44 protein-coding genes and 2 other annotated features (1 of these 46 only partly in view) are annotated in these 57,671 nt (G+C 31.2%); of the genes, 16 read left to right on the forward strand and 28 right to left on the reverse strand.

What is annotated here, in order from left to right; translation table 11 throughout:
* Positions 1-10: 10 nt before the first annotated feature.
* Together KPL55_RS08010 and KPL55_RS08015 are read right to left on the reverse strand one after the other, a co-directional pair.
* The gene (locus KPL55_RS08010) at positions 11-1,744 is read right to left on the reverse strand and encodes a PAS domain-containing sensor histidine kinase (protein WP_216306194.1); all 1,734 of its coding nucleotides are present in this window, start codon (positions 1,742-1,744) and stop codon (positions 11-13) included.
* A 204-nt stretch (positions 1,745-1,948) separates the two neighbouring features.
* Positions 1,949-3,334 carry a PTS transporter subunit EIIC gene (locus tag KPL55_RS08015; RefSeq protein ID WP_312887251.1) on the reverse strand — a complete coding sequence of 462 codons (1,386 nt, stop codon included), beginning with the start codon at positions 3,332-3,334 and terminating at the stop codon, positions 1,949-1,951.
* A gap of 268 nt (positions 3,335-3,602) precedes the next feature.
* On the opposite strand from KPL55_RS08015, the gene KPL55_RS08020 reads away from it, so the two are divergent.
* Positions 3,603-4,802 carry an enolase C-terminal domain-like protein gene (locus KPL55_RS08020; RefSeq protein ID WP_216306195.1) on the forward strand — a complete coding sequence of 400 codons (1,200 nt, stop codon included), beginning with the start codon at positions 3,603-3,605 and terminating at the stop codon, positions 4,800-4,802.
* Positions 4,803-4,834: 32 nt separating this feature from the next.
* On the opposite strand, the gene KPL55_RS08025 is transcribed toward KPL55_RS08020, so the two are convergent.
* Positions 4,835-5,548 (reverse strand): GntR family transcriptional regulator, encoded by a 714-nt coding sequence (locus KPL55_RS08025; RefSeq protein WP_216306196.1) that lies wholly within the window; start codon positions 5,546-5,548, stop codon positions 4,835-4,837.
* Between the two features lie 226 nt (positions 5,549-5,774).
* Between KPL55_RS08025 and KPL55_RS08030 the strand changes: the two genes are divergently transcribed.
* Complete coding sequence (locus KPL55_RS08030; protein ID WP_216306197.1) at positions 5,775-6,860, forward strand: diguanylate cyclase; 1,086 nt, start codon at positions 5,775-5,777, stop codon at positions 6,858-6,860.
* A gap of 238 nt (positions 6,861-7,098) precedes the next feature.
* On the opposite strand, the gene aspS is transcribed toward KPL55_RS08030, so the two are convergent.
* Complete coding sequence (gene aspS / locus KPL55_RS08035) at positions 7,099-8,385, reverse strand: aspartate--tRNA(Asn) ligase (protein WP_216306198.1); 1,287 nt, start codon at positions 8,383-8,385, stop codon at positions 7,099-7,101.
* A 52-nt stretch (positions 8,386-8,437) separates the two neighbouring features.
* Positions 8,438-8,663, reverse strand: a binding site (T-box leader).
* 244 nt (positions 8,664-8,907) lie between these two features.
* Here aspS and KPL55_RS08040 point away from each other — a divergent pair.
* From KPL55_RS08040 to KPL55_RS08055, 4 genes are read left to right on the forward strand one after another with little or no spacing between them, the layout of a single operon-like run.
* Positions 8,908-9,279 carry a GntR family transcriptional regulator gene (locus KPL55_RS08040; protein ID WP_216306199.1) on the forward strand — a complete coding sequence of 124 codons (372 nt, stop codon included), beginning with the start codon at positions 8,908-8,910 and terminating at the stop codon, positions 9,277-9,279.
* Between the two features lie 33 nt (positions 9,280-9,312).
* On the forward strand, positions 9,313-10,203 hold the full coding sequence (locus KPL55_RS08045) for an ABC transporter ATP-binding protein (protein WP_216306200.1): 891 nt from the start codon (positions 9,313-9,315) through the stop codon (positions 10,201-10,203).
* Entirely contained in the window at positions 10,196-11,245 is a 1,050-nt protein-coding gene (locus KPL55_RS08050) for an ABC transporter permease subunit (protein WP_216306201.1), read from the forward strand. Before KPL55_RS08045 ends, KPL55_RS08050 begins: the two co-directional genes overlap by 8 nt.
* A gap of 40 nt (positions 11,246-11,285) precedes the next feature.
* Positions 11,286-11,570, forward strand: coding sequence for a DUF5316 family protein (locus KPL55_RS08055; RefSeq protein WP_216306202.1), 285 nt, complete (start codon positions 11,286-11,288; stop codon positions 11,568-11,570).
* A gap of 70 nt (positions 11,571-11,640) precedes the next feature.
* Here the strand turns inward: KPL55_RS08055 and KPL55_RS08060 are convergent, their stop codons facing one another.
* Positions 11,641-11,823 carry a hypothetical protein gene (locus KPL55_RS08060; protein ID WP_216306203.1) on the reverse strand — a complete coding sequence of 61 codons (183 nt, stop codon included), beginning with the start codon at positions 11,821-11,823 and terminating at the stop codon, positions 11,641-11,643.
* A gap of 261 nt (positions 11,824-12,084) precedes the next feature.
* Between KPL55_RS08060 and KPL55_RS08065 the strand changes: the two genes are divergently transcribed.
* A complete protein-coding gene (locus KPL55_RS08065) occupies positions 12,085-12,582 on the forward strand; it encodes a cysteine hydrolase family protein (protein ID WP_216306204.1) in 498 nt (165 codons plus the stop codon).
* Positions 12,583-12,660: 78 nt separating this feature from the next.
* Here KPL55_RS08065 and KPL55_RS08070 read toward each other — a convergent pair whose 3' ends face one another.
* The 3 genes from KPL55_RS08070 to KPL55_RS08080 form a co-directional block, all read right to left on the reverse strand.
* Positions 12,661-13,407, reverse strand: coding sequence for a Fic family protein (locus KPL55_RS08070; protein ID WP_216306205.1), 747 nt, complete (start codon positions 13,405-13,407; stop codon positions 12,661-12,663).
* Positions 13,408-13,683: 276 nt separating this feature from the next.
* Entirely contained in the window at positions 13,684-15,546 is a 1,863-nt protein-coding gene (locus KPL55_RS08075) for a heavy metal translocating P-type ATPase (RefSeq protein WP_216306206.1), read from the reverse strand.
* An 8-nt stretch (positions 15,547-15,554) separates the two neighbouring features.
* Positions 15,555-15,830, reverse strand: a complete 276-nt coding sequence (locus KPL55_RS08080) for a metal-sensing transcriptional repressor (RefSeq protein ID WP_216306207.1) — start codon at positions 15,828-15,830, stop codon at positions 15,555-15,557.
* A 176-nt stretch (positions 15,831-16,006) separates the two neighbouring features.
* Between KPL55_RS08080 and KPL55_RS08085 the strand changes: the two genes are divergently transcribed.
* Together KPL55_RS08085 and KPL55_RS08090 are read left to right on the forward strand one after the other, a co-directional pair.
* Positions 16,007-16,171, forward strand: a complete 165-nt coding sequence (locus tag KPL55_RS08085) for a hypothetical protein (protein ID WP_216306208.1) — start codon at positions 16,007-16,009, stop codon at positions 16,169-16,171.
* Between the two features lie 316 nt (positions 16,172-16,487).
* Complete coding sequence (locus KPL55_RS08090; protein ID WP_216306209.1) at positions 16,488-19,193, forward strand: peptidoglycan D,D-transpeptidase FtsI family protein; 2,706 nt, start codon at positions 16,488-16,490, stop codon at positions 19,191-19,193.
* A gap of 20 nt (positions 19,194-19,213) precedes the next feature.
* Here KPL55_RS08090 and KPL55_RS08095 read toward each other — a convergent pair whose 3' ends face one another.
* From KPL55_RS08095 to addB, 6 genes are all read right to left on the reverse strand, one after another.
* A complete protein-coding gene (locus KPL55_RS08095; RefSeq protein WP_216306210.1) occupies positions 19,214-19,621 on the reverse strand; it encodes a DUF1801 domain-containing protein in 408 nt (135 codons plus the stop codon).
* Positions 19,622-19,667: 46 nt separating this feature from the next.
* Entirely contained in the window at positions 19,668-20,747 is a 1,080-nt protein-coding gene (locus tag KPL55_RS08100) for an alpha/beta fold hydrolase (protein ID WP_216306211.1), read from the reverse strand.
* A 29-nt stretch (positions 20,748-20,776) separates the two neighbouring features.
* Positions 20,777-24,376, reverse strand: a complete 3,600-nt coding sequence (locus KPL55_RS08105; protein WP_216306212.1) for an AAA family ATPase — start codon at positions 24,374-24,376, stop codon at positions 20,777-20,779.
* Positions 24,357-25,622, reverse strand: coding sequence for a metallophosphoesterase family protein (locus KPL55_RS08110; protein ID WP_216306213.1), 1,266 nt, complete (start codon positions 25,620-25,622; stop codon positions 24,357-24,359). Before KPL55_RS08110 ends, KPL55_RS08105 begins: the two co-directional genes overlap by 20 nt.
* Positions 25,623-25,926: 304 nt before the next feature.
* Positions 25,927-30,108, reverse strand: coding sequence for a helicase-exonuclease AddAB subunit AddA (addA, locus tag KPL55_RS08115; RefSeq protein WP_216306214.1), 4,182 nt, complete (start codon positions 30,106-30,108; stop codon positions 25,927-25,929).
* Positions 30,105-33,737: a helicase-exonuclease AddAB subunit AddB gene (addB, locus tag KPL55_RS08120; RefSeq protein WP_216306215.1), complete on the reverse strand. Its 3,633-nt coding sequence runs from the start codon at positions 33,735-33,737 to the stop codon at positions 30,105-30,107. Before addB ends, addA begins: the two co-directional genes overlap by 4 nt.
* 158 nt (positions 33,738-33,895) lie before the next feature.
* Between addB and KPL55_RS08125 the strand changes: the two genes are divergently transcribed.
* Positions 33,896-34,036 (forward strand): hypothetical protein, encoded by a 141-nt coding sequence (locus KPL55_RS08125; protein ID WP_216306216.1) that lies wholly within the window; start codon positions 33,896-33,898, stop codon positions 34,034-34,036.
* Positions 34,037-34,184: 148 nt separating this feature from the next.
* Here KPL55_RS08125 and KPL55_RS08130 read toward each other — a convergent pair whose 3' ends face one another.
* Positions 34,185-35,354 carry a GNAT family N-acetyltransferase gene (locus KPL55_RS08130; protein ID WP_216306217.1) on the reverse strand — a complete coding sequence of 390 codons (1,170 nt, stop codon included), beginning with the start codon at positions 35,352-35,354 and terminating at the stop codon, positions 34,185-34,187.
* A gap of 145 nt (positions 35,355-35,499) precedes the next feature.
* On the opposite strand from KPL55_RS08130, the gene KPL55_RS08135 reads away from it, so the two are divergent.
* Positions 35,500-35,769, forward strand: coding sequence for a late competence development ComFB family protein (locus tag KPL55_RS08135; protein ID WP_216306218.1), 270 nt, complete (start codon positions 35,500-35,502; stop codon positions 35,767-35,769).
* Between the two features lie 38 nt (positions 35,770-35,807).
* Here the strand turns inward: KPL55_RS08135 and KPL55_RS08140 are convergent, their stop codons facing one another.
* The 3 genes from KPL55_RS08140 to KPL55_RS08150 all read right to left on the reverse strand — a co-directional run bounded on the left by KPL55_RS08140 (position 35,808) and on the right by KPL55_RS08150 (position 39,650).
* Complete coding sequence (locus KPL55_RS08140) at positions 35,808-36,182, reverse strand: T9SS type B sorting domain-containing protein (protein ID WP_216306219.1); 375 nt, start codon at positions 36,180-36,182, stop codon at positions 35,808-35,810.
* A 198-nt stretch (positions 36,183-36,380) separates the two neighbouring features.
* Positions 36,381-38,105 (reverse strand): phospho-sugar mutase, encoded by a 1,725-nt coding sequence (locus KPL55_RS08145; protein WP_216306220.1) that lies wholly within the window; start codon positions 38,103-38,105, stop codon positions 36,381-36,383.
* A 585-nt stretch (positions 38,106-38,690) separates the two neighbouring features.
* Positions 38,691-39,650, reverse strand: coding sequence for a serine hydrolase (locus KPL55_RS08150; protein WP_216306221.1), 960 nt, complete (start codon positions 39,648-39,650; stop codon positions 38,691-38,693).
* 356 nt (positions 39,651-40,006) lie between these two features.
* On the opposite strand from KPL55_RS08150, the gene KPL55_RS08155 reads away from it, so the two are divergent.
* Positions 40,007-40,918 (forward strand): transposase, encoded by a 912-nt coding sequence (locus tag KPL55_RS08155; protein WP_216306222.1) that lies wholly within the window; start codon positions 40,007-40,009, stop codon positions 40,916-40,918.
* 257 nt (positions 40,919-41,175) lie between these two features.
* Here the strand turns inward: KPL55_RS08155 and KPL55_RS08160 are convergent, their stop codons facing one another.
* Both KPL55_RS08160 and KPL55_RS08165 read right to left on the reverse strand, forming a co-directional pair.
* Positions 41,176-42,543 carry a sensor histidine kinase gene (locus tag KPL55_RS08160; protein ID WP_216306223.1) on the reverse strand — a complete coding sequence of 456 codons (1,368 nt, stop codon included), beginning with the start codon at positions 42,541-42,543 and terminating at the stop codon, positions 41,176-41,178.
* A gap of 3 nt (positions 42,544-42,546) precedes the next feature.
* On the reverse strand, positions 42,547-43,227 hold the full coding sequence (locus KPL55_RS08165) for a response regulator transcription factor (RefSeq protein WP_216306224.1): 681 nt from the start codon (positions 43,225-43,227) through the stop codon (positions 42,547-42,549).
* Between the two features lie 138 nt (positions 43,228-43,365).
* Between KPL55_RS08165 and KPL55_RS08170 the strand changes: the two genes are divergently transcribed.
* Positions 43,366-43,557, forward strand: coding sequence for a DUF1450 domain-containing protein (locus KPL55_RS08170; RefSeq protein ID WP_216306225.1), 192 nt, complete (start codon positions 43,366-43,368; stop codon positions 43,555-43,557).
* 178 nt (positions 43,558-43,735) lie between these two features.
* On the opposite strand, the gene KPL55_RS08175 is transcribed toward KPL55_RS08170, so the two are convergent.
* Together KPL55_RS08175 and KPL55_RS08180 are read right to left on the reverse strand one after the other, a co-directional pair.
* Positions 43,736-44,785 carry a C40 family peptidase gene (locus KPL55_RS08175; protein WP_216306226.1) on the reverse strand — a complete coding sequence of 350 codons (1,050 nt, stop codon included), beginning with the start codon at positions 44,783-44,785 and terminating at the stop codon, positions 43,736-43,738.
* Positions 44,786-45,083: 298 nt separating this feature from the next.
* A complete protein-coding gene (locus KPL55_RS08180; RefSeq protein WP_216306227.1) occupies positions 45,084-47,207 on the reverse strand; it encodes a sensor domain-containing protein in 2,124 nt (707 codons plus the stop codon).
* Between the two features lie 253 nt (positions 47,208-47,460).
* Positions 47,461-47,681 (forward strand) — a binding site (T-box leader).
* Positions 47,682-47,788: 107 nt separating this feature from the next.
* On the opposite strand from KPL55_RS08180, the gene thrS reads away from it, so the two are divergent.
* A complete protein-coding gene (gene thrS / locus KPL55_RS08185) occupies positions 47,789-49,726 on the forward strand; it encodes a threonine--tRNA ligase (RefSeq protein WP_216306228.1) in 1,938 nt (645 codons plus the stop codon).
* Between the two features lie 177 nt (positions 49,727-49,903).
* Here thrS and KPL55_RS08190 read toward each other — a convergent pair whose 3' ends face one another.
* Positions 49,904-51,562: a glutamine--tRNA ligase/YqeY domain fusion protein gene (locus tag KPL55_RS08190; protein WP_216306229.1), complete on the reverse strand. Its 1,659-nt coding sequence runs from the start codon at positions 51,560-51,562 to the stop codon at positions 49,904-49,906.
* Between the two features lie 931 nt (positions 51,563-52,493).
* Here KPL55_RS08190 and KPL55_RS08195 point away from each other — a divergent pair.
* Entirely contained in the window at positions 52,494-52,778 is a 285-nt protein-coding gene (locus tag KPL55_RS08195; protein WP_216306230.1) for a CD3324 family protein, read from the forward strand.
* A gap of 44 nt (positions 52,779-52,822) precedes the next feature.
* Here KPL55_RS08195 and KPL55_RS08200 read toward each other — a convergent pair whose 3' ends face one another.
* The 3 genes from KPL55_RS08200 to KPL55_RS08210 all read right to left on the reverse strand — a co-directional run bounded on the left by KPL55_RS08200 (position 52,823) and on the right by KPL55_RS08210 (position 55,220).
* Positions 52,823-53,875: a Gfo/Idh/MocA family protein gene (locus KPL55_RS08200; RefSeq protein ID WP_216306231.1), complete on the reverse strand. Its 1,053-nt coding sequence runs from the start codon at positions 53,873-53,875 to the stop codon at positions 52,823-52,825.
* A gap of 84 nt (positions 53,876-53,959) precedes the next feature.
* Entirely contained in the window at positions 53,960-54,724 is a 765-nt protein-coding gene (locus KPL55_RS08205) for a DeoR/GlpR family DNA-binding transcription regulator (RefSeq protein ID WP_216306232.1), read from the reverse strand.
* A gap of 25 nt (positions 54,725-54,749) precedes the next feature.
* Positions 54,750-55,220: a heme-degrading domain-containing protein gene (locus tag KPL55_RS08210; RefSeq protein ID WP_216306233.1), complete on the reverse strand. Its 471-nt coding sequence runs from the start codon at positions 55,218-55,220 to the stop codon at positions 54,750-54,752.
* 421 nt (positions 55,221-55,641) lie between these two features.
* On the opposite strand from KPL55_RS08210, the gene KPL55_RS08215 reads away from it, so the two are divergent.
* On the forward strand, positions 55,642-55,905 hold the full coding sequence (locus KPL55_RS08215) for an HPr family phosphocarrier protein (protein WP_216306234.1): 264 nt from the start codon (positions 55,642-55,644) through the stop codon (positions 55,903-55,905).
* Positions 55,906-55,968: 63 nt separating this feature from the next.
* On the opposite strand, the gene KPL55_RS08220 is transcribed toward KPL55_RS08215, so the two are convergent.
* Together KPL55_RS08220 and KPL55_RS08225 are read right to left on the reverse strand one after the other, a co-directional pair.
* Entirely contained in the window at positions 55,969-57,183 is a 1,215-nt protein-coding gene (locus tag KPL55_RS08220) for an EAL and HDOD domain-containing protein (protein ID WP_216306235.1), read from the reverse strand.
* A 196-nt stretch (positions 57,184-57,379) separates the two neighbouring features.
* Positions 57,380-57,671, reverse strand: partial view of a metal ABC transporter substrate-binding protein gene (locus KPL55_RS08225; RefSeq protein ID WP_216306237.1) — the final stretch only. 623 nt of this gene lie beyond the right edge of the window; only the last 292 of its 915 coding nucleotides appear in the window; its start codon lies beyond the right edge, outside the window; it ends in the stop codon at positions 57,380-57,382.

Here is a 57,671-nt window from a genome sequence, read left to right on the forward strand (position 1 = left end):
GAGTATTAAATTACGAATAAACATCTGAAAGTTCCACTCGTATACTTTGATTTGTACTTGGCACTTTGCTACTATACATCATATTCTGACGTACTACTTTTCTTGAAGGAATCATAACTATAAACTTGCTTCCTATCCCAAATTCACTTTCAACGGATATTGTACCACCATGTAATTCTACTATCGACTTAACTAAACTTAAGCCAACACCTGTACCTTCTGCATTTCTTGATAGAGATTTATCTACTTGCCTAAATCTATCAAATATCATATCCAAGTTTTTTTCTTCAATTCCAATGCCATTATCGCTCACTGATATTTCAACAAATTCATTTTTCTCTTTAAAAGCTACAAGTATTTCATCACCTTTGTCTGAAAATTTTATCGCATTCGATATTAGATTTAATACTATTCTCTCTATCTTTTCTGTATCACAAGCAATAATTTTTTCTTCTACATCCGTATCAAAAATAATATTTAAACCTTTACTGTCAGTAAAATCAGTAACTGACATCACTATTTCTTCTACAACTTCCACTATATTGTTATTGGATAAGTTCAATTTAAAAAATCCTGCTTCAATTTTTGATAAATCTACTATGTTATTAATAATTTTAGATAATCTATATGAATTTTGATTGATTGATTCAATATATTTAATAATTGTATCCTTCTTCTCATCAAGTGATCCACTAGTGCAATACATATTAAATAACTGAGCTGTTGCACATATAACATTTAATGGTGTTTTAAGCTCATGAGATATGTTAACAAGGAATTCTCCCTGTAATTTCAATGCTTCTTCCATAACTATAGTAGACTTTATTTCAGGAGTAACATCTACTATTAAAATTAATATTTCTTGTATTTCTCCATTTTTTTCAAACATGGGTTCAAAAATAACATTCCAATATACCTCTTTTTCATTTACCCAATGCTTTTTTTTATTCAAATGCTTAGTTTTCTTTTCTTCTAACACCTCCCTAATACTCTGGTAATAATCACTTGTTTTAAATGTTATAAATAAATCTTCAACCTTTTTACCTTTTAGTTGCTCGATTGATTTAAAATTAGTATTCAATAATGTAATTATACCAAATGCCTTTTTATTAGTATCCTTTATCTTTAAGTCTGGACATGATAATCTAACAACTGGTAAATCAAAAGTATCTATGATTTTGTTCAAAATTTCATATCGGCTTCTTATAGATTTTTCATGTTTTAGGTATTCCGTCATGTCCTTGGCACAAATCACCCCTAAAATAAATTTACCTTCACTGTCATAAATAGGGGTTCCACTAATATCTACTTGTATTGTTTTATGAGGAGACTTTATTATCATTCTCATATTTTTAAAAGTTTCACCGCTCATAACTCTAATGGATGGATTATTTTCCAAGTCAATTTTTTCTCCATCAACATCATAATACTCAGATTCTTTACATCCATCACCTATCTTAACTATGTCATGAGACGATAAAAATATTTCTCTTGCTTTTTTATTAAATAATGTATATAGTCCTTTATCATCAAAAAAACAAATACCATCAGCTATATTTTCTACGATAACTTCTAATTCTTCTTTCTGCTCTTGAATCTTTCTAGATTGATCTATTGTTTCCTCAAGAATTACTCCTTCAGATAAATTTTCAATTACACCAACTAGCTGTGCATTTTTTTGCTCTAACTCTTGAATTCTCTTATTTTGTTTCTCTAATTTTTTTTCAAAAACCCCTTCTTCCATAGTAACCACCCTTCTGAACTTATATTGTTATTTATATATCAAGAACCACCTAAATCTCAATTTAATTGTAACACAAATGTAATTAAGTTACTTTAAAACAATCTAGTAAAATATTGTCAATAATAGTTAAACCCTCAACTAATTAGTCGAGGGTTTCTATTTACACTTTAACTACATCTTTATTTTAGAAATTATAAATTACTATTAGTTTAATTCTATCTCTGTTTCTATTTTTTTATTAACTAACACATAAGTAATAGCAAAAGAAACCGCAATGGCTATTATAATTCCTAAAACTACATATAAGAAGTATGGTCCAATATAGGCAGCAAGGCTAAATATGCTAGAAGTAATATATGCATATAAACGAACTCCGAAAGCTGCGATAAATGCTGAAGACACCGAACTTCCAATTGTGGCTGCAATAAAAGCTTTACGATGTTTTGCTAGCACTCCAAATAATGCTGGTTCCGTAATTCCTAAAAGTCCTGAAACCGCTGCTGATAATATAACTGATTTTTGTTGTTTATTTTCTGTTCTAACATATATTGCTAAAGTTGCACCAGTGATAGCCATATTTGCCATGAACATCATGGGCATCAACATATCAAATCCATTTTCAGAGAAATTCTGTAGTGCTATAGGAGTCATTGCATGATGCATTCCTGTAAATACTGCAATAGGTCTAATTGCTCCTACAACAACTCCCGCGAGTATTGGTGATATAGCAAATAAAGCACGAATAACAATAGCAAGTCCATTACCTAAATACGTTCCTGCAGGTCCAATTACGATTAGTGTAAGTGGAATAATGATAAACAATGTTAGAGTCGGAGTAAATACTGTTCTTAATACCTCTGGCATTATTTTATCTACCCATTTGTGAATGTAACTTAAAGCCCAAATTGCAATAATAATTGGAATAACAGATCCACTATAATTGATAACAGGAATTGGCATTCCTAGGAAAATAAATTTGCTTATTTCGCCTGCTTTTGCTGCACTAATAAGTGTTGGATACATCATTCCGCCAGCAACAGCAAGTGCCATATAAATATTAGTTTTAAAGATTTTAGCAGCAGATACTGCTAAGAAGAATGGTAGGAAATTAAATACACCACTAGCTATTAAATCTATGATAATTACTGTATCACTTGTAGCAGATATTACCTTTAGCGCAAGCAATCCTGATAAGACCCCTTTGATCATACCAGCCCCTGCAATTGCAGGAACTATTGGACCAAATACTCCAGAAACTATATCAAGAAGTTTGGATACTATCCCTTTTTTCTCCTGCTTGTTTTGCGTATTTTTCGGACTCTCATTAGTAATTCCTAGTTTGTTATTTAAAGCCTCGTAATAACTTTCTACATTTGTTCCTATTACTATTTGAAATTGGTTGTTTTGTGATTTAGTACCCATTACACCTTGAAGTTTTTCAATATTATCTTTTTGTATTTTTGAGTTATCATAAAGATCAAATCGAAGTCTAGTCATACAATGCCATGCATTCTTTATATTTTCTTTACCTCCAACATATTTTATGATTCCATCTATTGTATCTCTGTTTACTTTATCTACTTTGTTCACTTTTTTATCCCCCTCGTATTTATTAATTCAATTCTTCTTGGCTACATAATAGCATATTAAAAGCTAGATTGAAAACGGTTAAAAAAACCAATAATAAATACAAACGCTTATATATCAACGTTTATATGAATTTTCCTTAGAATTGGTATGGTAATTAACCTAATAGCTATCAATTACCAAACCAAATTGACCTACAGTATATTATGTGTTTAAATTTAACTAATAAAGACATTTGATCTAATTAAATTTATTAAAGGAGCTGTTCTTTTTGGAACCAACAATTATTACTAATATATCCACTTTTATTGTGAAACCTTCTCGCCACAATCTGGTTGTAGTCAAAATAGAAACTAACAAAAATGTTTATGGATACGGTTGTGCAACATTTCAACAACGTCCTCTAGCAGTTGAGAGTATAATTGAGAACTATTTAAAGCCTTTATTAATTAATAGAGATGCTAATAATATTGAAGATCTTTGGCAAATGATGATGGTTAATGCTTATTGGAGAAATGGTCCAGTTATAAATAATGCTGTTGCTGGTATTGACATGGCATTATGGGACATAAAAGCAAAACTTGCAAATATGCCTCTTTATCAGTTATTCGGTGGTAAATCAAAGGATGCTATTGCCGCATATATGCATGCTGATGGTCTAACCTTAGATGAATTATTTACCAATGTGGATGCGCTTATTGAAGAAGGTTATCTTCATATTCGCTGCCAATTAGGTTTATATGGTGGCAAAAATCAACAAATGTCTAAACCAGATAACTCTACTGACGGCGCATATTATAATCCTGATGTGTATATGAGGGATACTGTGAATATGTTTGCAAAACTTAGAGAGCGTTACGGATACGACATTCATTTTATTCATGATGTACATGAACGTCTATCTCCTAATCAAGCAATTTCTCTTGCAAAAGATTTGGAGCCTTACAAACCGTATTTCTTAGAAGATATTTTGCCACCAAATCAAAATGAATGGTTAGCACAACTTCGTTCTCAATGTACTACGCCAATTGCTACGGGCGAATTATTTAACAACCCTATGGAATGGCAAAACATTATTATCAATAGACAAGTTGATTTTATCCGTTGTCATGTATCTCAAATTGGAGGTATAACACCTGCCCTTAAACTAGGTGCTCTTTGTCAAAACTTTGGCATTGGTATAGCATGGCATGGTCCATCAGACATGACTCCTATTGGAGTTGCTGTTAATGTTCATTTAGATATGTTTCTCCACAATGCTAAAATCCAAGAAATTCAAGTTGCTGATGAAAAAATCAAAAAACTTTTTCCTAACTCTGTAGAAGTTAAAAGAGGATATATTTATCCAAGTGACTCTGTTGGTATAGGTGTTGAATTTGACGAAGAAGCGGCAAAATCTTATCCCGTTGAATATCGTCCTCATGAATGGACCCAATCTCGAGTGCCAAATGGATCTATTCATACTCCATAAAACAAAAACTCCAAGTTATATTGGAGTTTTTGTTAATTCCCTCGTCTATGTTGAAGATTCTTTTCATTAAATGGCGAAATATAAGACACCGAATAATCTAAAACTATCATTTCACTATATTCAAAAACCTTAGAACTTTCTAAAATCCCTCTATTAACTATTTTCATTGCAGATATTCCTTTTTTACAATTGAGTATTGCTGCATCCGCCTTTCCCAGAATTACAGAACTGTAAGTAGTTATAAAATGTGAAATTTTATATCCTTTTTCAAACACATAGCTATGTACTGAATTTTTAATATCCTCTTCACTTAAATCTTCGAAATAGCTGCAGGGTAAATTGGATACTTCAATTTGAATTTTACGGTAATCTACCATCCTAACCCTTTTAAATTCCCATACTTCTTCATTATCGCTTATATCAAATATTTCTTTTAATACATTATCAGGTATAATTCTTTTAAGATATATTAATTCCGATCTAATTTCCTTAAATTTATTTTCTGTTAATGAATTATAAATTAAAGGGCTTTTAGAATAATCGTCCTTTACAAATATACCTGAGCCTTGAATCGATTTAACTGTCCCTATTTTAATTAGTTTCTTTAAAGCTTCCCTAATTGTGTACCTTGAAACCTTATAATGCGTAGCTAATGATCTTTCCGTTGGCAATTTTCCCCCAGCCTTGTATTTATTCTGATATATTTTACTTAACAGATCTTCAGCAACAAAATCTTTCTTTTTCATATTTATGTTGACTCCTTTACTTGTCTGTAATTTTATTTTCCATAACCAAGTTAATAATATCTGATTTCTAGTTTATTAATTATATAATAAATGCCGCAATGAAATCAATGGCGTTATTTTACTTGTATATCTACACATATAAAGTGTAATATAATATTATGATAAAATGAAAATTAATCTAGATATATTACTAAATATTATAAAAAGACGCTGAGGGGGACTATTTTTGCTTAGAGATTTATTCATAAACATGTTGATTGAAATCAGTTTTATAAGCATAGTAAGTCAATTAATAAAAAAATACGAAATTGGTAGTTCATCTTCTACCAAAATAAAAGTTATAACTGGTATTATAACAGGAATACTCGGAATAACTATAATGTTGTTTGGTGTACAAGTTGATGATAATACTATACTAGATTTTAGGAATGTTGTTTTAGCTCTTGCAGCTATACATGGTGGAACAATAGCTGTAATTATTTGTGGACTTGTAATTGCATTGTTTCGGGTAGCTTATTTCGGTATTAGTTCCGCCTCCCTCTTGGGATTTAGTTTAGTTATAATTATTATAATTGGCTGCGCTGTAATAGCTAATTTTAAAATTAAAACTAGTCAAAAATGGATTTATTCAACTGTATATAACTTATTTTTTTCAAGCATAATTTTTACAATATTATTAAAAGACAAATTAAATATTATGAACTTTTTGCTGATCTATTGGAGTACTACTTGTTTAGTCACATGGGTTATAGCTCATTATTCAGATTATTGCCTTACAGCTAACTCACTACTTAGAAGATTACAAGTCGAATCTACAAAAGATTTTCTAACAGGCCTTAACAATGTTAGAAATTTTGATAATTTATATAACTATGCAATTAAAAATGCAATAGAAAAAAAAGAGAAGCTATCGCTATTAATGATTGATATTGATTTTTTCAAAAGAGTTAATGATACATATGGGCATGCAGAAGGAGATATCGTTTTATCTGAACTCGGAAAGATTTTAACTAAAAACAGTAGAAGTTTTGACATAGTATCTAGAAATGGCGGTGAAGAATTTACTGTATTATTACTAGACTGTGCTAATGAACATGCAATCCAAATTGCTGAGCGTATTCGCTGCGGTGTTGAAACTCATCCATTTATTTTATCTACTGGAACCCAAATAGATATCACTGTATCGATAGGAGTTGCTAGTTATCCAGAAATCACAAATGAAATAGAAAAACTCTTAGAGATATCTGATATAGGATTATACGCTGCAAAACATTCAGGTAGAAACAAGGTGTGTTCAGGTAAGGAGTGTTAGGGTTTATGCCTATAAATAATGAAGGGCATTTAGAATATCTCTTAAGTAATAATCCTACTGATAAAAACTATGTTATCTGTTGATGGTGCTAAAGGTTATTTGCAAGGTATAACTTATTTAACTACGCAGCATATGACTTCTGATATAAAGCTTATTAAGGCCTGATAGTTTTCACTCTAGCGCAACTTATAGGCTTTTAATACAAAAACTGTAGCTAAATTTTTAGCTACAGTTTTATTTATGGAGTTAATCTAGTTCTGTCTCTTGGAAATAATGATGCTTCTCTAACATTCTCAAGGCCTAGTAATTGTGCTGTAATTCTCTCAAGTCCTATTGCTAGCCCGCCATGCGGTGGCATTCCATATTTAAAAATGGAAGTGTAATTATGATAAACCTCAGGTGTTAACCCTTTGTATTTAATATTATCAATTAACATATTATAGTCATGAATTCTCTGACCGCCAGTTGTAATTTCTACACCTCTAAATAATAAGTCAAAGCTATGAGTTTCAGTTTCACCTAAAGGCATTGTGTACATTGGCCTTTTTTTCCTTGGATAATGAGTCAAGAAAATAAAGTCACAACCAAGTTTCTCTTTTGAATATTTACAAATTAATTTTTCAGCATCAGGATCTAAATCTCCATCTAAATCTGATTTATTATATTCCTTGCTCAATATTTCTAAAACATCACTGAATTTTATTCTTGGAATTTTTGTTATCTTAGGTAAATTTACGTTTAAGATCTCTAAATATTTTTTCCCCTCTTGAGCTATTTTGTTTATTATAAATATTATTAAATTTTCTTCCAAATCCATAATATCTTTTTCATCCTCAATAAAGCCCATTTCACAGTCCATGCTAATATACTCATTAAGATGCCTGCTAGTATTATGCTCTTCTGCCCTGTACACATGTGCTACCTCAAAAACCCTCTCAAAACCAGCCCCTACCATCATCTGTTTATAAAACTGAGGGCTCTGAGCTAAGTATGCTTTATTTTCAAAATACTTTAATTCAAAAACATCAGTACCACCCTCTGCACCTTCTGCTACAATTTTAGGTGTAAAAATCTCTGTGAAACCTTCCTTAGATAAAAACTCCCTAAACCCCTGTACAATAAGATTTTGTATTTTAAATATTGAACTTATTTTTTCATGACGCAGGCTCAGAACTCTATTATTTAACATGGTATCTAAGTTAACCTCTAAGGTCTCCTTATTTATTTCTATAGGTAATTCTTCATTTACACTACTAATTAATTCAAATTGCTGGATTCCAATCTCATAAGGATTTAAAACATTCTTAGACTCCTTTACTTCTCCAAAAATTGATATAACAGATTCTAACTTTATATTACTCATATCTATAACACTGTTTTCTGCAATGCATTGTACGAAACCAGTTCTATCCCTCATTATAATGAATGTTATATTTTTTAATTTTCTTACTCGATAAACCCAACCTTTAATCAAAATTTCTTCACCTATTAAATTGCCTAATTCGTTTATCAAAAATCTTTTCATACACAACCTCTCCTTTATTTTATACAAAAAAATATAAGCCTCAACTTCTTATTATAGAAGTGAAAGCTTTTTCCACGGTACCATTCTACTTTGACAAAGTTTATTAAACTACGCCATCTCAACTCCCTATAACGGAGGAATCCGATTTATCTTACTTTAATTTTCAGATAAACTTCTCAGAGATGTCTTTCAATATTACTTTTCTCATGGAGCTTCCACCCTTCTCCACTCGCTTTAGATACTCGGATAACATTTACTCTTCTCTTCACAGAATTTTATGAATATTAGTTTATTACATTATATTACTTATTATTTGTTAAATCAATAGGCAAATAAATACATTATATTCTAACACAATAGCGCAATAAACAAATTTTATTTTAAATTACAAATATTTCTTAATTTACACTTGACAATATAACTGCAAGGTATTATATTTATAGTGTACTACACGAAGTAGTGCACCTAGTACTGATAATGCAAATATGTAAATTTATTTATTTATTGAGAGAAGGTGAACCCTTGATTAATATTGATAGTAGGAGCAGCAAACCTATTTATGAACAGATTATTGAGAGAATAAAGGAAAATATAATAAAAGGAATATTAAAACCTGGAGATAAGCTGCCTTCTGTACGGGAACTTGCATCCGCTATAACAATCAACCCTAATACAATAAGCAAAGCATATAATGAGCTGGAGCGAATGAAAGCAATTGAAGTTATAAGAGGAAAAGGTACCTTTGTATCAGAAAATTTCAAACCTGTAATAAACGAAGAAAAACTGATGACAATCAAAGAACATATGAAGGAAATAATTATTGAAGCACATTATATAGGGGTTAATAAGGATAAGTTAATTGATATACTAAATGAAATTTATAGTGAATTTTAAGCTATTAGAAAGTAATAAGTTGGGGGTGTTAGCTTGATAGATATAAAAAATGTTAGCAAGAAGATAGACGATAATTATATTCTAAAAAATATAGATTTACATGTAAATAAGGGGAGCATATTTGGAATAATTGGTGAAAATGGTGCGGGCAAAACTACGCTTATAAAATGCCTAACAGGTATTTATAGAGTAACTGAAGGCAGCATATTTATTAATGGTGAAGACGTCTTTGATAATAATAAAATAAAGCAGAGGATAGGTTATGTGTCAGATGAAAACCAATATTTTTCATCTTTCAAAGTAAAGGAGCTCTTAAAATTTTATAAAAAAACTTACAGTAATTTTTCGCAAGAGAGATTTGATGAACTTAATATAAAATTTAAAATACCTATTAACCGTAGAATACGCGAACTTTCCAAGGGCATGAAGATGAGAACCTCTATCCTATTAAATCTGAGTTTAAAACCTGATATTTTAATACTTGATGAACCTACATCTGGTCTTGATCCTGTAATCAAAAAAGAAATAATGTCCATCATTGTAGATGAAGTCGCCTCGAGAGGTGTAACTGTATTTATTTCATCACACCATTTGGACCACATTGAGAGAATCTGTGATAATGTAGCGATAATTAAAAACGGTGAAATAAAACTTATAGACTCTATGGAAAACGCTAAAAATAGCATAAAAAAACTTCAGGTGGTATTCAAGGATAATGATATTTCTGTCGAGAATTTATCTTCCCTTGATGGAGTAATTAAAGTTGAATCTATAGGTAGAGTAAAGTATATAATTACTGAAAACTACTCAAAAGCTTTAGAAAAAAATCTTTATGACATGGGCGCTGAGTTTATAGAGATTGTAGATATGAGCCTTGAGGATATCTTTATATATTTCGCAAACCAGGAGGATAAAAATGAATAAAATTGTTAATAAAGCTCTTTTCTATAAGGAATGGATAAATGTAAAATGGGTAACATTTTTAACTATTATTGTGCTTTTTTATTTTAAAGTCCAGGGCGTCATGTCAGTATTAAATCAGAATAAGATAACAATGCGGCTTGAGGGTAAAGTATGGACCGATAGATGGTTCAATAATGGACTTTATAAAAATAATAGTTATTTTTTTGTAATGGTATTCGTTGTAGTAATATTAACTATAATTTTATTCTTAGGGGAAAAAACCAGTGAAACCCAAGGATTTATAGCTTCTTTGCCATTTACAAGAAAACAGATACTACTTAACAAATGGTTTGTGGGAGTTCTATGTTTACTAATAAGTTTTGTAGTAGCATTTATAGTTTTAAGTTTGGTTTATGTTATAAATTTTAACAACCTTGATGCAACATTAAATCCATATTCTGATATAGTTAAGTGGTTTTTAATAGATACCTTACAGTATATTTGCATTTTTACTTTTATGGTGCTTGCGCAATCATTTATGGGAAATAGTATAGTGGCAGGTATAGTAGGTGCAATAATACTTATTGTACCAGCATTTATAGCAACAGTAGTACAGGACGTAATTGTGAGAGGTAGTAATGTTAGTGGTAATATTTATATAATTTATGATAAAGTTTATAGCTGGTCATTGATTTATACATACAATTTAACTGATCAGAAATGGGTTAATACTGAGCCTAATAGTGGTAAGGAAATGTATAGAACTTTTTATTATACTAATTATAAATTAAAGTTATTAATACTTTTTATATTGACTTGCTTATTTTTGTACCTAGCTCATGTATCCTACAAAAAGAGAAACTTAGAATATAATTTAAGGCTGATAGTCTTTAAAAATCTAGAACCTGTCTTTAGTTGGGGTTTTGCAGTTTGTTTAGGACTTTTTGCTGGCTTTAGTTTTAAAACGGATTTAAGTGTATTTTTTATTTTAGTTATCGCTTTCACCATCTTAGGCTACTTTCTATCTAAACTATTGCTTAAGGTTTTATCATCTACAAAATAATGCTTTTAAAATTTAATTCTATATTAGGTGGGGATTAAAAGTGAAGAAAACAATTATATTAACTTTTATTGTAATGTGTTTTAGTGTTGTTTTAGGTAAATTATTTAACAATTGGATGTTAACCATTAAGATTTGTGGAAGCATAGGCTTAGTGTGTCTTGGTATAGCATTAATATCTAATGATACTTTCGCTCGTCGCGATAGGTTAAAATCAAATAATTCTATTTCTAATGAAGATAAGATTATAAGAAGGAAGATCTCTAATTTTGTTATGGTTCTAGGCTCGACTAATATTATTTTGGCTGTTGTTATGTTTCTATCTTAGAAGAGAGATATCCTAGTGGATCAGATAGCTCTATACAATATAAAGTAAACTCATATCCATTGATGTGTGTTTACTTTATTTGTTTATATATATTATACTCGCCAAGACTGTAACCGCAGAGTATTCCAAATACTCGCTGAAAGTGGAATGTCGAAGAATAGGCTCGATTTGCAATCTCGGTGTAATCAAGTTCATCTGTTAAATTATCCTCGATATAATCAATCGCATTTTGTAGACCTGTTATCCAATCCATTGTTTCATCTCCTTCCTGTATACGTTTATTATATGGCAAGCGAGTTTTTATTTCATGACTTTTTGTGCGGCGAAGTGTGAGATTATTTATTGAATAGATAACTTTTTAAGCTTAAGGACAGCATCATTAATTCCTTATACTTGAAAATAATGCTATAATTACTATATTAACAAAATATGTTTAGTAAGCAATCGTTTTTAGTTTTATTTTATTAGGGGGTAATAAAGACATTGCAGATAAATATGATAGGAGGAGAACATTATGTCAAAAGTAGCACTTTTAATAATAGACATGCAAAATAATTGTAAAGAATCCACGTCTTGCAAGGCATCATTTGAAAAAGCAGTAGAATACATTAATGAAATCAGTCAATATTTCCGCAAAAAAAATCATCCTGTCGTAATCATACAAGATATTGAAGGTGGTGGCCCCGAGACTGAGGGCTTTAAATACGTAGAAGAATTAGTAGTATCAGACAATGATTTCTTTGTACTTAAAACATATAGCAATGCCTTTTGGGAAACAGAGCTTGATAATATTTTAAAGAGTCAAGGTGTAGACTGTGTTGTTATTAGTGGATTTGCAGTAGAACATTGTGTCCTCTTTACTTACAACGGCGCTGTTGAAAGAGGTTATAATACTTTTTTGCTACAAAATGGCCTTGCTGGGTATAATGATGATGAAATTAAACGCATCCAGTTGTTAAGATCTGTTGTAAGCCATGAGGCCCTTGAGTATTTTTTAAAAGAAACTTTGTGAGATTTAATTTAGTGTTATGACTGATGGGGCATTCAATGAGTGACCCACCGTATAAGTTTTTGATCTTTTAAGTCTAATTTAATTCTTACTTAAATTTTTTAATGCCTCATTGCTTGAAATAATAATATCCTCTTTAGATTTTATATAACTCTGACATTTTTTTAAAATTCCAATGAGTTTATCATATTTTCCATTTATTTGAGATTCATATAGGGCATCCCTATATTCTTTATTGTATTTTTCATCAATAGCTATTAAATCGATATTATTTTCTAAACATTGCTTAAGCAAAAGAAACCTTCCAATTCTTCCATTACCGTCTTGGAATGGATGTATTTTTTCAAAATTACTATGAAAGTAAGATAATTCATTTAAACTAATACTTGTAGCCTTTTCAGTATTATAAATCTCAATAAGTTCTAATAATAAAGGTTCAACTTCACGAGGCTCTGCAAGTTTTATTTCATCTAATCCACTAAGCATATTCGGAATCTTTTTAAAGGTGCCTGAAAAGCCCTTTTTATCATCAGAAGTACCATTTTTTAATAATTTATGATATTCTCTAATTAATTGTAAAGATAGTGGTTCACCTAATGTTTCAATTATAAAATTAAAGACATCTAAAGAATTTCTAGTTTCAATTACATCATCCAAGGTATGGATGCCAGAAACTATATTTTTATCCGCCAACTGATTTAATGCATCTCTATTAAAAGTACTACCTTCTAGTTTATTAGAATGAAATAGAAATTCAATCCTTAAAGCGTAATAAAAAGAATTTGGTACTTCTTTTAATCCAAGTAAAAATGTTCTAGCTAACTTCATAATATTTCACCTATCTTTCTTCTTATTTAATGTCTTTCTATTATGCCCGTTTGCCTTCTAATCCACTCATCACTTGTATCTGCCAACTTTTGCAAATCATAGTTGGTAAGAATATGTTCTGGAATATAACCACCAACTCCAGGTATTACTGATTAAATAACATTATACCATGGCGAGTTATATAAATAGTAATTAATGGTATAATATATATTTACTTTAATTCAATTACTCTAGGGAGGCTATTAAGCTATTGCATAGTTATGCAGTGGTGAATTATTAACTTTTAAAATTCAACAATAACGCCGAGTTTATAATAACCGCAACAGATCCTACATTATGTACTAATGCCCCCGTGACTGGGTTTAATATTCCTGCCATTGCGAGTATTATGGCTATAAAATTGAGAAGCATAGAAAGAGCCAAATTTAGTTTAATTGTTTTCATAGTCTTTTGGGATAGATTTAATAAGTGAGGAATACATTTAATGTCATCACTAACAAGTGCAATGTCTGCTGCATCAACTGCAATATCGCTACCGATGCCCGCCATTGCAATACCTACATATGCTTTTTTAAGTGCTGGTGCATCATTAATTCCATCGCCGATCATGCAAACCATCCTGTTTTCATTTTGGTATTTTTCAATAACATTCATCTTATCTTCAGGTAAACATTGAGAGTGAAAATTTGATATACCAACACTTTTTGCAATATGAGAAGCTGCTAGTGGGTTATCTCCCGTTAATAATACGCTCTCTACATTAAGTGCTTTAAGTTTTTCAATCATATCATATGAGTCTTTACGCAATGTATCAGATAAAGCCACGAAACCGACCTCTTTATTGTTTATGGCAACATATATAATTGTACAACCATCATTTATATATGTTGATGCTTCCCCTAGCATATTTTGAGATATTTCTATGGAGTTTTCAATTAACAAAGAGGAATTTCCTGCAAAAATTATATCGCCATCAATAGTCGCTTTTACTCCACGGCCTGCAATCATTATGAAATCCTGTGGCTGCTCTAGAATTATGTGTGATTTTTTTCTAAAATTAGAAACAATAGCTTTACCTAGTGGATGCTCCGAGCGTAATTCTACTGAAGCTGTAAGTTCCAATAATTTTTCTGAAGTTATATTCTCTATATAACTTTTAAATGCTACAACATCGGGTTTACCATAAGTTAAAGTTCCAGTTTTATCAAATGCAATTATAGTCACCTCGGATAGCCGCTCTAGTGCATCTCCAGCGCGAACAAGAATACCAAACTTAGTTGCATTTCCGATACTAGCCATAATAGCAGTAGGTGTTGCAAGCACTAACGCACAGGGACAGAAAACAACAAGAATGGTAACACTTCGGATAATTTCTCCAGTTACAATCCATGTTCCAAATGCACTAGCCAGGGCAATTACAACAATCCATGTAGCCCATCTATCTGCAATACCAACGATTTTAGCTTTACTTGCATCAGCAGATTCTACAAGCCTAATCATTCTTTGAAGTGAACTGTTCTCCCCTACCTTAGTAACTTTCATATCAAAAGTTCCAAATTGATTTACTGTTCCGCTGTATACATCGTCGAAACCACCCTTATCAACAGGCATTGATTCTCCTGTCATAACTGATTGATCTATTGATGTCTGTCCAAGGGTTATAACACCATCAACAGCAACGGTTTCACCTGCAAGTACACGTAACATATCACCTATTTCAACATTTCGGGCAGGTACAATACTTTCTACTCCATTACGAACTACTCTTGCAGTACGAGGGGTAAGATGTACCAATTTTTCAATGCCGGCACGTGCCTTTGCAACGGTACGTTCTTCAAGTAATGCACCAAGTGTCATAATAAAAGCAACCTCGCCTGCAGCAAAGATTTCACCGATAAAAATAGATGCAACAAGTGCGATTGAGACCAAAATATCTGCTTTAATGTCAAATTCTTTTACAAGTCCAACAATTGCACCCTTAATAATAGGAATGCCACATAATATAATTGCGACCCACGCACTATCTATCTGAAAAATACTAATGTGCGATAAACTTGAAACTAATGATGCTGCAGATATTATTAAAAAAAGTATGATCAGTTTATCTTCATCTTTTAAAAATTCTATTATTTTTTTCATATTACCACCTAACTCATTCTTGAAAAATGCTCTACGGCTTTAGAAAATTCAGCAATTGTTTTGTCAGCGTCACCATGCTCTATACCATCACGAACACAATGTTGCAAATGACCCTCTAGAACTACTTGACCGACTTTATGTAATGCACTTTTCGCTGCATTAATCTGTATTAATAGATCTTCACAAGGAACATCCTTATTTACCATTTCAGAAATTGCCCTAAGTTGACCTTCAATTTTTTTGATTCTTGCTTGTACTTTTGGAATATCCATACATTGGCGCATATTTTTGACCTCCTATTAGCTTTATACCCCTAGGGGTATGGGTATATTCTATCCTATTAAAAGACTTTTGTCCATTTAAAAAATTCCGATAAAATTTTTAGTTATAATTTAACTTAAAGATAATTTAATTTTGTGGGCATAATATTTATATCTTCAGAAAGAAGGGATTAGATAAAATGATTATACCAATAGCTATATATATTTTTATAATTTCATTAATTGGATTAATACTGCTTTCTATATTTAGCAAGAAATTAAAGCCAAGTACAGTAACTTTAAGTGAATATGCACTAATGGTTACATCATCAATTGGAATTATTATGTTGTTTTTTATTCTATAAGAGTTTAATTATGGATTTATATAATAAAGGACTATTTTAAGCACAAAAAACTCCCCTTTACTGAAACAGATCTTTTTAAATCTGTTTCAGTAAAGGGGAACATACAATAGTTGTTATATTTTAAATTTTTGAACCAATACATTTAATTTCTCAGCTGTTATAGCTTGATTTTGAGAAGTATAATTGATATCTATTAATTATGTATAATTTATGTTAACTATATTAAATTACCAAATAAATGATTATTTAGGATAAATATGTTGAAATTTACACAACATTATATATATAATATAGACATAAAGGTTAAGGTGATGAAATGGGAAAAGAAAATAAATTTAATAGATATAATTCTCTACTTATAATTATGTTAGCTATATTTTCAGTAATAATTGCAAAGTTATATTATTTACAAGTATATAATGGAGATTTTTACAAGGCTAAGGCAACTATTGCTTCTAATACTCATAAGGTTACAGTCGAAGCACCAAGAGGTCTCATAACAGACAAAAACGGAATAAACCTTGCAAATGAAGTGCCAGGCTACAACCTTACATATACAGATACGACTATATCAAATAAACAATTATTTACAACATTACAAAAAGTATTTAAAATCTTGGATGAGAACAAAGAACTTGAGACAGATAGTTTCCCCTTGAAAATTAATCCATATAGATTTGAATTTACCTCAAGTGACCCTAAGTCAATACAAGTCCTATTGTTAAGATTTATAAAAGATAGAGGTCTTGAATCTACCATTTTGAAAACCAAATTTAAAAATAAAAAAGAAGCCGATTTAACTAAATCTGAAATTACCCGACTTAATAATGAACTCTTAAAATTTACACCAGAGCAAATATACAATGATCTTCTTAAAAATTATGGTGTAATTAAAGGCGTATCGAGTTTAAACATAGATGCCTCTCCAGCTGTAATAAGGAGATATTTAATTGTAAATGACAGTATTAAAATGAATTTTTTCACTCAATATAAAGCTATTAGTATAGCAACTAATTTAAAGAGAGATACTTCTCTTATAATCGAACAAAGTCTCTCGGACCTACCTGGATTTAAAGTAGATGCTCAGCCTATGAGGCAATATCCCTATGATCAGCTCGCTTCATCAGTTTTAGGTTACATAAGTAAAATAAGCCCTGCTGATAAAGATAAATATTCATCAAAAGGTTATGACACAAGTGTAGATTATGTTGGTACTTCTGGAATTGAAGCTGCAATGGAAAAGTATCTTAAAGGACATAATGGAGAAGAAGATGTACTTATCGATGATAAAGCTGGCTCAAGGAACGAATCCAACAACATAAAGTCAGTTCCTGGAAATAATGTTCAGCTTACAATAGATGCAAATTTGCAATATGCCACTGAAAACGCTTTAAACACTGTAATGAAGAAATTGCAAAAGCAACCTATTACAAAAAAAGTAAATTCATCAAATGCTACAAGAGGTGGAGCTGTTGTAGTAGATATCCATACTGGCAACATATTATCACTTGTTAGTCTGCCTGGATACAATCCAAATGATTTTTCTACATCACAAGGATTAACAGAGGCTCAATCAGAGAAATATTTTAATCCAGATTATGAAAAAATGGCTAAATCTCAAGGAAAACCACAAAGTCTAATTGATTTTATGTTCCCAATAAATAAAAACATAAAAGGAAATACCACAATTAGAAGGGATAAGTATGATTACTATCCAAAGCATTTATATAATTATGCAACTATGTCCCTTATTCCGCCAGGTTCTACTGCTAAACCACTGACTGCAATTGCAGGTCTAGAAACCGGAGTTATAAGTGCTTATTCTACTTATAATGATAAAGGTGGTTATGATATGACTGGCGAAAATGAACTGCACGGTAAATATTGGAACGCTTTTGTGACAGATGGAGCGCAAGGTGTTGTAAACGTAGTAAAGGCGCTACAAAAATCTAGTAACCCATTTTTTATGAATGTAGGTCAGAAATTAAGAGAAAAACATGGCGATGATATCTTAGCTAAATATGCATGGATGTTTGGACTAGGAGCTAATCCTAAAGCAGTTAACCCTGGTACTGGAATAGAAATAAATGAAAATTTTGGACAAGTATATAATATAGTATCACAAAAAAACTTATCCGCTTCTCAATATCTTTTTAATATTGAGGAAAATTTAACTAAGGGAGTTAGTTATAACAGATCAAAATTCCCCCCATTAGATCTGTATGATAGAGAGGGAGATAATCTTATTGTTTATAATGATAAAACTCTCTCTGAAATTAAAACCGAAATTAAAAATAAAATAAAAGACTCCGTAAAAACCGGAACTTTTTCAACTATTAACTATAAGGTTCTGTTTAAGCAGTTAATTGCCGCAGATCCCCTGTATAAAGGAAAAAAGTTTACAGCTGACAATCTTCAATCAGTTATAAATGAAGTTAACTACCAGGCAGTTGTGGATGGGCATAGCTCTTTAAGTCAACCAGCCAATATGTTTAATGCATCTATTGGGCAAGGAATGGACACTTTCACCCCTATTCAGATGGCAAATTTTATAGCAACTATTGCAAACGGTGGGACAAGATATAAGCTTAATTTGGTTGATAACGTAAAGGATTTTAATGGCAAGTTAATATCACAAACAAAACCTGAGGTTTTAAATAAAGTTGATATGAGTGCACAAACAAGATCTTTAGTTATGCAGGGTATGAACGAGGTTACAGGTACAGAAGGTACTGCTAAATCACTTGCTGATTTCCCTATCCCTACAGGTGGTAAAACTGGTACTGCACAATTTAATACTGAAACACAAACTAAGATTGATAGAGGAGATTATGCGTGGTATGTAGGCTACGCACCAGCTACCAATCCTGAAATTGCAATATCTGTAGCTATATTTGACGGTGGTTTTGGTAGTAGCGCGGCTGATGTCGCTACAGGTATGTACGAGAGTTATTTTAAAAACGATCCTCGGATGGCGAAATATAAAAATAAGTATGACATAAAATTAAAACGGGTTAATTAAATGTCATATATTTATTGAATTTAATATTCGAATGAATTACTAGCTTTTTCAATCCACAATCTAATTATCTTCTTTATGTTATCTTGATCTTTTTCTACTTGGCTAAGGGTTTGCAATTTTATAACGGCTCTTTTATCAGCTTGCCATTCAAGAAGGCCTGTTTCGTCAATAAAAAGCGGTCTTTTTGTATGTGTATCCTTACCTTTTGGACCTGTATGAAAAACGATTGTAACATATTCTTTAGAGTGAAAATTTAACGTGATTATGTCATTCCCATTTAATGAATAACTAGGTGCATTCCACTTTATTCCCTCAAGAAGATTATCTCCTGTTTGTTTTATGATTTCCCTTACTAATTGAATTATTTCAATTTGAGGGTGATTCATATTTAATACAAACTCATCAACACTTTCATTATTTTTCTTCATTTATTATTCCTCCTACGTGGGCTAATTTCTATCTATGGAAATTTCATTATAAAATACTTTCTACGTCGCTTAGCATAATTTTATAAAACTCCTCTGGACTATCAAGCATTGCGTAATGTTTTGCATTTGCTATAAATGTTATATTCTTTTGAGGAGCTTCTATTGTAGAAAAATATTTTTCTGCAACTGTATGTGGTGTTTCCCAATCATCATTTCCAATTATAAAAAACACTGGAACTTTATAGCCGTTATCATATTTCTCCATATCAAATTCTTCAAACATATATTTAAAAAGATTATTATGTAGCTTCATAGTATTAGAAGCAAAATATGTTGAATATTCCGACAGATAGTGTTCTGTCTGTTTAACCATCTTAAAAATATTTCTGTCGACATCCAACAAGTTATATTTTTGTGCAATTGCTTTGAGCTTAAAGAAATTTTGTTTTGTTTCGTTATTATAGATTCCTGTAGGGTAAGTCTTCATGCTTTGAAGACTTTTTATGTCCTGCTTTTTTTCAGAGGATTTGGCTAAGGATAAAGTTTTTTCATACAGAGTTCTTTCATTTACAGTAGTCCCAACCATCTGTCCTGTTCCAAAATAACACATAACATCCTCTGGATACTTTCGAATAAATAGTAGTCCCAAAGCACTTCCAAATGAATGACCAAGTATTACTATCCCTTCTTTCTGGTATTTCTTTTTTAAATATACGCATATCTCATGTGTATCCTCAATTAATTGCTCCATAGTGTTTGTATCAGGATTATTTTTATTCTTTTTAAATATATTGGAGTAATAAGTTCTCCCAGTGTTTCTTTGATCCCAATGAACAACCGTAAAACTTTTTTCCCACTCCTCCTGAAACGAATGTATTAAAGGAATCATAGAAAAGCCAGGACCACCATGTAAATATAAAATCACTGGATTATTAGCATCTGTGCCTCGATGATATAGATATTGATCTAAACCACCGATTTCTTTGAATTCTTCAAGGTAAATGCTAGGTTTTTCTGGATCTTTTTCGTGTTTGAGTTTTAGTTTTTTATTTCCGTTTTTACTCATCAACACAAATAGAAACACACCTAATACCACTAAACCCATACCAATTAACAGCTGACACATATACCTTTCACCCCTTCTGTTCACCCGAATTAAGTATATTCTAGTTTTACCTTGCTTCCTCCCTGTCCCTGCTCTGCCGGAGTAACTATTAATTTTATTGGCACTCTATTTCGAAGTTCTTCTACGTGACTTATTATTCCAACAGATAATGTACTTGAATGTAATTTTTCAAGTGAGTTCATAACTATGTCCAGTAGATCCGTGTCTAGTGTTCCAAAACCCTCATCTAGGAAGAAGAATTCTAGTGGAGCACTACCTTTTAATTGAATTTGTGATGAAAGCGCAAGTGCAAGACATAACGATGTTAAAAAGGTTTCTCCGCCGGATAATGTGTTAGTTTCGCGCCTTGTGCCTCCATTGAAATCATCCCTCATTACAAATGCTCCATCAGCATCAAGTTCTAATGCATACCTTCCCCTTGTTATATCCTTTAATCGTTTTGAGGCTTCCATTGATATATATTTGAGCTGCTTCATTGCTACATATTCTACAAATTTATTCCCTTGAATTAAATTATCAAGTTCTTTTAAAAGGCCAAGCTTATGTTCTACTTTTTTTCTAGTGATTATTAGATTTTTGACTTCTTGTAGTTTTCTTTCCATTTCCTCGAGAGCCCTATATTGAGCTCCTATCGCCTTTGTTTTTTCTTCTAAAATTGTTATAAGATCTTCCCTTTTCACTTTTAATTCTTCAAAGATAGTCGGATCTACTGTTTTTCCGTTAAGAAGATTTTCTACTCTACGCATATTATCTATAATGTTACGTTTAAGTTCTTCATATTCTTTTATTTCTTTATCTAGAAGGATCAAAACTTCTCTTGGAACTAAATAAAGTGAGGCAATAATGGCTGTCTCAAAGTAGTTTTCATTAAGCGATAAGTTCAACTTTTCCTGTGATTCTAAAAGCATCTTTGATAACATTTCTTTTTTGTCTTCTTCACTGGTCTTTTGAGTAAACACCTTTTGTTTTTCTATATTTTCTTTTTCTAAAATTTCTTTCAGGCTGGTCTCTTTTAAAGTTATGTCTTTAATTTCATTTCTAACTTTTTCTATTTCAATTTTCGGTGTATTTTCTTTTGAAGGAGTGAACCCACATATCTCAACTATTTGAATAGTTAAACGGTCTATTTCAGCCTTTTTTTCCTTACCACTGGTTTCTATTTCTGTTTTTGTGGTGGTTAGTTCTCTTAGATATTTGTCTATATCCGCCTTTTGTTTTTCTATATTCACAAGCTCTATTCTAAATTTGCGAGCTGATGATGTTAAGTTTATTACTTCATTATCTATTACTTTTATCTGCTGTATTTTTTGTTTTATAGTTTTTGATGCTGTATTATCATCTTTATTTTGCTTAAACAAAGACTCTTCATGCTTTAATTCTTCATTTAGCAATCTAAATTTTTCTTGTAGTATGTTTAATCTTTCCAGTGCAATAGATAATTCTCCTTGCAATACTAGTGAGGCCTCTTCCTTTTGTTTTAAACCTTCCCCCAGTTTTGCTTCTTCCATATCTACTTTACTTTTCTCTTCTCTAAGTTTAAGGAGTGAACCCTCAAACTCAGTTTTTTCTTTATTGTATATTTCAATTTTTTCTTTAAACAGAGTTAATGATGCTTCGCTCGTATTCTTCTGCGTTTCTAACTCCTCGATGTTTATACCATTTAGCTTCAACGTAACTATTTCTAATTGATTATTTATATACTCCACATCTTTTAGAAGTCCAGCATAATTTATTAACTCTTTTTGAAGATCTTCAGATAATGTTACCAGCTTTAAACCCATACTTTCCTTTAATTCTTTTTTAACTTCTAGATCGGTATCTACTATCATCTCTGCTATTTTCGGATGATGCTCCGACCCACATACTGGGCACATGTTTCCATCTAGTAAATCTGACGCTAGAATTGTTGCTAACTGTCCCTGCTCTATTGCTTTTATTTCGTCGTCTATACCTTTAACCTGGGCTTTCAAATTTTCTATAGTTTCTTCTTTATTTTTTAAATTTAACTTAACTTTTTCACTTTCAATGTTAGCAATATTACACTTTTCCTTAAATTCATTCTTTATTTTTTCATTTTCTTTTGCCTTCTCTAATTCAACTCTGAGCAGACTGAATGATTCCTGCTTTTCTAGTAACAAATTATTATCTCCCGGGAAATTATTCGCTATTTCCACTCCTTTTTTCTCTAAAAGCACTAATTTATTATGTTTATCTTCCTGACTATTTATAACTCTTTTATGAATCAAATCCATGTCAAACAGGGTTTTCTTCAATGTTTCGCCTTTATTTTTGAGTTCTTCAACATTTTTGCCCGTTGCCATAACTTCTAACTCACTATTATAAGCGTTATACAATTTTTCCCTATATTCAGGCAATATTTCTATTTCATTTAGTTTTTCTTCTGTTAGTAGTAGCTGTTTATCTATTTTCGCTTTATTATCATCAATAATGACTACATTTAAATTCTTTTCTTTTATATTTCGCGTAAGTTCTTTATGTTTTTCTAAAAGAATATCTTTCTGCGTTGCCAAATAAATTATTTTCTCTTCAATTGAAGCAGCTTGCTTTAGACTTACTTCCTTTTCAATTAGAGTCGGCAGTTTATCGTTTTTATTATTCCATGCCTTATCATAAGAAATTTTTGTAATATTCAGTTTTTCATTTATTTCTAAAAAGTCACAACTAAGCTTCTCAAGTTTAATCTTATTTAGCTCTAAGCTTTTTTGAGTCTGCGATACATTATCAATAAAGGGTTTTACATTTAGCGCTAGACTTCCTTTTGTGAACTTTTCTTTTTTCTCTTTAAACTCTTCTTCTTGCTTATTTAATTCAGCTTCTTTTTTCAAATACCGATCTTTTTCTTCTTGTAATTCGATGGCTACTTTATACACCTCGTACTCTTTATCCAAAATATTTTTCTGCTTTTTAGTTTCTTTTTCTTCTTCTTTTAAATTATCTAAAGCCACTTTTATTTGAGTATGGGCTTCTTCTCCCACATTCTCGTAGCCTTTCATTTCTCCCTCAAGCACACTTATAGTCTTTAAGTTTTCATTTCTAACTGATCTTATCTTATCGTATAGTTTGGATCCGTATTTCTCTAGAGCAAATATTCTCTCTAACATATTTCTTCTTTCTTTCCCTGTTAGCTTTAAAAATTCATTGAACTTACCTTGAGGTAACACTACTGATCTTGTAAAATCTTCAACTTTTAGCCCTATAATTGATACAATATTCTCTTCAACGTCTTTAGGTCCTTCTGCTAACACCTGATTCTCCTGTGGATTTTCCTTGTTTATTTCTATAAGTCTTGCATATGCAGTTTTAAAGTTTCCAGTCTTTAATCTCTTTATGCTTCGCTCTGATCTATAAGTCTTTCTAGTTTTACCTATTCCTATTTCAAAATCAAAACTTACTTCTACAACATTAGTTTCTGTATTTACAAACTCTTTTGTGTCTCTAGACACTTTTCCATAAAGAGCTATAGTTATCCCATCTAAAATAGTTGATTTGCCACTAGCTGTTGGACCGAAAATCCCGAAAAGTCCTTTTTCTGTAAGCTTTGAAAATTCGATAGTTTGCTGCTCCACAAAGGAATTTAACCCCTTTATATTAAGATTTACTGGTTTCATTTTTCGGTTCCTCCTCTTCGTCCTCGCCATATGCTATGTTCATAAACAATTCCATTAACTCACTAGATGGCTCAAGTCCACCACGTGCCTTTGTAAAATACTCTTTAAACATTTCTTCCATGGATCTCTCTCTTAGACTTTCCTTTAATTCTTCTTCACTTTCAAAATCTTCGATTATAGGCTGAATTGAAACTATGTCCGCCCTTAATCTTTTCATTTCCTTTATATTCTCTGTACTTATTATTTCCTTTGTCTTTATTTCAAGGTATACCCAAATATTCTTTTCACCCTCATTTTTACATCTCTCTAATGCTTCATCAACGCTTTCACATTTCCATACTTCTATAGGTTTGTAGTTTCTAAACAATATTTGTGATATCTCCGCCTCCATGCCAGCTTTAACATCTACAAGATACGCTCCTTTGCTATAATTAATTTCACTTTTACTATATTGAATTGGTGAACCTGAATACCTTATCTTACCTTTGGTTCCTGGCACTTTCTGAGGTCTATGAAGATGGCCGAGCGCTGTATATTGCGCTTTATCCGGGAAGTTAGCTGGAGAAACAGAGAGACTTCCACCTAGTTGTATGCTTCTCTCCGATCCACTTTCCTCGCCTCCCATAGCATATAAGTGTGATACAACTAGGTTTATAGTATCATCCCTATATTTTTTCGATAACTTTTCTAAAAGCTCTCCTATTCTGCCAGAGTAGCTTTGTTGCCTTTCCTCATCTCCAAGTCCCGTTGATAAGACCTCATTTAGCCTTTTCTCACTTGGATAAGGAAGTGTAATAATCACTGCCTTTTCGCCTCGAACACTGACCTCTAAATAACCTTCACCACTTTCTATTATTTCAAAGTCGTATTCATGATTAATGTTAAACTCTCCAAATACGCCTTCCCTTGCTACACTCTTTGGTTCACCTAATAGGACAACCCCATGCTCATATGCAAGTGGACTAGCTGCAACTAACCTTTCTGGGTTATCATGATTACCTGCGATAACTAGGACTGCAGTTTTACCGCTGCTAGTTATATTTTTAAGGGTACTGTAAAACATCTTTTCTGCTCTTGCTGGTGGATTTCCATTGTCATATATATCTCCAGCAATAAGCACTAAATCTATATCATTATTTTTAACTATATCTATAAATTCTTCTAAAAACTCTTCCTGTTCCTCTAGCCTACTGAATTGCTCTAGAGTCTTTCCTAGATGCCAATCTGAGGTGTGCAGTATTCTCATCTTAGTTGCTCCTTTCTTTGTTGTTTTATTGTGGGGACATCGTTTTGTTGGGGGACATCGTTTTGTTGGGGACAGTTAATAACTTGGGGTAATGTTGGGGGATGTAAAGTTGTAAAGTTGGGGACGGTTAATAACCGTCGGTGTTTTGTTGGGGACAGTTATCAACTTTGGGGTAATGTTGGGGACGGTTAATAACTGGGGTAATGTTGAAGACAGTTAGTAACTTTTTACTCTAAGGTAAAAGGTAGGGACAGTTATCAACTTTGAAAAAGTTGGGGACAGTTATTAACTTTCCCCAGATTTTCTATTTAACCTCTACTGATTCATCGCTGCTAAATAAGTATAGATAACTTTCTTTAACTTCTTTACCGAGAGTCACCTGAAGTGCCTTTTTATAATAATCTAGCTGAGACCTATATTTCTCTATTAGAGGAGTTACCTCTCCATTTTTAACCGAATCAGTTTTATAATCTACGAGAATTATTTGTCCATCTTCCTCAAAATAGCAGTCAATTATACCTTGAAGTATTATCTTCTCATCTCCATATATTTTCACATCAAGACTTTTGTCTATCTCCGTACTATTAATTTCCATATGGAATGGTACTTCTCTTTTTAAAAGGTCTTGATTAAATGCTTTTATCATTCTTATGCCAAGCTCCGTTTTAAATAGCTTTAATAATTTATGACTTCGAATACCTTTGCCCTCTTCTTTTGATATTAACATTTTCTCAACTAACATTTTAATTTGCAATTCTATATCACTTAACGATTCCACCTTAGATAAATCTAATCTTTGAACCACTGAATGCATAGCAGTTCCTCTCTCAGCAGGCGTTAGCCCTTTTACTTCCTCTAAGAACTTCGGTTTATTTATAAGTCTTGGAGAATACATATTACTAGATTCTCCCTCGGTTATCTCAACATTAAATTTTCTTTTAAGTTCAGTTACTGTAAGTACTGTGGGCATTCTTGTAGACTTCTCATATTTATAAACATATCCAAGCCTTTTCTCTATCTCTTTTATAACCCTATCTTTTATAATAATATCTCTTATAACATCATCTTTAACATCATTATCATTAAGCTTATTGTCTATGTTTTCATTATCTATAGACTTATCGTGTTGGTTCTTTTTATAAAGTTTTGCTAACCTTTCTTCGGCACTTTCAATCAATTCTTCACCTAATGGTTCAATTTTCATTACATCATCTCTGTTCCAGAACCTTACCGCAAAACTTGATGGATGATCTATTAGGTGAACATTAGTATCTTCTATCCCTAAACGCTCACGCAAGGGCTTTCCATCAACATGCCTTATTACCGCAGGTATTATCCAGTCTAAATAACCTTTACCTTTAAGGATTTCATATTCTCCTAGCTTTTCACTTTTGTCTTCTAAACTAGAACTCATTCTAGATAGATTTTTATCTATGTTTCTCATTGACCCAGTTATTATTAGCTTTTCCTTAGCCCTGGTTAATGCTACGTATAAAACTCTCATTTCCTCTGCAAGACTTTCTATTTTTATTGTCTTTTTTAGAGCTTGCTTTAATACTGTAGGATAAGAAATTCTTCTTAACGGGTCCACATAATCTGGGCCGTAACCTAAATCATGATGAAATAATATGCTCTTATTTATATCCATTAAGTTAAAGTTTTTTCCCATTCCACTTAGAAAGACTACTGGAAATTCTAAGCCTTTACTTTTATGAATACTCATTATTCTAACTACGTCCTCATTTTCACCTAATGTTTTAGCACTACCCATGTCTCCGCTGCTTATTTTAAGTTTGTTTATGAAGTTTATAAAATTAAATAATCCTTTGTAACTTGTCTCCTCGTATTGCCTTGCCCTTTGGAAAAGCACTTTTAAATTGGCTTGTCTTTGGGATCCCCCCGGCATAGCTCCTATATAACCGTAATATCCAGTGTCAGTATATAAGTGCCAGATGAATTCATCAATTGGCATATACGTACAGATCTCCCTAAAGTGATTTAGTTTTATTAGGAATTTCTTTAATTTTTCCTTTGTTGAATATTTCTCATTGACTGTCCCTTCACAATTCGTTGTTTCTTTATCCACAAGGGCAGATTTTTCATCCACAAAATCGCTATCTTTATCCCCATTCGCAGTATCTATTTCCCCTGAATTGCTTTTTCCACTCTCGTTAATTCCCGAAAAATTAATCATTGCTTCATAAAAACTGATTTCCCTTTGACCTATTCTTATATCCACTATTTCCTCTGAGGTAAATCCTCCTATTGGTGAACGAAGTACTGCAAGCATTGGGATATCCTGCCTTGGGTTGTCTATAATTTGAAGCAGGCTCATGATTATTTGGATCTCTATGGTACTAAAATATCCTGTACCTGTATCTGCATAAACCGGTATATTCTCAAGATTTAGTTGTTCTAAAAATGGTGGTGCCCAAGCTGAGGTAGCACGAAGTAATATTACGATATCCTTATACTGGACATCCCTATACTGCTTAATATTTTTATCATATACTTTAAAAGCTTCTATTTCATTTCCTTGTTCATCATTATGTGACATTAATTCCTTTATTCTTTTAGCAACGATTCTTGCCTCTAGCTCAATATTAGTTGGGGTTTCTTCTTCATTTGTTTTTACCTGTCCCTCACTTTGAGTTTCCTCTTCATTTGTTCTTAACTGTCCCTCACCTTCGTCGTCATTTTCTGCGTTATCTTCCCCGACATCTTTAATCTCTTTTTCTATAAGATGTAGTTCCACTGGTCCGCCTACTATTCCATTGCCTTCAAGTTCGTCAAAATGAGCTCCTAGGTTTAATGCTTCTTCGTCAGTATAATCAAGATCTCCAATATTTTTGCACATTATTTGTTTGAAGACATAATTCACGGCGTCAATTACAGCAGATCTACTTCTGAAATTTTTATATAGTGTTATTTTTCTTGTTTTTGCACCTTCATCCTTAGAATATCTATTATACTTTTCTAAGAAGAGCTCAGGCCTTGCCTGCCTAAATCTATAAATACTCTGTTTTACGTCTCCTACCATAAATACATTTGGAGCTCCAATTTTTTCCCTTGAGATTATATTTAATAGAGTTTCTTGTACCATGTTGCTATCTTGATATTCATCTATCAGAATTTCTTCATATTTGTTTCTTAGCCCTATGGCTACTGCGGAGGGTTCTGGTTTTCCGTCTTCGCCAATAACCACCTCTCCATCCTCATTTTTTTTCATTAAAATATCAAGGCAGTAGTGTTCAAAGTCATTGAAATCTATAATTGATCGTTCCTTTTTCTTTTCCCGATATTTTTCCTGCAAATCAATAACAAGTCGCGATAATTCCCTCATAAGAGGATACAATTCTTTTATATCTTCTAGTGATGTCTCTGAATTTGCATTCATTATTTGTTCCTGAAGTTCTTGTAATTGTTTTTTAACCTTATTTCTTATTTCTTGTACTTGTTTTTGTTTTTCCTTATCCTTGCAAGCCTTTATGGTAGTTAGTTTTGCAAAACTTACTTCTTCAAATGCCGCCCCTAAATTTTCAAAAGAGTTGTTTGCAGCACTTATTAAGTCTGCAATTAATGCTAAATCTGATTCAAAAACCTCCTTATATAAGGTTATTGCCTCATTGTTTTCTATTATTTTTAATGCTTTTATCATTACTTTTTCAATGCCTAAAAGCTCTATATTAACATCTTCCATTAAAACTTTTGCCCATGGTGTATCACTAAAACTATATCCATCTTTAATGTTAAAATCTTCTGCTGAATCTATTAGCCATTTTGCTGGATTTGTGGAACTCATTGCAAAGTTATAAAGACTTAAAACTATACCTTGAAGTCCGAGATCCTCTTTATTATTACTATAGGCTTCTACCAGATTAATAAAGCTAGGGGTGTCCCCAGCATTTTGTTTAGGGGTGTCCCCCTGATTTTCCTGGGTTCCCTGGTTTTGTTTAGGGGTGTCCCCCAAGTTTTCTTGGTTTTGTTTAGGGGTGTCCCCCAAGTCATATCTATCTTCAAAGAGCTCCTCTAGAGCTTCCTGTTTTAATAATACCGCTTCTGTTGCATCTGCTATTCTGAAATTAGGATCTAAATCTACAATATGAAAATTATTACGAATAACTTCAAGGCAGAAGGAGTGAATAGTTGTAATACTTGATTTATTAAGTAATGTTAACTGCCTTTGCAGTAATTTACTTTGAGGATTATTATGAAGTTCTTTAGAAATTGCCGCAGCTATTCTCTCTCTCATTTCTGATGCCGCAGCATTTGTAAATGTAACTACTAAAAGCTTGTCTATATCTGTAGGTCTCGCCTCGTCTGTTACTATTTTTATTATTCTCTCAACTAGTACTGCAGTTTTTCCAGAACCTGCAGCTGCAGCTACTAAGATATTGCAGTCTCTAGTATAGATAGCCTGCTTTTGATCATCTGTCCAGCTTACCCCTTTTTCCTCTTTCTTAATTTCATCTTCCTTTTTAATCATTTCTCCTCTTCATCTCCTATCATCTGCGTACTTTCGATGCTATTCTCCGTAATATCACTCGCTTGATTAGATTCATTCGTTAAGAGCTCCCATATTTCCTTATCCCTCTTGTCTTTTATTATCTTATAATTGTTTTCCTTTAATGTAGGGTCAAATTGACATACGGCTGTATATTCACAATAACTACAAGGCGTAATATCCTTTTTCTTGTATGGTTTTATCTCTATTTCTCCACTTAACATTCCCTCACATGTTTTTATTAGATTCTCTTTTACGTGATCAAGTAGCATATCGAACTGCTCAGCCGTTGCAACTGATGACCTTGAACCTAATTCTCCATTTTTCTTAATGGATGCTGGAACAACCAGAGACGCACCTTCAATATTTCTATCCATTTCCCTAATTATCTTAGTATCTGCTAGGAGTAGCCCCTTCATTTTCAAGGCTTTCATTATAGCTTTTTCAAGTTCTTCTTCATTAAGATTATTTTTAGCTTTTATAACTGGGTCATCTATTTTAAAATACAATATACCTGCTGGAAAAATTGGTTCTTTAGAAATATCACTCTGCTTGGAAATCGTTCTTTCGTTTCTAAGCATAGCGTCCAAATAGGTAAGTAGTTGTATTTGAAGTCCATAATATACGTCAGATAGTTTAAAGTCTTTATTTCCTGATTTATAATCTATTATTCTGTAAAATTCTTCGCCCTCTGTAATTAGCTTATCCACTCTATCTATCCTGCCAACTAGGTTCACAATCTCACCTGTGGATAGTTCTACTTTTATTGGTGGATAATCTCCCTCTTCAAATCCAAATGATACTTCATATCCAAAAGGTTCGAATCCACTATTTTTCATTTGCTCAACAATAACATAGATAGTTTTCTTTAAAACTCTCTTTAATCTCTCTGTAAAGTACTTATACCTTGGTGTGCTATTTAAAATGTACCCGCTCGAACCTTCTGAGGCTTCCTTTTCTACTATGCTTGCTATGTTTTGCTCGCACCACACTTTATCTAAATTCGCCCATTTCAGCTCACTTTTATCCACAAGTTTTGAAAAATCATCAAGTACACTGTGCATAAAACTACCCAAATCTGGTGACGAGAATGTAAAAGTTTTTCTATCCTTTGCTTTTAATCCATATTGCACAAAATAAGCAAAGGGACACTCTTCATATTTTTCTATTCTTGATACACTGAAATAGTTTTTATCCCCATAAAGTCGTTTAACCTTTTCTTTTTTAAGCATCTTGACTTCATTTTTATAGTCAAACCCTTGAAATATGGTATTACTCTTTTCTTTCCATAATGGGTCCTTTTGGTACCATTGGTAAACCTCAACCCAAAGTGGAGAAATAATTCCGTCTTCTAAATATTTTCTTAATGCAAATATTAAATCATTAAAAGTTGGAATTTTAGCGTTTACTTGCTGCATGTCACGCGCTATCCCAATATCGCTTAACCCGTTTATACCAATTAATTCATCACTTGCTATTGTTATATTACTTTCTTCTTTGAGACCTTTAAATAAGGCTTTAAATCTTGATATTATAATAGATGGACGCATGGTTTTGCCTTCATAATCAGCAATTGGATAACTTATATTTAAATATTTACTTGGGATGGTTATGGTAGCATAGATTAAATACTGCTCATTAAACACCTCAGTTTTTGTGTCACTGGCTAGTTCTACATCATTCGCTTTTAAAATTATTCTATCATCATCTGTGAATATCCCCTCTTCCTTACTTGCCCTTGGGAACACTCCATCATTTACACCTACGATATATAAGGCTTTTATTTCATGACTTTTTATACGTTCAACGCTGCTAATTGTTACGCCATCAAGTGCTGGAGGAATAAGCCCCATCTTGTGTTTGCTAAATCCCATGGATAGAACTTTTACAAAATCCTCGAGAGATAAAGTTTCAGTCCCAAGTACCTCCACCATCTGATCTAATAGTTCCATAACTAGGTTCCATATTTTACTGTACTCTGTAACAAGGTCCTGGGCACCTTCATTTTTGAAATTTTCTATCCACATCTCGATAGTTTTATATACGTTTATGGTTTCTAAAAATTCAAATAGAGATGTACATATTTTTGTGGTGCTGCATCCACCTTTTAACTTTTCTTTGAATGCAATTAGAGGTGTTATTATTGCTGCTCTAGTGTCATTTAATATTTTAATGGTGTTTTCTACTTTTAAAGTTTCGGCTTCTACTTTTAATGTTTCAACTTCATCTTTACCTAAAGATTCTTTTTCAGCATCATAGTAGTCTCTAAAATAGTATTCTATTTTCTCCTGCCATAAATCGGACTCTGTCCATTTTCTTATGCCTTTTATGCCTGATGCTATGACGAAATTTTCTAATATATCTATATGCTCTTTCTTTATATCTAAAAGTCCCGTTTTAAGATACCTAAACATCGCCTCATAGCTAAAGTTTTTAGTGAAAATCTCAACAACTCCTGTTATTAGAACAATTAAAGGATTACTTGTTATATCCTTTTTCTTATCTATGAATAGTGGAATATTGTATTCCGTAAATATAGCTTTTATAAGCTTTTCGTAGGATGGTAAATCTCTAGTCACAACTGCTATTTTATTAAATCTTATATTCTCATCACGGCAAATTCTTAAAATATCTTTTGCCACGTGTTCAACTTCAGAGTATGCATTAAGGGCTTTAAATACCTTTATATTTTCGCATTTAGCAACTGATGGCACATATGGAAATGCAAAATAATTTTTCTCAAGAAATGAAATCTCACCATTTCCTTTAAATTTATGTTCTTTATTTCCTGCAAGTTCTATTGCCTTTTCTATGCTTGTACCACTATCTTCTATCAAACTTAAAAGCTTGTCCTCTGTCAATTTTATAGAATAAAATGCATCAGAAGGCTCCATCATTTTTGAATGTTCTGAGCTTTTTAATGGCAATGTTATATTTATTCTTTTAGCCTTTGAGAACAGCCTTTCTAATACTCCATACTGCTGTGGAGTAAACCCTGTAAATTCATCAAGCCAGAATTCTGCTCCGTCGAAAATGCTACAATCATCAAAAGCACTAATTAGGCGTGTCAAATCATCATCCGGATCCACGTAATTTAGATTTAATATATTATCAAACTGCTCATATATGAGAGATAGATCAGTTATTTTATCTATTAATAAAGGGTTATCCCCTAAGTTTTCTTTTGCTTTTTTTAAATTTTCAATTGTTATTTTATACTTTTTAAACTCTGTAATAACGCCCGCTACATTGTCTACAAATCCTTTTTTCTTAGCTGCACCTTTGAATACCTTGAAGTTTTCTATATTCTTTTGCATTATGCTGTGGATAAGCATAACCTTTCCTGAAGTATCCATAGGTTTTCGAGTTATTCCACCAACTTCACTAAATACTCTGTATGCTAATCTATTAAAACTAAGTACTTGGACGTTTTTTATTCCTGTGGACCCAACAACCTTTATAAGGTTTTTTTCAGCTTGAAAGGAGAATTGTTCTGGGACCAAAAGTACTAAGGGTTTTTCAATTTCTTCTAAACTTCTATTTTTTATATCCTCTAAGCAGAAAGTACTTTTCCCTTTTCCAGCTCCTCCATATATAAATCTTAAACTCACAAAAACACGTCCTTTCTTTTTAACTTAGGAACGTCGAAATAGACTAGTATTTAATTCCTTTATCTACTTTCACGTTCCCTTATACATTATACCATGTATGATTTCCTTATATATTAACATTTAATTACAAATATTCTAATGGAGAATTTGTAAGCTCTATGTCAGATGAAATTGCATCAATGTCAGAGGAGATAGAAGCCACAGTAAATCAAGTAAGTAACGCCGTACAAATTTTGGCACAAAATTCACAGCTCTCTGCGGAAAGCACAAAAGTTCAATGGATTAGTTCAGAAATTTAAAATATAAGTTGCATTGTAAAAGTAGTACTAACCATATGGGCGTTTCCGGTGGAATGTTTTAATACTCTATTGTATGAATGTTTGTTTTTAAAAGGGGGTGACTCGTCGTATGATAAAAAATCATATGATGGTCACCCCCTTTAACTAATTACACATTATCTATTTCAGGGAAGAAAAAAGGTAACGGAAACCAAGATTTTATAAGACTATTCTTGCGTGATTGTTCACTCACAAGTGATTGTTCACTCACAAGTGAGTGTTCATGATTAAACGTTCTTAGTGAAGAACATAAAAAATTCATAGCTTCTAAATGTGACATTTTAATATCAGCAGAAAGTTGCGTGTCCTCAACAGTTATATCATTTCCAACTTTAATAATAATTTTGTCTCTATTTAATATTTCGATTATTAACTGTCCCTCTACTAATACCTCATATTTAGACTTTAAATTTAAAAATGCCTTGATAAAATTTTTATAATTAAATATATTAAGGCATGTAATAGGCTGAATTTTATATGATTCACATATACTTGCCAAATAACCAATAGGTTCTTGTCTAAACATCGCTACGACTACATCTATCTTATCTTTATTAAACTCACTTATTATATTTGATAAGACATTTCCTAAAATCTCATAATCTTCAAGGTATATCTCAATCACCTTATCAAAGTTTTCTGATAAGATGACGTAGCCTAAAAGCTTGTCCCGATTATATATTCCTAGAGGGTTGCTCTTCCAACTTTTGCATATATCAACAAAACTAATTAAATCTCTTGTACAATGTACCTGCTGTTTATTAAACAAGCTATAAATCCTCTTTAATTCATCTTCCGATAACTCGTCAAATGTCGAGAGGGATATATTATTATCATAAGACATTTTATTATGCTTAAGGTTAACTCTATTTATTTCAAAAATAACCTGACTACCTGTAGGCGTAAATCCAAAGTATTCGTATCGTTGTCTTTGTCCACCTAATATTGCAAAATCTATAGATTCTTCCTTCATTTCATTAACTGTTTTGTTCATAAGTTCTATCATATATCCTTTATTACGCGAGTATGGATGAACTGATACAGTGCCTATTCCCTTAACTTTTAAAGTTATATCTAGCACATTAAGCTCTAGTGGAAAACACCCTACCATCGCTTTAATTTTATCATTTTCTTTTACTAGAAGATGATTAGTTGCGGTGTCTATCTTTGCGTTATATACCTTAGGTAATAACTCTTTAAAATCTATACTAAACACATAATTTCCAAAGTCTAAAATGTCCTCAAAATCCTCTGGTGCTCCCTTTACAAAGCTTACCATACTAGCCCCCAGTTTAATTTATTATTATACTTCTTTGTAAATATTAATAATTCTGCTTATCAATGTATATTTTAACGTTTATCTTACTATTTATATAATATGTCATTTAGCAATTAGTAATTAGTAATTAGCAAGGAGGATTATAATGTATACCTTGAAGAATTTTTCTGAAACTGAAGTAAGTAATCGATTAAATATGATGTTAAATGATTATGATAATATTTGTAAATGTGAAAAATGCAAATTAGATATTAAGGCTTTGGCGTTGAACTCTTTATCAGCAAAATATACCGTTTCTGAGCAAGGTGAACTCTACACGATTTTATTATCTGAAATTAACAAACAGGAAGCAGTTGATGTTACATCTGCTCTTGTAAGAGCTATAGAAATAGTATCTGCTAATCCTAAACATTAGTTAGTTTAGGACCCACAATGGTTACTATTTCACTCATTTTATCTGCGCCATTTAATATAAAATTTTCCCTTAGCTTTTGTAGCAACCACATTGATAGTATACACTTGAGTCTCAGTCACGGTAAATGCTACTTCTCCTGAGCCAACAGACACTCTCTTAACTTCGTTTCCTTTCTGATCCTTTACATTCATCTCTAATTTACCTTTTTTCGCAATAATTGTGTAGGTAATTTTCGCATTTTCGCCTGCATCATATTTTACCTTTCTACTTTCTGTACCGTTAAAGTACTTAAAAGACGCATCAAAAGACATACCATAGTTATTACCAACATAACCAATTTTCGATTTGGGTTCTCGGGTAGAAAACACTAATAAAATGCACCCTACTATAACTAAAATTGAAATAACAATCATAATTATTTTTGTATTTTTTTTATTCATAATTTATTCTCCCTTCACTAATATTTCAACTACTCTATTACAAGTTATATCTATCCTAGTAATTTTTTTATATTACCATAGAGGGTGAATAACATATTAGGGATTCACATAATGCTAATTGTTATGTTGTAGCATTACATGAATCCCTTTAGTATATATTTTTAAATTTGTCTATTTTGTGCTTTGAAGTTTTTCTATTATTACATCTTTCATTTCTACTAATTTTTGTTCTCCAAGTTCTAAAGTTTCTCCCTTAGAATACATGTATATTTTAATTTTCGGCTCTGTACCTGAAGGCCTTACAGCATACCAACTGCCATCATCAAAATAGAATTTAAGTACATTGGATTTTTCTATTCCACTAGGTTCTTCTTTACCACTAGCTATGTCATATGATATTTCTGTCTCATAATCAATAAACTTAGTAAGCTTTGCACTGCCAATTGTTTTTAGATAATCTTTTCTATATTCTATCATCATTCTAGAAATTCTTTCTTGTCCTTCTATACCTTCTAAAACCAAGGATATTAAGTTTTCTCTATAATATCCAAACTCTTCATAAATTTCATCTAGTATATTTATTAATGTTTTACCTTTTGACTTATAATATGCCGCTGCTTCACATAAAAGCATTGAAGCTATTACTGCATCTTTGTCTCTAACGAAAGTTCCGGCAACATAACCAATGCTTTCTTCATATCCAAATATAAATTCGAAACTATTGTCTTTTTTGAAGTCATGTATTTTGCCACAAATATTTTTAAATCCTGTAAGAACTTCAAATGTTTCTACTCCATATTTCTTAGCTATAGCTCTTCCTAGATCGCCTGTTACTAATGATTTTACAATAGCTGCGTTGGTAGGAAGCGTTCCTTTTTCCTTCATTCCCTCAATAACATATTTTATGAGTATTGCTCCAGTTTGATTACCATTAAAAGCAACATATTCATCCTTCTCACCCTTAACCATTATTGCAAGTCTATCACAATCTGGATCAGTAGCTATTAGTAATTCTGCGCCTTCTTTTTTGCCAAGTTCCTGGGCATATTTAAATGCTTTTACGTCCTCAGGATTTGGGTATCCCACTGTTGTAAAATCTGGATCTGGTTTTTCTTGCTCTGGAACTACAATTATATTAGTAAATCCTCTTTCTTTTAAAACTCTTCTTACAGGCATGTTTCCCGTTCCATTTAGAGGAGTATATACAATTTTTATATCTTTATCTATGTTATCTCTTATCGCTAGTCCTAATACTTTCTCCGTGTACTCATCATCCATAGCTTTTCCTAGCATTACTATTAATCCCTTTTCCCTAGCTTCATTCATATCCATAACTTTTATTAGGCTAAAGTCTGTAATATTTTGGATTTTCTCAGTTATGCCTTTTGCTACAGGTGATAAAATTTGAGCTCCATCTTCCCAATACACTTTATATCCGTTGTATTCGCGAGGGTTATGACTAGCAGTTACCACAATTCCTGAAGCAGTATGTAAAGTTCTTACTGCGTATGATAATTCTGGAGTGGGTCTTAATTCTTCAAATAAATAAGCCTTTATTCCATTTGCCGCTAGTACTTGCGCTGCTCTTGCTGCAAATTCTTCTGAGAAATGTCTACAGTCGTAAGCTATCGCTACGCCCCTGTCCATATATTCCTTGCCGTAATCTTTAATATAATCTGCGAGCCCTTGAGTTGCTCTTGATATAATATATAAATTCATTCTGTTAAGTCCGGCACCGAGTTTACCTCTAAGCCCAGCAGTTCCAAATTCTAAATCCATGTAAAATCTATCTTGAATTTCTTTCGTATCGTTAGATATTGATTTTAATTCCTCTCTTGTTGCCTTATCAAAGTATTCGTTATTTAACCATTCTTCGTATTTCTTTTTATAAGTCATCTTAAATCACGCCTTTCCTAATAATTATGATTTGATAACATTATACATTACTTTAATGACTAATTAAATATCAAATGTGAAATTGAGGATAATTTTTACAATTAAGACTAAACCTTGTAACAATTTTGTCTTTTGTTCATAAGATATATTAAGATGCATTAATGACACCCCAGAAGGAATTCCTCCTTGGATACAATTAAGTTAGTGATTATTTTTAATGACTGTTAAATAACCATTATCTATATATCCTTTTGAACTCATTAATGGGATCTTTTTATTGATTTATTATTTTAAATCAATAAACCCTCTTGCTCCTTGCTCCTTGCTAAACAATGTACTTTTATTCAATGTACTTTTCCTCAAACAAAGACCTCTATTTTAACAAATTCATCAAGTTTGTTGAAATGAGGTCTTTGTTATTTTTGGGGAGTGGTAAAGATTAGGGATCGAAGATGGGGGACGGTTAACAATTTTTTGACTAAAGTTGTAGCTAAAAATGTTTGATAAAGATGGGATAAAGACGGGGGACGGTTAACAACTAATTATTGCAATAATTAGTTGTTAACCGTCCCTTTGCTTTTCTCTTTATTTTTGATCATCATATATTATCTTAGATACTTGTCCAATAACCTCATTTGCCTCTACAATTCCATTTGTAAAAACAACGAGAATATATGGGTTATCCTTATATACAATCGCTGTATCATTTACAGTATCATTGAAGTTACCCATCTTATGAGCTACAATTTCCTTTGGAATGTATTTGTCTATTCTGTCATGGCATTCTGTGTTTTCCATGGTTTTAATCATATCAGCATAATATTTATTATTCTGAGGGTTTAAATATAATCTTTCTAGTATTTTAAAGGAATCTTTTGGTGTAATGTTATTTCCATCGTGAATTATTGGATGTCCCACAATTTTCTCAATGTACTTATATCTACTTTCGCTGCCTACTTTTCTTAAAAGCATATTTATAGCTATATTATCGGAATACTTTATTGAGTAGTCACTTAAGGTCTTTATTGCAATAGGTTTAGTTAAATCCATACCTTGAAGTATTCCTGCACCATCTTCAAAATCGACTTTTTCAAATACTAATTTTTCATTTATATCGATCTTTTTTTCCTGAACCATATCATACATAAGCATATTTATAGGTACTTTTACAGTACTCGCTGCTAGAAATTGCTTGTCCGCATTTATTTCAATAGTTTGCTTAGAGTTTATGTCATAGTAAACCATACCAAATTTATTGATATCACTCTTTACAAACGTTCTAATCTTTTTTTCTAAAGTATCCAATCGAGATTGCTCTTGTTCTTGTAGATTTTCAATTGCTTTGGTTTGCATATATTCTAATGAATAGGCACTTTTAGATATTTCTTTAGATATTCCATAATTATTGTTTTTATTATTAGTAGATATAGTGGATATATAGTTGACTACAACACTATCACCAGCTACTACCTGCTGTTTGCTTACACTCACCGTTGCAAAAAATACCATTATTGCTAGCACAGTGACAATATTATTACTTTCCATCTACACATCTCCCCCACTATTCTCTGAAGAAACTGATAATCATTAATTATTACCGTAATTATCTCATTATTATTAATAATACACCTTTTAGATGTCATTTTTATGTCATTCTTATGTAAATAAAACTTATTACTGGTAAATTGTTCTTTTATCTTACATTATACCTTAATTTTCGTTGAAATTTGTTATTAAATTTAAAATATACTGATAAATCTAAATTTTCCACTTATAAATATAAATATTGGGGACGGTTAACAATTAATGAAATTAATTGCTTTAAAGGGCGAAATGAAGAATATCATGCCACGCCATAGGGAATACTCTTAATAAAAGTTTATGAGGAGGGAAGAGACTCTATGCCAAGAACATTTAGACTCAAAAGTGAAGAATCTATATATCATATTATGTGTAAAAGCATCACTGAGGTAAATTTATTCAAGGATGATGATGACAAGAAAAAGTATATATATTTTATTAAAAAATATAAAACCCTTTATAATTTTAAACTTTACGGGTATTGTCTAATGAATAACCATTTACATTTAATAATTGATGCCAATGGATCAGATATATCAAAAGTAATGCATGGAATAAATTTTTCCTATGCAATGTATTTTAATAAAAGACATGAGAGACAAGGTCATCTTTTTAGAGATAGATTCAAAAGTATAATAGTTGCTAATGAAACGTATTTGAAAACTTTGTCACTATATATACATAATAACCCCACAGCCATAGTTGAATACAGAAATTGTCCTGAAAAATATACTTTTTCTAGTCTATCAACATTTTTAGGCAAAAGACGCGATCTTTTCAAATTAGTGGATTTTAGATTTGTTATGAGTTTATTTGGAAGTAACGTCAAAAGTGCGCGAAAGGATTACTATGACCTCGTTTTTAGGTGTAACGAAGAAAAGTTGAAAGAAGAAATTGAATTTGACGATGAAAAATCACAATATAATGGCGACAGAAAAATACTTGTACGAAACTTTAAGGCAGATGATATCATAGAGTTTATATCATCTAAAATGAATATATCAAAGTTTCATCTTAATATGAAGTATAGTAGAAAGCTTGTACATGCAAAAGCATTAACAGTTGTTCTAATGAGAAGCCTCTGTAATTTTAACGCAAGTGATATTTCTATAATACTTGGAAACATAACTCAGGCTAGAGTATCTAGACTGAGCACTATTGGCATAGAATTGATTGGAACAGAAAAAAACTATGAAAATATTATTGGTGATTTTATAGAATATTATGCTTAGTTGCGACCAATATATAATCTTATATTTTAACTCTTACTAATTTAAAGTTTTATATTATTTTTTAATTATACTCCTATAAAAAAAGTTTTCTGTTGTAGCGTACACTGGACAAGCATTAAAATATCATTTTGTTAATTGGCTTAACAATCAAAAGCTATTTAATCCTCCTCCTAAACTTATAAAACTCTATTGCAACTAGAAAACGGTTAACAATTGTTAATTGTTAACCGTCCCCTTTAACTTAACTTATTCCAAAATTACAATATCTTTTTAAACTTTACAGTTACAACGCATCCGCTGCCTTCTTTACTTTCCACTTCTATACTCGCATTATGAAGTGTTAGTATATTCTTAACAATAGTTAGCCCTATTCCCGAGCCCTCTATCTCATGCCTACTTTTATCTCCTCTATAGAGTCTTTCGAATATATACGGTAGGTCTTCTTCTCTTATCCCAATACCTGTATCTTCTATTTTTAATGCTATTTTATCACGAATTTCTTCTATGGTAATACTAATTTTCCCTTTCGCAGGGGTAAATTTAACCGCATTTGATAGTAAATTAATAATTACCTGTTTTATTTTATCTTTGTCAGCTAAAATATTATATTGTTTACTCAAGCTGCATTCTAGTGTCATATTTATATCTTTATTCTCTGCTATTAATTCAAATTCTTTCACCACTGGCGAAAGTACATCATTTAATGAAATCTTCTCCATATTTAAAACTGCCTCATCGCCTTCAACTTCTTTTAATACATTGAAATTGTCTATAAGCTTTCCAAACCTAATAACCTCTTCGTTAAGATATATCAATCTTTCATTGTTCACTGGAAAAATGCCGTCAATCATAGCTTCAAAGTTATTTTGTAAAATATTAAGGGGTGTTCTAACCTCATGAGATATGTCTGATATTAACCTTTTCCTAATCAGATCTTGATTCTGAAGTTTTTCTCCTAGTGAATTTATACTATTTCTTAAATCCTCAAGTTCTAAAATACTACTTCTGCCATGGGACCTTTCCTTATAATTCCCGTTTGAGAGGTATACCGAGACTTTTGAAACCTCCTTTAGCGGAGTAGAAAATTGCTTTGAAATTAATAAACTAATTAATATTGTAATTAAAATAGATAGTACAACACTTATAATAATGCTCTTATTTATTGAGATTTTGAAATTTACGTCTTCTTCAGATAATAACACTGGAGCATATTGCCCTATTTCTACATAACCTACAATTTTGTCATTAGATCTGATTTCAAATGTTCTTGAAGTATAAACACCTTCATTTTTACCACTCATATGTACATTGTTATTGTGAACTATGTCACTTGCATTCATTCCCCAAACAACTTTTTTATTAATATCCTTAAGAGTAAGGCAGTAGCTGCTCATATAAGCCTCATGCGTAATTTCTATACCTGAATTTCCTGACCACTTAGCATTTTTCTTATATACCTCTTCTAGATATTTTACTATTCTTGTATTTCTCTTATCTTGTATTTCTACCAAGTACTTGTTAAAAGTTTTTGATACAGCTATATTTACTAAAACGGTGGATATGAACAGTGCTAGTATAGCTGTACATACCAAAATAATGCTTAATCTTTTTCTTATGCTTTGCATGAATTACTCACCACCAAATTTATAACCAATTCTGGTTACTGTTATTATATATTTAGGATTTCTGCTATCCTCTTCTATCTTTTTACGTATATTTTTAATGTGTACATCTATCGTTCTATCAAACCCTTGAAAATCTATCCCCATAATTCTTTCTATAAGCTGCTCTCTAGTAAATACTTTCCCCTTGCTTGCTGATAAAATCTGTACAAGATCGAATTCATTTGGTGTAAGATATATTTCTACTCCACGCATTTTAACTGTTCTTTTATCGTAATTTATCTCTAAATCTCCATTATTATAAACTTTCGTTTCAGATTTATTTATATTAATCCTTCTAAATAAGGCATTTACTCTTGCAGTTAGTTCTCTCGGACTAAAAGGCTTGACGAGATATTCATCTGCTCCAAGGTTTAGACCCTCTATTCTGTCTTCTAAGGTGCTTTTAGCTGTAAGCATGAAGATATGTACTTCAGATATCTTTCTTAGCACGTTGCACACCTCTTCCCCCGATATATCTGGCAGCATTAGGTCAAGTATTACTAAACTAAACTTAATAGTATCGAAAAGTTTAATTCCGTCTAATCCCTTTGTAGTGCAATATACACAATATCCTTCTTTTTCAAGATATGCTTTTAGTATTTCTGAGACTTTCTCTTCATCTTCAATTATTAATATATTATCCATGTTTATACCACCTCATTAAATTTGATATATCTATGTTTTTATTATTATTTTCTTCCAATAGGAGTTGAAAAATTATATTCATTATTATATTTTTCTAAACTTCTGCATAATATATAAACATGAAAAGGAGCTGATACCATGAAAGTAAAATTATGCAAAAAGAATCAATGGACTAATGCTGTCACTACTATGATAACCGAATCTCATCCAAATATAAATATATCTACAAAAAAATGTATTGATAAATGCCACACATGCAAGGTTCACCCTATAGCTAAAGTGGATAAAGAGGTATTAGTAGGCGTGGATGCAAAAAAATCTGATAATTAAAAAATTATAGCTCCTAATCAAATCTATCAAAAACTTATGTAGTTTTTATGAAGATTCTGATTTCTTAAAAACAGGGACGGTTAACAATTAATATGATTAATTGTTAACCGTCCCTGTTATTTTGAAGCTATGTTATCAATAGTTGTTAACCGTCCCCACTCTTTCAACTTTAATCTTACTATTTTACGCGCCTTCCAGTTACAAAATCTGATCTAGTCATAGGCGAAACTTTAAGCACATCTCCTGTACGAGGTGCATGTATATATGTATTATTACCTACGTAAATACCCATGTGATGAGGATCCTGGAAGGTTCCAAAGAAGACTAAATCTCCTGTTTGAAGGTTTCCTCTAGATACTTGTACACCATTTTTTATTTGATCAAATGTGGTTCTTCCTAATGATATTCCAAAATGTGCATATACGTATTGCGTAAATCCTGAACAATCAAAACCTGAAGGAGATGTACCTCCCCACAAATATGGTGTTCCAAGAAATTTTGAAGCGTATGCTATTACAGCATTATCTGATACTGCAGCTGAACCTCTTGAAGGTGTATATCTCGATGCTGATCCTGTTATGCTTACCTTAGTATTACTCGTCTGCGAAGCCGCAAGATACCCGTTGCCACCTAACTCAGATAGCAGTTTGTTTTGTGACTCTTTACTTATAATTATTTTATCTAGTTTCTGCTTATTTTCTGATTGCAAAACTAGTAATTTTTTCTTAGTAATATTTAAATTTTTCTGTTTTTCATTTAATTCTCTTTTAGTATTTTCAAATCCATCTACTATTTTTTTATCAAATGCTATAACGGTTTTTATGTTCTCTACTCTTGATACGAAATCACCAAAACTTTCTGATTGAAGTATTATACTGGTGTAACCATCAAATCCATTCATGTACATAGTTCTTATCCTACTATTAAATAACACCTGTTCTTTTTCCGCCTCTTTTTCAACCTGCTTAATCTCCTTGGCGGCAATTACTGCAGCCTTTTCCGCTTCTACTATCTTAACTTTATTCTCTTTTGTTTTAGCCATGTTTTTTTGAATTTCATTATCAAATTCTTCTATTTTTGTTTCAATTTCTTCTCTACCTGTTTGAACTTTCGTTAATGAATCCTTCTTCTGTTGTGATCCCCCATTAACCCCAACTGCTAATACAGTTAGATTTGAAGTGAAAATCAATGTCATCGCAATTACGATATTTCTAAGGGCCTTCTTCATTTTTACATCTCCTTAAACTATTTATAATTTTTAACTCATACATTCAATATACCAAAGACTTATGTATTTTTTATGAAGATTGTCCATTTTTCTCTATTTGGAAAACATTACATAAAGTTTAATTAAAAAATAAGTATAATATCGTACCGATAGATTTCACAAAAACGGTTAACAGCAATTATATAAATTGTTGTTAACCGTCCCCATCATTTTATTAGTTGTTAACCGTCCCCATCTTTTAAACCCAGGTTTCCATTAGTTGTTAACCGTCCCCCAACCTTTACCCCTCATACACCCATCAGCTATAAGGCTTAATCCAATTGGGTTTTAAAAATTTTTCTTCTATTTCATGTGCAGTAAGAGGTTTACTGAAATAATAGCCCTGTATTTCATTACATCCCATATTTTTAAGCACTTTAACTTGTTCCAAAGTTTCTGCACCTTCTGCAACAACAGTTAAGTCAATTTTTTGTGCAAGATTTATTATTCCGTCTACTATTGCTCTTTCTCTCTCATTGGTAACAATATTATCAATAAATGACTTGTCTATTTTTAATGTGTTTATAGGTAACTGTTTTAAATAACTTAGAGATGAATATCCTGTTCCAAAGTCATCTAAAGCAATTTTCACTCCTAAGTTCCTAATTCCTGTAAGTAATTTTACATTGTTATCAAAATCTTTCATTAAGACACTTTCCGTAATCTCTAATTCCACAAAATTAGGATCAATTTTTGTTTCTGCTATAAGGCTTTTTAGGGTGTCTTCAAATCTATGATTTTCAAGTTGAACAGATGATAGATTTATTGCAATAGTATCGTATATATACCCTTTGCTTTTCCACAAATCATTTTGTAGAAACACCGTTTTTATAATCCAGTCACCCATAGGAATTAATAATCCGCTTTGCTCAGCTATTGGTATGAACTCTGTTGGGCATATTGTTCCGAGCTCGGAACTGTTCCATCTTAGGAGTGCTTCAAATCCCTTTATTTTATTGTTTATAATATCTATTTGTGGTTGATAATGAATTTCAAGTTCATTGTTTTTGATAGCGCCTCTTAATCCTTTTTCTATTTCAACACGCCTTAAAACTACTTCACTCATGCTTTTATTAAAAAATGAAAATTTAGCTTTTCCACTGCATTTTGCGCTGTACATTGCCGTGTCAGCATTTTTTAATAATATACTAGTTTGATCACCATCATTTGGGAATACTGTTATACCTATACTTGCTGAAGTATATACGTGCTTATCATCTATAAATATTTCATTATTCAACAATCTTTGTAATATTTCACAACATGTGCTCATTTCTGAGTAATCTTCAACATTTCTCATTAAAACAAAAAATTCGTCTCCCCCCACTCTTGAAACAAGATCGCCTTCTCTTATAGAATCTTTAAACAATATTGCAACTTTTTTTAATAATTCATCACCATAATCATGGCCAATAGTATCGTTGATTTCTTTAAAGTTATCTAAATCAATTAACAGTATAGCGTGTTTAATACTGGTACCCTTCGCGATAAAAATCTCATTTCTCAAGGAATCAATAAAAAATTTCCTATTAGGTATATCTGTTAATGTATCATAATATTTTAATCTATTGATTTTTTCTTCAAAATCAACTTGACTTGATATGTCGGTAACTGATCCTGAAATTTTAGTTGCAACTCCTTCTTTATTCCTTAGACATTTGCCCCTAACTAAAACCCATTTTTCTCCACCACTATTAACCTTAATTTTTAGCTTGCTTCTGTAATATAAGGATTTTCCACTAATGTAATTATTAAATTCAAGTATTGCAGTATATCTATACTCTTCAACAATTAAATTTGTTAAATATTCAGCTGAGGTTATAGCCTTTATGTCATACCCTGTAATATCACTAAATTTATCGGAAGAAAAAAATTCTTTAGTTTTAAGGTCAACTTCCCAAATAGCATCATTTGCACCCTCTAAAGCTAATTTATATCTATCTTCGCTTTCTTCAATTATTACCTGCTTTTCATTTAATTTCTTAAATTGCGCTCTTAATTCCCCTTCTACATTTCTTAATTGTTCATAGGTTTCTTGTATTTCTTGATAATTCTGCTTTAACCTACGTGACCATATCTTACTTTTCTTACTAAATTCATTAATTAAAAAATATATTATAAAAGATGATATAAGAACAAATATACATCCCTTAATTGCTTGTATTTTGGCCATAAGCGACTTATTGTCAACTATAATATTTAAAATTCCATCCGAAAACAGAACCCAAAGTGCCCCAATTATTGCATATGAAATAGTTACTTTATATGGCATCTTTCTTAGTTCAATATCACCCTTAATTAATGAGTCAGTATTAAACGTATCCGCCTTATCTATTAATCTTTTTCTTGTTATCTTGTTTAAGTCATCTTTTTTTACACCCACACGTAGAAACCCCCCATTGTACATCACATGTTTAACTTTTGTATCATACCCTTATTTATCGTACTATTTCGATATTTATTAATAGTTTTTTTAAATATAGATTAATTATTATTGATTTAATCTTTGTTTTTATTTTCTACCATTATATTTTTCTACATGTATTTTCATGATTTCTATATATACTAATATGTATCATATTTATAAACTTGACATATTTATTTTTGAAGTGTTATAATTAGTGTTAATATAATAGTTTAATACTATGAAGAGAAAAGTAAGCCATGACACATTTACAGAGAAAGAGTACCTTAGCTGGAAGTATTCTAAATGTTAATCGCCGAAGACCACCTCTGAGTGACTATAATAAGGTCCGGTAATTCCGTTATAATTATTAAGTGGTTTATTAAAAATATTTTAATATTTTTAATAAACAATTTGGGTGGAACCGCGGGAGTTTATAATCTCGTCCCAATTCTATAACTAGAATTGGGACGAGATTTTTTTATTTTCAACTTATAAAAGTTATAAGTATTTATAATTTTAGTTTTAAATTAGTGAGATTTACGAAAGGAGAGATATACATGATAAATATTAAATTAAAAGATGGTTCAATTAAGTCTTATGAATCTGAAATATCTGTTTTTGAAATTGCAAAAGATATTAGTGAGGGACTTGCAAGAGTTGCTTGTGCTGGAACTATTAATGGTAAAACTGTAGATTTACGTTATGTTGTAACTGAGGATTGTGATGTTAGCATATTAACTTTTGATAGTGAGGAAGGTAAAAAAGCCTTTAGACATACTGCTAGTCATATATTAGCTCAAGCGGTTAAAAGATTATTCCCTGCTGCAAAACTTGCTATCGGACCATCTATAGATGATGGGTTCTATTACGATTTTGATAAACAAGATTCATTTTCTGCAGAGGACATTAAACAAATTGAAGCCGAGATGAAAAAAATTGTAAAAGAAGATTTACCAATAGAAAGATTTGAACTCTCAAGATCTGAAGCTATTGAATTTATGGGTAAAATAGATGAAAATTTCAAAGTTCAACTAATTGAAGACTTACCTAAAGATGCAAGTTTATCTTTCTACAAACAGGGAGAATTTACAGATCTTTGCGCAGGCCCACACTTAATGTCTACAAGATATATAAAAGCATTTAAACTTACTCAAGTTGCAGGAGCTTATTGGAGAGGTAACGAGAAAAACAAAATGCTTAGCCGTATATATGGAACAGCTTTTACAAAGAAATCTGACCTAGATGCTCATATCGAGAAAATGGAAGATGCTAAGAAAAGAGATCATAACAAACTTGGACGTGAACTCAAATTCTTTACTACATCAGAAATGATAGGCCAAGGATTACCTCTTCTTATGCCTAATGGTGCAAAGGTAATTCAGTTATTACAACGTTTTGTTGAAGATGAGGAAGAAAAAAGAGGTTATGTATTAACTAAAACTCCACTGATGGCTAAAAGTGACTTATATAAAGTATCTGGCCATTGGGATCATTATAAAGATGGAATGTTTGTACTTGGAGATGAATCTAAGGGTGAGGACGTTATGGCATTACGCCCTATGACATGCCCATTCCAATTTACAATTTATAATGCAGACCAGAAAAGTTATCGTGACCTTCCAATTAGATATGCAGAAACTTCAACATTATTTAGAAATGAATCATCAGGTGAAATGCATGGACTTACAAGAGTACGTCAGTTCACAATTTCAGAGGGTCATTTAGTTGTTACTGCTGAGCAATTAGAAGACGAATTTAAAGGTGTTGTAGATTTAATTCACTATATGCTCAAAACACTAGGAATCGAAGATGATATCACTTTCAGATTCTCAAAATGGGATCCAAATAATAAAGAAAAATATATTGATAACCCTGAAGCTTGGGCACTAACTGAAGCTAAGATGAAAGTAATCCTAGATGATCTTAAAATAGACTACAAAGAGGCTATTGGTGAAGCTGCGTTCTACGGACCTAAGCTTGACCTACAGTTCAAAAATGTTTACGGTAAGGAAGATACTATAATTACAGTGCAAATTGACTTCCAACTACCAGATAGATTTAACATGAGTTATATTGATAAAGATGGATCTAAAAAACTTCCATATGTTATCCATAGAACTTCTATTGGTTGTTACGAGAGAACACTTGCAATGCTTATAGAGAAATATGCTGGTGCTTTCCCAACTTGGCTTGCACCACTACAAGTTAAAGTATTACCTATTTCTGAGAAATATCATGATTATGCTCAAAAGGTAGTATCTAAACTTAAGGAATCTGGAATTAGAGTAGAAGCTGACTATAGAGCAGAGAAGATCGGATACAAAATTCGTGAAGCTCGTAATGAAAGAGCTCCTTTTCTACTAATAGTTGGTGAAAAGGAAGCTGAACTTAATGAAGTTTCTGTAAGAAGTCGTAAAAATGCTGATGAAGGTGCAATTGCGCTAGATTCATTTATTACAAGAATTAGAGAAGAAATAGACACTAAGTTGTTATAGAAATAAATTCTCCTGCATTACTTGCAATATGAGCTTGAAACGTGAAATTTTACTACACTTCTTATTGCAAGTCACACTGGAGAAAGTCATCCTAATAGGTCAAGAGAATAAACAAGAGCCATTACAAGATATTATCTTGTAATGGCTCTTAAATTTTATTCTTTATATTAAAATCACTTATTTTTTAATTTTAAATGAGCTTTTTAAAGATGCTATTCTATTAAAGACTAATTTATCAGCTGTTGTGTATTTAGAATCCACGTTAAAATACCCATGTCTGAAAAATTGGAATTTATCAAGAGGTTTCGAATCTTTCATATTTGGTTCGATAAATCCTTGTAAAATTTCTATTGAATCTGGATTTATTTGATCTAAGAAAGTTTTGCCTTCTTCTTGTTTCTCATCCAATATTAAAGGTTCATATAATCTAAATTCAGCTGGCACTGCATTTATTGCATCTACAAAATGAATTGTTCCTTTAACTTTTCTTCCTGTAAATCCACTACCACTCTTAGTTTCTTTATCGTATGTGCAATGAATTTCACATACATTTCCATCTTCATCTTTAATCATTTCATTACATTTTATAAAGTATGCACCCTTGAGTCTTACTTCATTTCCTATGAACAATCTGAAATATTTCTTTGGAGGATTTTCCATGAAATCTTCTTGTTCTATATATATTTCTCTTGAGAATGAAACTTGACGGGTTCCCATTGATGGATCATCTTGATTATTCTCAATAGTAAGCATTTCAACTTGTGCCTCTGGATAATTCGTAATTATAACTTTTAATGGCTTTAAAATTGCCATTGTTCTAAGCGTTTTAGGGCTTAAATCTTCTCTTATAAAGTGCTCAAGCAATTGTCCATCTACTGTGCTGTTAGCTTTAGCAACTCCAATTTCTCTACAAAAATTACGTATAGATTCTGGAGTATAACCACGGCGCCTAAGCCCTGCTACAGTTGGCATACGTGGGTCATCCCAACCATCTACAACAGCATCATCTACTAATTGCTTAAGATTTCTTTTGCTCATTACAGTATTAGTTATGTTTAATCTTGCGAACTCGATTTGTCTTGGCTTATTCTCCATTTCACAATTGTCTACAACCCAATCATATAGTGGACGATGGTCTTCAAATTCAAGTGTACAAATCGAATGGGTAATCCCCTCAATTGCATCTTCAATTGGATGAGCATAATCATACATAGGATAAATACACCATTTATCTCCTGTATTATGATGAATTGCATGAGATATACGATAAATAATTGGATCTCTCATATTAATATTAGGAGAACTCATATCTATTTTAGCTCTTAAAACCTTGCCTCCATCTTTAAATTCACCTTTTCTCATGCGATCAAATAAGTCTATATTTTCCTCAACAGTTCTATTTATATATGGGCTAACTTTTCCTGGCTCTCTTAAAGTACCTCTGTATTCTTTCATTTCCTCAGCTGTCAAATCACATACATAAGCTTTACCTTTTCTAATTAATAATAGTGCACGCTTATACATTTCATCGAAATAGTTCGATGCAAAAAATAAGTCATCCCATTCGTAGCCAAGCCATCTTACGTCTTCTTCAATAGATTCTACAAATTCTTTGTCTTCTTTTGCTGGATTAGTATCATCAAAACGCAAGTTTGTTTTGCCTCCAAATTGATCTGCTAATTCAAAGTTTAAAATAATTGATTTTGCATGCCCAATGTGCAAATATCCGTTTGGCTCTGGTGGAAACCTTGTAATAATTTCTTTGTGTTTTCCGCTTTCTATATCTTCCGTAACAATATTTTTTATAAAGTTTGATGAAGTGGTTATATTTTCCATGTTTGCGACCTTCCTTTTACTATAACTTATTTGTAAGTTTTCCCTATATTCTAATAAATATATCACAAAAACGCAATTTTTCCTAGGGTTTTAAGCTTAGCACTCTATAAAATGTTAATATTTTTAAGCATACATAGTATTTTCATCCTAACTAAAATAATTTAGGAAAAAACAATTATAATAATTCTTTAACTTGAGATTATAATTCACAATATGCAATAATGTAATTAGCCGGTAATACCCGGTAATCTAGTGAAAGGAGATGATTATATTGATATTAACTAGGGGGTGGCTTTTGACCTAAAAAAGGTCAAAAGTCCACCAAAATATATGCTTTTGATATAGGAAGGGGGAGGAACACATGCCTCCTTCACTATGTCATTACAATACAAGGTATTTATTGACATAAAAGATGGTTTATTATATAGTTGAATTGTTTGTTATAATATCATTTTATTAAACTTAAATTGACTCAATTTATAAATTATTAAAATGATTAACAAAATTAATATCAGAATAATTATAAAAATTAATTCAGATTAAGGAGGATGATGTTAAATGATAACTTTAGTTGTAACTTTCGAGGTGCTTTATCAATAACTAAATAAATTCGAAGACAGTATTATATTTTATAAATAATGTTTTTTGTTTATCTATGAAATTTTAATTAGGGAATATTGCTCTTTATTTGCTGTGCTTTCGAAATACAATTAATAACCGTCATCTGAAACGTTAAAATGGATTTAAATTTTGGCAGAATGCACGAAGTTATCGTGTTTTTTTTATTGTCATTTTTAACAGTCCCGTGGATGGTTTTTATATCCACGGGATTTTTCTATAAAAAAATAAAAATTATTAAAGGAGGTGGTTTCAATGATAAGTTCTAAAGCTTTATTAAATAACAAAAAGAATAAAGAGGAGGAATTTTATATTGTGTTACAAGAATGGGAAGGACGTACTGCCAGCAGCACTTTTAAAGGAGCTGCAAAAGTATATTCAAGGAGAGATTATATATATTCCAAAAGAGGGTAATATACGTAAAGGGTGGGGTGAAAATAATGGCACTCGCAAACTTATTCATAATCGTAATTTGGAGATATACAAAATTTATAAAAGCGGATCAACAATTACTAGACTTACAGAATCTTATAATCTGTCGGAAGATAGCATTAGAAAGATAATTTTTAATATGAATAATGAGATTTTAGAAAAATGACTTGTCTATTAAGACAAGTCATTTTTTTATATGATAATTTATTTTTATTTATTGTATACTTTATCAATTATTCTTTGACATTTTAATGCCTGTTCAAAATCAGCTGCAACTCCATCGCTATTATTAATAGAATTTTTATTATTAGAAATTTTATCAGCAAAACTTATTATTGAAGCTGTATGACAGTTTTGGAAATAACCTAAGGAGTTTCTTTTATCAGCATAATATTTTAATAAACTATCTCCTGCTGCTACATTTTTTATTTCAGTTGAATTACTTTCGTATTTATATACTTCAATTTCATAAGGATTATTGAAATTAATTTTTATGCTACCGTGACTGCCATAAACTACATAATCATCAGTTTGTTCTCTTTCAGTAAATACCCTTGAAACCTCAAGACTTCCTCGAACCCCACCAACTAACAAGAAATCACAGTTGGCAATTTCATCAACCTCTGATCTATCCTCAAAATAAATTCTAGTTTTGGATTCTACTTCTTTTATATCACCCATAGTAAATTGTATCATGTCAATTAAATGTACACCTAAATCAAGTAATGCTCCACCACCAGAATTTTTTCCAGTTCTCCAAGTATCTTTTTTCTTTTCATTCAAATAACTATCATGATATGTTCTCACTTTGAAATCTATAATTTTGCCTATAGTCTCAACTTCTAGTTCTCTTTTTAATAATGTAAGGGCTGGCATAAATCTATATACCAAAGCTACAGAATTCATTATATTATTTTCCTTAACAAGCTTTGCCATCTCCATAGCATCATTCATATTTGTTGCTAATGGTTTTTCACAATAAATTGCTTTACCATGTTCCACAGCTTTTTTTACAATATCAAAATGAGAATCATTCGGCGTACATATATCTATAAAATCAATTTCTTCATCATTTAAAACTTCTTCAATATCTGTAACATTCTTTACTCCATTTATTGGGAAATCTATAGGCTTTCTAGTTACAATATATTTTAAATTTAGTGAATACGGGAGTGAAAACCTTAAATTAGCATCATATACTCCTAATGCATGAGTTTTGGCTATGCCACCATATCCTATTATTGCAAAATTTATTTTTTTCATATTATCATACTTCCTCTCTACTATTTAAATTACTTCTATACTATATAAATTACTTCTATACTATATAAATTAGTTCTATATTATTTAAATTAATTCTACATTTATTTTCTCTAATTCTTTGCATATTTGTTCATCTGGCATTTCATCTACAATAATTGCATCTATGTCATTAATATCAGCAAACTTATATGTTCCATCATAATAAAATTTCTTATTTTCCATGACTAGGTAAACTTTTTTTCCTGCACAAATAATAGCTTTTTTTGTATTCCCATCTTCTATATCAGTTGTTGTAACACTCTTATCAAACATGTTAACTCCACAGCTACCTATAAAAGCCCTATTTACCTTGTACCTTTCTATGCTTTCTATAGTTGTAGAACCTACGAACCCATTTACTTGTTTATTAAAGATACCGCCAGTCCCTATTACCTCTACGTGATCACACTTTGAAAATGTTCTAATAATATCAATCATGTTGGTTATAACAACAAGTTTTTTATTTCCTTTTGCTATCTTGTCTGCAATTAATATGTTTGTAGATGATATGTCCAAAAAAATTGTTTCCCTTGACTTTATAAGTTCAAAAGCCTTTTCTGCAATTTTTAACTTACCCTCTAAATTAATATTGTTTCTACTTAAAATATCATCATTATATGGAGCATTCGGACGTCTTAACACACCACCTCCATACGTTCTTTTAATAATACCTTGTTTTTCCAAGTTCTTTAGATCTTTTCTTATACAATCTTCTGTTACCTCGAACCTTTTGCTTAACTCCTTCACAACTACCTTTTGGTTTTCATTTAATAACCGAATAATTCTTTCTAGCCTTTCCTCTGCAAACAAAACACACTCACCTTTCCTTATCCAATTACTTTTGTAAAAACTCTTTTAATACTCCAACTATTAAATTATGCTCTGTTATTTGGTCAACACCTGAGGATGTAATAGTACCAACCACGCCTACATTTTTAATTATTATTGGGAATGCACCTCCATGAGCGCTATATTCCTTATCAGAAATAAAATATTTTTCGTCAATTGTTTTATCTATTAGCTTTAATTTAAGACCAACACACAATGAACTGGTCCAAAATCTATTAACAACTCTATTTTTTCTAACAATCCAATCATCATTATCTGGCGTAGTTCCCTCAAATGCATAATGAAATAATTGATGACCACACTTTGTTATATCAATAGTTAACAACAAATTTTCTTTTCTTGCTTTCTCAATTAGCAGCATCCCTATTTCTAGAGCTGTTTCACTTGTAAATTCAGTGAATTGTATTATCTCTTCTTGTTTTTTTATGTCATTTATCATTTTATTGTAATCTTCCATAATACTCATCCTTTCAATATTGATTTATATTACATACACATCTTTATTCGAAATTAATAATTAATTAAACTATGTTTTTTATAAAAAAACTCAAATTCATCTTGTTTCATTATACAACACAAGAAAACAATAAACAATGATAACAAACAATAAATCATCTAACTCAGGAAAACTTCAAGACTTAAAATAATTCATATTATAAATAGACAAATGATAAATAAATGACATATATTTATGTTATAATAACTAAGTACAGCAAATTACAATTTCATAATAAAGGTTTACAACTTCTGCCTTATGGATGAGGTTATAACAGCTTTAAGAATTATCTTTGAAAAATTAGATATATTTAGATGTTTTAATGCTATCATAAAGGTTATATACAACAAGTTAATCAGCTAAATTTTAGGAGGTTTTATTAATGGCGAATATAGTTAAAATATTAAACGAACAAGGATTACATGCAAGACCAGCTTCTATCTTTGTAAAAACTGCAAGTAAATTTAAATCTACTGTTAGCATTGTACATGGTAGTGGAACTGCAAATGCAAAATCTATAATAAACATAATGAGTTTAGGTTTGAAAAAAGGTGAAGAAATTAAAATTGTTACTGAAGGCGTAGATGAAAAAGAAGCTATGGATGCATTATTACTTCTTGTAGCTAATAAATTTGGTGAAGAATAAAAAATGTCTTTATAATATAAAAAAAGCAACATATAACTTTTTAAGTTTATGTTGCTTTTTTATTTATACTGGCATTTGTTCATTTGCATAAAGTATGGCCTCACAATATGCATTAGGTAAAAACTTTTCATCTAAATTAAGTTGTTTTGAAATCTTTGATACCTCATCCCATTGACCTTCTTCATATTTTACAATCAAATGAAGTAATTTTGTATAACTATTATTCTTAACTCCATTTAGTGCATCTTTTACTTCAATGGGCAATAATAATTGATGTAATATTTCATCTAATGGTATATCCATAAGCCTATCTACCATAGATAACATTCCTATCAAATAGGCATTAAAAGAAACAGGACCTCCTATCACCTTTTGAGCAATTAGCTCTGCAAACTTTGCCCTTGTTAAAGATTCTATTATTATATTTTCAGGTTTATCTTCTCCCAAAGTTTTAAAAACAATTAAATATAACCACATTTTTATTTCTTTTTCACCAAGCAAAGATAGCGCTTGCCTAATTGATTTTATTTCACTTCTAAACACATAATTAGCTGAATTTATAAGTTTTAAAAGTTTAAAAGATAATGATACATCTCTTTTTATTAAGTCTTCTATAATTTCTATATTAAAGCTGCCACTATTAATTTCCTGTAATAATTTCATATAAATAATCTTGTTTTCTGATATTCTTTTGCCTGTAACAATTAAAGGTCTACTAAAATAGTAACCTTGAAAGTATGAGTACCCATATGAAACTGCCTCATTAAATTCTTCTAGAGTTTCAACTTTTTCAGCAATAAACTTAATATGGGGTAAATTCACATGTTCAATTACTTCTCTTCTATCATATCCAGTAGTTATTTTAAAATCCACTTTAATAATATCTGTTATCTCTAAAAGATTTTTATACTTGCTTGAATAAACAAAATCATCTAATGCTATAAGGTACCCTAACTTTTTTAGCTTTTTACATAAATCTACTATTTCCTCTGTAGGATCTACGTCCTCTAATATCTCAATTACCACAGTCTCTGGTGATAAAACCATAAAAATATCTGATTGTAATATATTTTTAGTGAAGTTAATAAACGCTTTCTTTCCTCCGGTTACCTTATCAATTCCTATATTTATAAAACTATTTTTAATGACATCAATGGTTGCTTTATCGCCATCTTCCCCTTGGAAACTATTTTTCTCACTATCTCTAAATAGTAATTCATATCCAAATAATTTATTATACTTATTAAGAATTGGTTGCCTGGCTAAAAATACATCCATAATTATCCTCCTATGCAAATCTATTTAATTTGCATTATATCTATTTTCTCTAGTATACATATTTTTACACGGTTTTACAATATATTTTATTAAATGAATTTTTCCACTAATATTTCCTATGAAATATCATAAAAATATGGCGAATAAATAGTTTTTTGAACTATATATTCGCCATATTTCATATTATATTTAGGTGCTATTTTTTTAAGCTATTATAAATATTAGATAAATTATCTTCCATACTTTCTATATACGTCTTCTTATCTTCATTACTCTCTATTGTGTATATCTTTTGTACCGAAGCCCCTACTTCTGTTGCAAGAGTTTCAGATACTCTTGGGCTAGCAAGCTCCTCCATAAAAATAACTTTTATTTTATTTTTTTTAGATAACTCAACCAATTCCTTTATTTTTTGTGGAGTAGGCTCTCCTCCTGAAAATACATCTTCTACACTATTTTGCTTTAATCCAAAATCTCTGCACAAATAT

Origin of the sequence: Clostridium lacusfryxellense (genome assembly GCF_018861735.1) — a bacterium.
Lineage (GTDB): Bacteria > Bacillota > Clostridia > Clostridiales > Clostridiaceae > Clostridium_AD > Clostridium_AD lacusfryxellense.

Bases quoted from the DNA above. Each gene is read 5' to 3' on its own strand.
- KPL55_RS08010 (WP_216306194.1), bottom strand. From the start codon at position 1,744: ATGGAAGAAGGGGTTTTTGAAAAAAAATTAGAGAAACAAAATAAGAGA.
- KPL55_RS08025 (WP_216306196.1), bottom strand. From the start codon at position 5,548: ATGAAAAAGAAAGATTTTGTTGCTGAAGATCTGTTAAGTAAAATATAT.
- aspS (WP_216306198.1), bottom strand. From the start codon at position 8,385: ATGAAAAGATTTTTGATAAACGAATTAGGCAATTTAATAGGTGAAGAA.
- KPL55_RS08050 (WP_216306201.1), top strand. From the start codon at position 10,196: ATGAATAAAATTGTTAATAAAGCTCTTTTCTATAAGGAATGGATAAAT.
- KPL55_RS08060 (WP_216306203.1), bottom strand. From the start codon at position 11,823: ATGGATTGGATAACAGGTCTACAAAATGCGATTGATTATATCGAGGAT.
- KPL55_RS08065 (WP_216306204.1), top strand. From the start codon at position 12,085: ATGTCAAAAGTAGCACTTTTAATAATAGACATGCAAAATAATTGTAAA.
- KPL55_RS08070 (WP_216306205.1), bottom strand. From the start codon at position 13,407: ATGAAGTTAGCTAGAACATTTTTACTTGGATTAAAAGAAGTACCAAAT.
- KPL55_RS08075 (WP_216306206.1), bottom strand. From the start codon at position 15,546: ATGAAAAAAATAATAGAATTTTTAAAAGATGAAGATAAACTGATCATA.
- KPL55_RS08080 (WP_216306207.1), bottom strand. From the start codon at position 15,830: ATGCGCCAATGTATGGATATTCCAAAAGTACAAGCAAGAATCAAAAAA.
- KPL55_RS08085 (WP_216306208.1), top strand. From the start codon at position 16,007: ATGATTATACCAATAGCTATATATATTTTTATAATTTCATTAATTGGA.
- KPL55_RS08090 (WP_216306209.1), top strand. From the start codon at position 16,488: ATGGGAAAAGAAAATAAATTTAATAGATATAATTCTCTACTTATAATT.
- KPL55_RS08095 (WP_216306210.1), bottom strand. From the start codon at position 19,621: ATGAAGAAAAATAATGAAAGTGTTGATGAGTTTGTATTAAATATGAAT.
- KPL55_RS08100 (WP_216306211.1), bottom strand. From the start codon at position 20,747: ATGTGTCAGCTGTTAATTGGTATGGGTTTAGTGGTATTAGGTGTGTTT.
- KPL55_RS08105 (WP_216306212.1), bottom strand. From the start codon at position 24,376: ATGAAACCAGTAAATCTTAATATAAAGGGGTTAAATTCCTTTGTGGAG.
- KPL55_RS08110 (WP_216306213.1), bottom strand. From the start codon at position 25,622: ATGAGAATACTGCACACCTCAGATTGGCATCTAGGAAAGACTCTAGAG.
- addA (WP_216306214.1), bottom strand. From the start codon at position 30,108: ATGATTAAAAAGGAAGATGAAATTAAGAAAGAGGAAAAAGGGGTAAGC.
- KPL55_RS08125 (WP_216306216.1), top strand. From the start codon at position 33,896: ATGTCAGATGAAATTGCATCAATGTCAGAGGAGATAGAAGCCACAGTA.
- KPL55_RS08130 (WP_216306217.1), bottom strand. From the start codon at position 35,354: ATGGTAAGCTTTGTAAAGGGAGCACCAGAGGATTTTGAGGACATTTTA.
- KPL55_RS08135 (WP_216306218.1), top strand. From the start codon at position 35,500: ATGTATACCTTGAAGAATTTTTCTGAAACTGAAGTAAGTAATCGATTA.
- KPL55_RS08140 (WP_216306219.1), bottom strand. From the start codon at position 36,182: ATGATTGTTATTTCAATTTTAGTTATAGTAGGGTGCATTTTATTAGTG.
- KPL55_RS08145 (WP_216306220.1), bottom strand. From the start codon at position 38,105: ATGACTTATAAAAAGAAATACGAAGAATGGTTAAATAACGAATACTTT.
- KPL55_RS08150 (WP_216306221.1), bottom strand. From the start codon at position 39,650: ATGGAAAGTAATAATATTGTCACTGTGCTAGCAATAATGGTATTTTTT.
- KPL55_RS08155 (WP_216306222.1), top strand. From the start codon at position 40,007: ATGCCAAGAACATTTAGACTCAAAAGTGAAGAATCTATATATCATATT.
- KPL55_RS08160 (WP_216306223.1), bottom strand. From the start codon at position 42,543: ATGCAAAGCATAAGAAAAAGATTAAGCATTATTTTGGTATGTACAGCT.
- KPL55_RS08165 (WP_216306224.1), bottom strand. From the start codon at position 43,227: ATGGATAATATATTAATAATTGAAGATGAAGAGAAAGTCTCAGAAATA.
- KPL55_RS08170 (WP_216306225.1), top strand. From the start codon at position 43,366: ATGAAAGTAAAATTATGCAAAAAGAATCAATGGACTAATGCTGTCACT.
- KPL55_RS08175 (WP_216306226.1), bottom strand. From the start codon at position 44,785: ATGAAGAAGGCCCTTAGAAATATCGTAATTGCGATGACATTGATTTTC.
- thrS (WP_216306228.1), top strand. From the start codon at position 47,789: ATGATAAATATTAAATTAAAAGATGGTTCAATTAAGTCTTATGAATCT.
- KPL55_RS08190 (WP_216306229.1), bottom strand. From the start codon at position 51,562: ATGGAAAATATAACCACTTCATCAAACTTTATAAAAAATATTGTTACG.
- KPL55_RS08200 (WP_216306231.1), bottom strand. From the start codon at position 53,875: ATGAAAAAAATAAATTTTGCAATAATAGGATATGGTGGCATAGCCAAA.
- KPL55_RS08210 (WP_216306233.1), bottom strand. From the start codon at position 55,220: ATGGAAGATTACAATAAAATGATAAATGACATAAAAAAACAAGAAGAG.
- KPL55_RS08215 (WP_216306234.1), top strand. From the start codon at position 55,642: ATGGCGAATATAGTTAAAATATTAAACGAACAAGGATTACATGCAAGA.
- KPL55_RS08220 (WP_216306235.1), bottom strand. From the start codon at position 57,183: ATGGATGTATTTTTAGCCAGGCAACCAATTCTTAATAAGTATAATAAA.